Source organism: Streptomyces sp. NPDC021096, assembly GCF_040641275.1.
Classification (GTDB): Bacteria; Actinomycetota; Actinomycetes; order Streptomycetales; family Streptomycetaceae; genus Streptomyces.
Map to the genome: position 1 here is coordinate 1 of NZ_JBFADG010000016.1, position 55783 is coordinate 55783.

Annotated in this window: 55 protein-coding genes and 1 tRNA gene (1 of these 56 cut by a window edge); 26 read left to right on the forward strand and 30 right to left on the reverse strand. The window is 68.5% G+C overall.

The window, feature by feature from the left end; all coding sequences use genetic code 11:
* Positions 1 to 451: 451 nt before the first annotated feature.
* Positions 452 to 2935 (reverse strand): Helicase associated domain protein, encoded by a 2484-nt coding sequence (locus tag AB0G59_RS20150; RefSeq protein ID WP_360913350.1) that lies wholly within the window; start codon positions 2933 to 2935, stop codon positions 452 to 454.
* 783 nt (positions 2936 to 3718) lie between these two features.
* Positions 3719 to 4597: a nucleoside triphosphate pyrophosphohydrolase family protein gene (locus AB0G59_RS20155; protein ID WP_360913352.1), complete on the reverse strand. Its 879-nt coding sequence runs from the start codon at positions 4595 to 4597 to the stop codon at positions 3719 to 3721.
* Positions 4598 to 4720: 123 nt separating this feature from the next.
* Between AB0G59_RS20155 and AB0G59_RS20160 the strand changes: the two genes are divergently transcribed.
* The 5 genes from AB0G59_RS20160 (at position 4721) to AB0G59_RS20180 (ending at position 8006) form a co-directional block, all read left to right on the forward strand.
* Positions 4721 to 4981 carry an acyl carrier protein gene (locus AB0G59_RS20160; protein ID WP_360913354.1) on the forward strand — a complete coding sequence of 87 codons (261 nt, stop codon included), beginning with the start codon at positions 4721 to 4723 and terminating at the stop codon, positions 4979 to 4981.
* A complete protein-coding gene (locus tag AB0G59_RS20165) occupies positions 4978 to 5385 on the forward strand; it encodes a helix-turn-helix transcriptional regulator (RefSeq protein ID WP_360913356.1) in 408 nt (135 codons plus the stop codon). The genes AB0G59_RS20160 and AB0G59_RS20165 overlap by 4 nt, the downstream gene beginning before the upstream one ends.
* Positions 5382 to 6278, forward strand: coding sequence for an ImmA/IrrE family metallo-endopeptidase (locus AB0G59_RS20170; RefSeq protein ID WP_360913358.1), 897 nt, complete (start codon positions 5382 to 5384; stop codon positions 6276 to 6278). The genes AB0G59_RS20165 and AB0G59_RS20170 overlap by 4 nt, the downstream gene beginning before the upstream one ends.
* A 48-nt stretch (positions 6279 to 6326) precedes the next feature.
* Entirely contained in the window at positions 6327 to 7124 is a 798-nt protein-coding gene (locus tag AB0G59_RS20175) for a hypothetical protein (protein WP_360913360.1), read from the forward strand.
* Between the two features lie 67 nt (positions 7125 to 7191).
* A protein-coding gene (locus AB0G59_RS20180) for an IS5 family transposase (RefSeq protein ID WP_360913362.1) occupies positions 7192 to 8006 on the forward strand; the annotation gives its coding sequence in 2 pieces (ribosomal slippage) (positions 7192 to 7533 and positions 7536 to 8006; 813 coding nt in all).
* A gap of 35 nt (positions 8007 to 8041) precedes the next feature.
* On the opposite strand, the gene AB0G59_RS20185 is transcribed toward AB0G59_RS20180, so the two are convergent.
* On the reverse strand, positions 8042 to 8884 hold the full coding sequence (locus AB0G59_RS20185) for an IS5 family transposase (RefSeq protein ID WP_360913364.1): 843 nt from the start codon (positions 8882 to 8884) through the stop codon (positions 8042 to 8044).
* A 354-nt stretch (positions 8885 to 9238) separates the two neighbouring features.
* Between AB0G59_RS20185 and AB0G59_RS20190 the strand changes: the two genes are divergently transcribed.
* Positions 9239 to 9448, forward strand: a complete 210-nt coding sequence (locus AB0G59_RS20190) for a hypothetical protein (RefSeq protein ID WP_229353270.1) — start codon at positions 9239 to 9241, stop codon at positions 9446 to 9448.
* A 61-nt stretch (positions 9449 to 9509) separates the two neighbouring features.
* On the opposite strand, the gene AB0G59_RS20195 is transcribed toward AB0G59_RS20190, so the two are convergent.
* The 6 genes from AB0G59_RS20195 to AB0G59_RS20220 form a co-directional block, all read right to left on the reverse strand.
* On the reverse strand, positions 9510 to 10652 hold the full coding sequence (locus AB0G59_RS20195) for a hypothetical protein (RefSeq protein ID WP_360913367.1): 1143 nt from the start codon (positions 10650 to 10652) through the stop codon (positions 9510 to 9512).
* Between the two features lie 10 nt (positions 10653 to 10662).
* A complete protein-coding gene (locus tag AB0G59_RS20200) occupies positions 10663 to 11718 on the reverse strand; it encodes a hypothetical protein (protein WP_360913369.1) in 1056 nt (351 codons plus the stop codon).
* On the reverse strand, positions 11715 to 15533 hold the full coding sequence (locus AB0G59_RS20205) for a hypothetical protein (protein WP_360913371.1): 3819 nt from the start codon (positions 15531 to 15533) through the stop codon (positions 11715 to 11717). The genes AB0G59_RS20200 and AB0G59_RS20205 overlap by 4 nt, the downstream gene beginning before the upstream one ends.
* Positions 15534 to 15600: 67 nt before the next feature.
* Positions 15601 to 17847 carry a hypothetical protein gene (locus AB0G59_RS20210; RefSeq protein WP_360913373.1) on the reverse strand — a complete coding sequence of 749 codons (2247 nt, stop codon included), beginning with the start codon at positions 17845 to 17847 and terminating at the stop codon, positions 15601 to 15603.
* A complete protein-coding gene (locus AB0G59_RS20215) occupies positions 17848 to 20676 on the reverse strand; it encodes a DUF6603 domain-containing protein (RefSeq protein ID WP_360913375.1) in 2829 nt (942 codons plus the stop codon). It lies immediately after the preceding gene.
* Positions 20669 to 21718 (reverse strand): hypothetical protein, encoded by a 1050-nt coding sequence (locus AB0G59_RS20220; protein ID WP_229353258.1) that lies wholly within the window; start codon positions 21716 to 21718, stop codon positions 20669 to 20671. The genes AB0G59_RS20215 and AB0G59_RS20220 overlap by 8 nt, the downstream gene beginning before the upstream one ends.
* 210 nt (positions 21719 to 21928) lie before the next feature.
* On the opposite strand from AB0G59_RS20220, the gene AB0G59_RS20225 reads away from it, so the two are divergent.
* Genes AB0G59_RS20225 through AB0G59_RS20235 form a run of 3 tightly spaced genes read left to right on the forward strand, consistent with a single transcriptional unit; the run spans position 21929 to position 24459 of the window.
* Positions 21929 to 22735, forward strand: coding sequence for a hypothetical protein (locus AB0G59_RS20225; protein WP_360913377.1), 807 nt, complete (start codon positions 21929 to 21931; stop codon positions 22733 to 22735).
* A gap of 52 nt (positions 22736 to 22787) precedes the next feature.
* Positions 22788 to 23885 carry a hypothetical protein gene (locus tag AB0G59_RS20230; protein WP_360913379.1) on the forward strand — a complete coding sequence of 366 codons (1098 nt, stop codon included), beginning with the start codon at positions 22788 to 22790 and terminating at the stop codon, positions 23883 to 23885.
* A 34-nt stretch (positions 23886 to 23919) separates the two neighbouring features.
* The gene (locus AB0G59_RS20235) at positions 23920 to 24459 is read left to right on the forward strand and encodes a hypothetical protein (RefSeq protein WP_360913381.1); all 540 of its coding nucleotides are present in this window, start codon (positions 23920 to 23922) and stop codon (positions 24457 to 24459) included.
* A gap of 25 nt (positions 24460 to 24484) precedes the next feature.
* On the opposite strand, the gene AB0G59_RS20240 is transcribed toward AB0G59_RS20235, so the two are convergent.
* The 3 genes from AB0G59_RS20240 to AB0G59_RS20250 all read right to left on the reverse strand — a co-directional run bounded on the left by AB0G59_RS20240 (position 24485) and on the right by AB0G59_RS20250 (position 27432).
* Complete coding sequence (locus tag AB0G59_RS20240; RefSeq protein WP_360913383.1) at positions 24485 to 25249, reverse strand: trypsin-like serine protease; 765 nt, start codon at positions 25247 to 25249, stop codon at positions 24485 to 24487.
* 235 nt (positions 25250 to 25484) lie between these two features.
* A protein-coding gene (locus AB0G59_RS20245; RefSeq protein ID WP_360913542.1) for an IS5 family transposase occupies positions 25485 to 26296 on the reverse strand; the annotation gives its coding sequence in 2 pieces (ribosomal slippage) (positions 25485 to 25945 and positions 25945 to 26296; 813 coding nt in all).
* 113 nt (positions 26297 to 26409) lie between these two features.
* On the reverse strand, positions 26410 to 27432 hold the full coding sequence (locus tag AB0G59_RS20250; RefSeq protein ID WP_360913385.1) for a nucleotide kinase domain-containing protein: 1023 nt from the start codon (positions 27430 to 27432) through the stop codon (positions 26410 to 26412).
* A gap of 47 nt (positions 27433 to 27479) precedes the next feature.
* Here AB0G59_RS20250 and AB0G59_RS20255 point away from each other — a divergent pair, with 47 nt between their 5' ends.
* Positions 27480 to 27767, forward strand: a complete 288-nt coding sequence (locus tag AB0G59_RS20255) for a hypothetical protein (RefSeq protein ID WP_360913387.1) — start codon at positions 27480 to 27482, stop codon at positions 27765 to 27767.
* Positions 27768 to 27838: 71 nt separating this feature from the next.
* Here the strand turns inward: AB0G59_RS20255 and AB0G59_RS20260 are convergent, their stop codons facing one another.
* From AB0G59_RS20260 to AB0G59_RS20280, 5 genes are all read right to left on the reverse strand, one after another.
* Positions 27839 to 27985, reverse strand: a complete 147-nt coding sequence (locus AB0G59_RS20260) for a hypothetical protein (protein ID WP_360913389.1) — start codon at positions 27983 to 27985, stop codon at positions 27839 to 27841.
* A 77-nt stretch (positions 27986 to 28062) separates the two neighbouring features.
* Complete coding sequence (locus AB0G59_RS20265) at positions 28063 to 29496, reverse strand: hypothetical protein (RefSeq protein WP_360913391.1); 1434 nt, start codon at positions 29494 to 29496, stop codon at positions 28063 to 28065.
* Entirely contained in the window at positions 29493 to 30311 is an 819-nt protein-coding gene (locus AB0G59_RS20270; RefSeq protein WP_360913393.1) for an ATP-binding protein, read from the reverse strand. Before AB0G59_RS20270 ends, AB0G59_RS20265 begins: the two co-directional genes overlap by 4 nt.
* Complete coding sequence (locus AB0G59_RS20275) at positions 30305 to 31129, reverse strand: ATP-binding protein (RefSeq protein WP_360913395.1); 825 nt, start codon at positions 31127 to 31129, stop codon at positions 30305 to 30307. Before AB0G59_RS20275 ends, AB0G59_RS20270 begins: the two co-directional genes overlap by 7 nt.
* The gene (locus AB0G59_RS20280; protein WP_360913397.1) at positions 31126 to 32712 is read right to left on the reverse strand and encodes a Mu transposase C-terminal domain-containing protein; all 1587 of its coding nucleotides are present in this window, start codon (positions 32710 to 32712) and stop codon (positions 31126 to 31128) included. The genes AB0G59_RS20275 and AB0G59_RS20280 overlap by 4 nt, the downstream gene beginning before the upstream one ends.
* A 484-nt stretch (positions 32713 to 33196) precedes the next feature.
* Here AB0G59_RS20280 and AB0G59_RS20285 point away from each other — a divergent pair, with 484 nt between their 5' ends.
* Both AB0G59_RS20285 and AB0G59_RS20290 read left to right on the forward strand, forming a co-directional pair.
* Complete coding sequence (locus AB0G59_RS20285; protein WP_360913399.1) at positions 33197 to 34180, forward strand: DegT/DnrJ/EryC1/StrS family aminotransferase; 984 nt, start codon at positions 33197 to 33199, stop codon at positions 34178 to 34180.
* Complete coding sequence (locus AB0G59_RS20290) at positions 34177 to 34629, forward strand: NUDIX domain-containing protein (RefSeq protein ID WP_360913401.1); 453 nt, start codon at positions 34177 to 34179, stop codon at positions 34627 to 34629. The genes AB0G59_RS20285 and AB0G59_RS20290 overlap by 4 nt, the downstream gene beginning before the upstream one ends.
* A 140-nt stretch (positions 34630 to 34769) precedes the next feature.
* Here the strand turns inward: AB0G59_RS20290 and AB0G59_RS20295 are convergent, their stop codons facing one another.
* The 5 genes from AB0G59_RS20295 to AB0G59_RS20315 all read right to left on the reverse strand — a co-directional run bounded on the left by AB0G59_RS20295 (position 34770) and on the right by AB0G59_RS20315 (position 38450).
* Positions 34770 to 35531: a MerR family transcriptional regulator gene (locus AB0G59_RS20295; protein ID WP_360913403.1), complete on the reverse strand. Its 762-nt coding sequence runs from the start codon at positions 35529 to 35531 to the stop codon at positions 34770 to 34772.
* 450 nt (positions 35532 to 35981) lie between these two features.
* A tRNA-Met gene (locus AB0G59_RS20300) sits at positions 35982 to 36055 on the reverse strand.
* Positions 36056 to 36121: 66 nt separating this feature from the next.
* Positions 36122 to 36697 carry a transcriptional regulator gene (locus tag AB0G59_RS20305; RefSeq protein WP_360913405.1) on the reverse strand — a complete coding sequence of 192 codons (576 nt, stop codon included), beginning with the start codon at positions 36695 to 36697 and terminating at the stop codon, positions 36122 to 36124.
* Positions 36697 to 38169, reverse strand: coding sequence for a helix-turn-helix transcriptional regulator (locus AB0G59_RS20310; protein WP_360913407.1), 1473 nt, complete (start codon positions 38167 to 38169; stop codon positions 36697 to 36699). Before AB0G59_RS20310 ends, AB0G59_RS20305 begins: the two co-directional genes overlap by 1 nt.
* On the reverse strand, positions 38166 to 38450 hold the full coding sequence (locus AB0G59_RS20315; RefSeq protein WP_360913409.1) for a helix-turn-helix transcriptional regulator: 285 nt from the start codon (positions 38448 to 38450) through the stop codon (positions 38166 to 38168). The genes AB0G59_RS20310 and AB0G59_RS20315 overlap by 4 nt, the downstream gene beginning before the upstream one ends.
* Before the next feature lie 289 nt (positions 38451 to 38739).
* Between AB0G59_RS20315 and AB0G59_RS20320 the strand changes: the two genes are divergently transcribed.
* The 6 genes from AB0G59_RS20320 (at position 38740) to AB0G59_RS20345 (ending at position 43003) form a co-directional block, all read left to right on the forward strand.
* Positions 38740 to 39012 (forward strand): hypothetical protein, encoded by a 273-nt coding sequence (locus tag AB0G59_RS20320; protein WP_360913410.1) that lies wholly within the window; start codon positions 38740 to 38742, stop codon positions 39010 to 39012.
* A gap of 62 nt (positions 39013 to 39074) precedes the next feature.
* Positions 39075 to 39206: a lasso RiPP family leader peptide-containing protein gene (locus AB0G59_RS20325; protein ID WP_360913412.1), complete on the forward strand. Its 132-nt coding sequence runs from the start codon at positions 39075 to 39077 to the stop codon at positions 39204 to 39206.
* A gap of 101 nt (positions 39207 to 39307) precedes the next feature.
* Entirely contained in the window at positions 39308 to 41143 is a 1836-nt protein-coding gene (locus tag AB0G59_RS20330) for an asparagine synthase-related protein (protein WP_360913414.1), read from the forward strand.
* Complete coding sequence (locus AB0G59_RS20335) at positions 41137 to 41391, forward strand: lasso peptide biosynthesis PqqD family chaperone (RefSeq protein WP_360913416.1); 255 nt, start codon at positions 41137 to 41139, stop codon at positions 41389 to 41391. Before AB0G59_RS20330 ends, AB0G59_RS20335 begins: the two co-directional genes overlap by 7 nt.
* Positions 41388 to 41834 carry a lasso peptide biosynthesis B2 protein gene (locus AB0G59_RS20340; RefSeq protein ID WP_360913418.1) on the forward strand — a complete coding sequence of 149 codons (447 nt, stop codon included), beginning with the start codon at positions 41388 to 41390 and terminating at the stop codon, positions 41832 to 41834. The genes AB0G59_RS20335 and AB0G59_RS20340 overlap by 4 nt, the downstream gene beginning before the upstream one ends.
* 128 nt (positions 41835 to 41962) lie before the next feature.
* Positions 41963 to 43003 (forward strand): vWA domain-containing protein, encoded by a 1041-nt coding sequence (locus AB0G59_RS20345; protein ID WP_360913420.1) that lies wholly within the window; start codon positions 41963 to 41965, stop codon positions 43001 to 43003.
* A 79-nt stretch (positions 43004 to 43082) separates the two neighbouring features.
* On the opposite strand, the gene AB0G59_RS20350 is transcribed toward AB0G59_RS20345, so the two are convergent.
* Positions 43083 to 43502, reverse strand: a complete 420-nt coding sequence (locus tag AB0G59_RS20350; protein ID WP_177337792.1) for a ricin-type beta-trefoil lectin domain protein — start codon at positions 43500 to 43502, stop codon at positions 43083 to 43085.
* A 320-nt stretch (positions 43503 to 43822) separates the two neighbouring features.
* Between AB0G59_RS20350 and AB0G59_RS20355 the strand changes: the two genes are divergently transcribed.
* The gene (locus AB0G59_RS20355; protein ID WP_360913544.1) at positions 43823 to 44803 is read left to right on the forward strand and encodes a helix-turn-helix domain-containing protein; all 981 of its coding nucleotides are present in this window, start codon (positions 43823 to 43825) and stop codon (positions 44801 to 44803) included.
* A 40-nt stretch (positions 44804 to 44843) separates the two neighbouring features.
* Here the strand turns inward: AB0G59_RS20355 and AB0G59_RS20360 are convergent, their stop codons facing one another.
* The gene (locus AB0G59_RS20360; RefSeq protein ID WP_360913422.1) at positions 44844 to 45143 is read right to left on the reverse strand and encodes a hypothetical protein; all 300 of its coding nucleotides are present in this window, start codon (positions 45141 to 45143) and stop codon (positions 44844 to 44846) included.
* 234 nt (positions 45144 to 45377) lie between these two features.
* Between AB0G59_RS20360 and AB0G59_RS20365 the strand changes: the two genes are divergently transcribed.
* The 4 genes from AB0G59_RS20365 (at position 45378) to AB0G59_RS20380 (ending at position 48234) form a co-directional block, all read left to right on the forward strand.
* A complete protein-coding gene (locus AB0G59_RS20365) occupies positions 45378 to 45863 on the forward strand; it encodes a hypothetical protein (protein WP_360913424.1) in 486 nt (161 codons plus the stop codon).
* Positions 45864 to 45956: 93 nt separating this feature from the next.
* Positions 45957 to 46493 (forward strand): hypothetical protein, encoded by a 537-nt coding sequence (locus tag AB0G59_RS20370; protein ID WP_360913426.1) that lies wholly within the window; start codon positions 45957 to 45959, stop codon positions 46491 to 46493.
* A gap of 91 nt (positions 46494 to 46584) precedes the next feature.
* Entirely contained in the window at positions 46585 to 47496 is a 912-nt protein-coding gene (locus AB0G59_RS20375; RefSeq protein WP_360913428.1) for a hypothetical protein, read from the forward strand.
* A 147-nt stretch (positions 47497 to 47643) separates the two neighbouring features.
* Positions 47644 to 48234, forward strand: a complete 591-nt coding sequence (locus AB0G59_RS20380) for a GNAT family N-acetyltransferase (protein WP_360913430.1) — start codon at positions 47644 to 47646, stop codon at positions 48232 to 48234.
* Between the two features lie 8 nt (positions 48235 to 48242).
* Here AB0G59_RS20380 and AB0G59_RS20385 read toward each other — a convergent pair whose 3' ends face one another.
* Positions 48243 to 49862, reverse strand: a complete 1620-nt coding sequence (locus tag AB0G59_RS20385; protein WP_360913432.1) for an alkaline phosphatase D family protein — start codon at positions 49860 to 49862, stop codon at positions 48243 to 48245.
* A gap of 148 nt (positions 49863 to 50010) precedes the next feature.
* Positions 50011 to 50343 (reverse strand): hypothetical protein, encoded by a 333-nt coding sequence (locus AB0G59_RS20390; RefSeq protein WP_360913434.1) that lies wholly within the window; start codon positions 50341 to 50343, stop codon positions 50011 to 50013.
* 142 nt (positions 50344 to 50485) lie between these two features.
* On the opposite strand from AB0G59_RS20390, the gene AB0G59_RS20395 reads away from it, so the two are divergent.
* Together AB0G59_RS20395 and AB0G59_RS20400 are read left to right on the forward strand one after the other, a co-directional pair.
* Positions 50486 to 51532 carry a magnesium and cobalt transport protein CorA gene (locus AB0G59_RS20395; protein ID WP_360913436.1) on the forward strand — a complete coding sequence of 349 codons (1047 nt, stop codon included), beginning with the start codon at positions 50486 to 50488 and terminating at the stop codon, positions 51530 to 51532.
* Between the two features lie 44 nt (positions 51533 to 51576).
* Entirely contained in the window at positions 51577 to 52326 is a 750-nt protein-coding gene (locus tag AB0G59_RS20400) for a nucleotidyltransferase domain-containing protein (protein ID WP_360913438.1), read from the forward strand.
* Positions 52327 to 52392: 66 nt separating this feature from the next.
* Here the strand turns inward: AB0G59_RS20400 and AB0G59_RS20405 are convergent, their stop codons facing one another.
* Both AB0G59_RS20405 and AB0G59_RS20410 read right to left on the reverse strand, forming a co-directional pair.
* Positions 52393 to 52818 carry a MarR family winged helix-turn-helix transcriptional regulator gene (locus AB0G59_RS20405; RefSeq protein ID WP_360913440.1) on the reverse strand — a complete coding sequence of 142 codons (426 nt, stop codon included), beginning with the start codon at positions 52816 to 52818 and terminating at the stop codon, positions 52393 to 52395.
* Positions 52819 to 52856: 38 nt separating this feature from the next.
* Positions 52857 to 53738, reverse strand: coding sequence for an NmrA/HSCARG family protein (locus AB0G59_RS20410; protein ID WP_360913442.1), 882 nt, complete (start codon positions 53736 to 53738; stop codon positions 52857 to 52859).
* A 93-nt stretch (positions 53739 to 53831) separates the two neighbouring features.
* Here AB0G59_RS20410 and AB0G59_RS20415 point away from each other — a divergent pair, with 93 nt between their 5' ends.
* On the forward strand, positions 53832 to 54320 hold the full coding sequence (locus AB0G59_RS20415) for a MarR family transcriptional regulator (RefSeq protein ID WP_360913444.1): 489 nt from the start codon (positions 53832 to 53834) through the stop codon (positions 54318 to 54320).
* A gap of 31 nt (positions 54321 to 54351) precedes the next feature.
* Here AB0G59_RS20415 and AB0G59_RS20420 read toward each other — a convergent pair whose 3' ends face one another.
* Complete coding sequence (locus tag AB0G59_RS20420) at positions 54352 to 54849, reverse strand: flavin reductase family protein (protein ID WP_360913446.1); 498 nt, start codon at positions 54847 to 54849, stop codon at positions 54352 to 54354.
* 28 nt (positions 54850 to 54877) lie between these two features.
* Positions 54878 to 55783 carry the 3' portion of an MFS transporter gene (locus AB0G59_RS20425; protein ID WP_360913448.1) on the reverse strand. 327 nt of this gene lie beyond the right edge of the window, so only the last 906 of its 1233 coding nucleotides appear in the window; its start codon lies beyond the right edge, outside the window; it ends in the stop codon at positions 54878 to 54880.

Consider the following 55783-nt stretch of genomic DNA (forward strand, 5'->3'; position numbering starts at 1 on the left):
GTCCTCATCGGGGACGCCGCCCTGCGGGCCTCCCTGCACGACGCGCCCCGGCTGGGCCTGGAGGTCCACGCGCGCGCTTCGCTCCGCGAAGACGACGCGCCGTCGCTACGCGACGGATACGTCGCGGTGCTCCGCACCGCTGACGCTGCGTCACTCCGTGACGCAGGCCGGCCGCTCCGCGGCCGGAGCTCGGTTCGCTTCGCGAACCGAGCCTTTGAGATCCCGCTCCGCGGTCTCTCGACGGAGTTCGCTCCGCGAACTCCTGGAGCTGGCAGCGAAAATGGGGCGGGGATGATCCGCGCAGGAGGGCTTGGGCCTACTGGACCCACAGGTGATCGAGCCGTTCTCGTGCCGAGGTTGCGCGAGAGGTCAGGCCCGAACCGCTCCCCTATCAGGGTCCCTACAGGGGCACTTCTGGTGTGCTTCCTTAGCGGTATCGTGGGAAGAAAAGTTACGGGATCTCTGAGAACTCAGGGCGCTCCTCTTCGAAAGGAGCGATGTCGGTTTCGCAGAGGATGCTCTGGATCAACTGGCTTCTGTTCTCGGAGAGTTGACCGTTCTTTTGGCTGGTGCGGATCTTGCAGAGCCAGGGTCCGATCATCACGCGCTCTCCGTCGACGTCGATCCCTTCCCGGGCACCTGGAGGGCGGCCGTGCCGTTCCATGAAGGCGCGCAGCAGCGTGGCGGTCTGTTCGAAGGAACGGCGTTTCCTGACCTTGGGAGTGCTGGGGGCGGTGGGGGTCTTCTTCTTCGTCAGGGTGATGTGGGTGGGAGTGAGGCCGATGCGGGCCAGGAGGCGGCGTTGGCCGTCGTCGAGGGTGCTCCAGGTGGTGAGCTGACGGTGCAGCCAGGTGCCGGCTTTCATGCCGTCAATCACCGTGTCGAGGCGCAGAGTTGCTGGGTCGTGTCCGGTCCGGATATGGCGGGCCAGGAGGTGGTACTTGCGGTGCCAGTCGGGTCCGTACGGGAGTGTCCAGTTGGAGTCGAGGGCGGTGAGGCGGGCATGGCGAGCTGTGGGGAGTTGGCCTCTCCGGGCCAGGCCCCGCTGGTCGACAAGGAACTGTCCGCCTGAATGTTGGGCGGGGATGGCGAGGTGGCCGTGTTCGGTGTGGAATGCCTCGATCAGGGTCATGTTGCCTTCGAAGGCGGCCTCGTGCTCATCCCAGATCATGCCGAGCTCGTCGAGTTCGGCAGTCCAGTCGCGGGGGAGGGTTCCTCGGCGGTGGGCGGTGCGCTGGCCAGCGATGAAGGCTCCCAGGCGGTAGCCGTAGGCGTCGGTGTAGTCGACCGGGACCTTCAGGTGCCCGTGTTCGGCGTGATAGCGGAGGGCAGCGGCCAGGCCCGCGCGGCGGGGCGCGGAGAGCACCGCGCCGGTCGACGGCCAGGCCAGCAGGTCCATCGCGTGGGCAATCGTGCCGGGGTCGAGGGTGAAGTCGAAGCGGAACCGGCGGGTGATCAGGCGGTGGGTGATCTCGTCCAGGCGGTGCGCGGTGCTCTTGCGGGGGGCGCGGGCGGCGATGGTCTGGTCATGGTGGCGCAGGGCTGCGGTGATGAGCCAGAGGGCTTCGAAGGGGGTGCCGAGGAGGTCGGTGGGATCGGCGTCGGGCGGGGTGTAGGCGGGGATGACCAGGCTCGCCGTCTTCACGTCGACGGTGGGAGGTTTACGCAGGGCGCGGCCCAGGGCCTGGACGATGCGGCGCACGCTCTCGGTGCGGGAGGCGAAGACGATCCCGTCGACGGCCGGCAGGTTGATGCCCTCGGACAGGACCTGGGCGTTGGTGATGACGGCGCGGTCGGCATTCGCGAAGTCGTCCAGGAGTGTGGTGCGTTGGTCGGCGGTGTGGTTGCCGTTGATCGAGGAGACGGACAAGGTGCTCGCCCAGGAGGGGCGTCGGTCGGGTGGGAGGGTGCGCAGGGTGTGCCCGAATTGGCGGGCGAAGTCTTCTGCGTCGGCGACCTGCTGAAAGTAGACGATCACGTGGCGGAGGTCGTGCTCGGTCATCGCCTTGAGGACGGCCAGGTGCAGGGCGGTCGTACGGCGCGCGGTCGGGGCAAAGCCGGTGTGCGCACGGTCGGGATCGGCCAGGACGGTACGCAGGTCGGCGTCGGTGATCGTGGGGATCAGGAGCTGGTAGTCGGCCAGGACGCCGTCCTCGATCGCCTGGGCGTGGGTGTAGGTGTGCAGGCGGGGGCCGAACACCTTCGGATCGTCCATCGAGGCGATCAGGGCCGGGGACTCCCAGGCGGGCACGGTCGATGCGGTGTACTTCGGGCGTGGGCGGGTATCTGGGGGCTCGGCCAGACGTGGCGCCTCCCACTCGTGCGGTGTCGCGGTCAGATACAAGCGGCGGTCGGTGCGGATCCGGGACGAGTCGTGGACCATCGTCCACTCCTTGTCCCAACTGCCCGCGGTACGGTGCGCCTCGTCAATGATCGTGAGATCGAAAACCGGCGCGGGGAAGACGGAGTGCTGGATCTCCTCGATCCGCGGAAGGGAGTCAAGGGTCACGAACACGGTCGCCCGCTCGTTCTTCTTGGCGCGCTGAGTCAGCCAGTACGCCAGGTACTCCCCCGACCCCGTGGATGCTGCCCCGGCCTCGGCCAGCACGGGATGCCTGTCCGCGTTCAGCGACGACACCGCCATCAACGCCTCGCGCCGCCCGTCCGCGCGGGCCGCCGCCGCCCACTGGCCGATCAGATCCCTGGAGGGCACCACCACCAGCAAAAACCGGACCTTGAGAGCCTCGGTCGTGCGCAGTGCGATCAACGTCTTGCCCGTACCGCACGCGGACACCATGTGCCCGCGGCTCCCGGGCTTCCTCAGGCCGCGTACACCGCTGTCCACCGCCCGCTGCTGATCGGGGCGCAGCGCACGGCGGACGACGGCGGGGGTGGTCTGGGGTGTCATCGCGGCGGGCTCGGGGTTGGTGGGCATCGCGTGCAACCTCAACTCGCGCGGGAAGGGGCGTTCGGTGGCCATCTTCCCGCAGGGGCGGGAGGGGAGGTAACTGGTAAAGGAAGTCGGTCCACCACACCTGGAATCCGTCGACCAGAGCGACAGCATTGTCTGCCACCTGACGGCGCTGAGCAGCGTCATACGTGGCGAACAGTGTGGTGAAGGCCGACCCGGGGTTGAGGTACTCCGCGGCGAGTCGGCAGAAGACGGGCGAGGGGTGGAAGACGGTGGTCGCTGCCTCGTCTTCTTCTACCAGTTTTGCGGGAAGCCCGCCGTACATCTCGGTGGCGATGTTGCGGGCCCACTCCACCAGCTTCCGCGTCGCTGCCGCGTCGGCCGCAACGCGGTCGAGCAGCAGAGGGCGGCAGTTGGGGTCAGGGCATTCGTCGACCGTCGCGTAGACCAACTGGTCCACCAGGGTGGTGTCGTCCTTCGTCGCGAGGTGCGGGTGCAACTCGGACGGCGGCGCGAACATGCGCTGCCGACGGCGGACCATGGCCGCAGTGTGCACATGGTCAGCGCCGGTCACGGTCTTCTCCACGGTCCCCTCCGGCAAGCTCATTCCTCGGGCATCACCGTTCATCGTCGCGTGCCCTGGGTGCGCGGCGGCCATGGAGGGACGAACACGCCGCGCAGCGGTGGTGCTTCTAGTAGGAGACGTGTCTTCAAAGGCGAGGTAGTGGTGGTCTGTGGTCGACCTTCTCGGTTCAGCTGCAGGTGTCGCGCGGGCTTCGGTGCTGACGTTCGTGGGTGCAGCAGCTGTCAGGGTTGGGTGACGGTGAGGGTGCGTTGGTCGAGGTCGAGGTGGACGGTGCCGCCGTCGTGGTCGCGGAGCTGACGCCAGGCGGTGTAGCCGGTGAGGATGGCGTGTTCCCAGTCTGCGGCGCGGCAGACGCTCACCTCAAGGTGGGCGGTCATGTGGCCGATGGTGGCGAGGAGTTCTTGGTCGATGTGTGTGATGTCGGTGAGGTAGCGGTGGCGGGCTGCGTAGGAGAAGACGAGGGCTGAGATGCCTTCTTCGATGGCGATGGCGCGGCCGCCGTCTTCGGCTTCATCGGCCCGGGGGTCGCTCTTGCGTTTGCGGCCCAGCAGGAAGCGGGTCACGGGGGACCAGCCGAGGATGGCGGCGTGGGCGAGGTGGAAGATGTCGTGAAATCGGTAGCCGTCTTCGACGTGGGAGGCGCTGGTGAGCGGGTCGCCGGCGGGGGTTCCGTCTTCTCGGGTGAGGATGACGACGGTGCGGCTGTCGTCGGTCTTGGTGGGCGTGAAGGTGAGTGAGGTCTGTCGGGGCAGTTGTTCGTGGGCGGGGAAGTTGGCGTCGAAAGGGGCGTGTTCGTCGTGGGGGGTGGGGCGCCAGCGGTCTTTGGTCTTTTCCAGGTTAGCGGCGGCGACGTCGTCGAGGTTGAGTCCGAAGCGGTGGGCGAGAGCGGCGACGTACCACAGCACGTCGCCGAGTTCTTCGCGTAACTGGTGCTTGCCCTGTTCAAAGGCCGGCCCGTCACGCAGAAATTTCTTGTAGGCGGTGGTCAGGGATCCGACCTCGCCAGCGAGGCCGAGGAGGGGGACGAGGACGGGGTCGGTGCCCTCGGCGGGGGGCTGGAGGGTCTTGACGGCTGCTTGTTGGTAGCGCTTGAAATCCACTCTCACACCTGTCCGATCTTGGGACAGCTCTGTTGGCTTTCCCGACAGCATGTCGTATGCTACGACAGCGCCGTTGGAAATGCAGACGATTGGGGAGAGTTGCCGAACACAGACACACCGACCATGGACGACATCACCTCGCTCGTCATCGACTTCATCGCCGAGCACGAGGGTGTCTCCCCCGATGAGCTTCGCGCTGAACTCGAGCAGGGCGGGCGGGAGTTGCCCGTGGACTCGCTGCTGGCGGTCGAGATACTCACGCGCATCGAGGAGCATTACCACGTCGCCATTCCCGCAGATCGGGAAGCAGCCCAGGCCACCAGGTCGGTGCGGGCATTCGCCGCGGCGATCCTGGACGCCATCATTGAAAGGCAGCAGTCATGACCCCTCCCCCCACCGACAACCGTGACCGCGACCCTGAGATGGTGCGGCTCGGCGAACGGCTGAAGAAGACCCGCGACTACCTGAACATGTCCCAGCAGTTCGTCTCGGACTCCACCGGCATCCCCCGCTCGGCCATCAGTGACATCGAGCGCGGCGAACGACGTGTGGACAGCCTGGAGTTGAAGAAGCTGGCGCGCTTGTACCGGCAGCCGGTCGCCTATTTCCTGGCCGAGGAGAAGGACGCCGATGCCAGCGAGTACGCGCTAGCGGGCTTGCCGCGGGCGCTGGCCCAGCTGACCGACGGCGACGCCAAGACGGTGCTGGAGTTCGCCGAGTACCTCACGCTCCGGCGCGCAGCAGAACGTGAGGAGCAGGACGCCGACGGCGGGAGGCCGACGGCGTGAACTGGGTCTTAGCGCACCGTATTGCGTCCATCGCCGCCGTCCAAGCGCACCGCGACCTCGGCATCGACCGCACCCGTTACGTTCACGTGCACCGGGCGCTGGGAGCGGCGGACGTGATCGGCATGGCGCAGCCGATGCCCCGCCTGTTCGGTGTGTACTACTCCCCTGCCGACAAGGGGCCGGCCGTGCTGCTGAACGCCTCGTTGAACGCGGCCACCCAACGGCACACGGCAGCACACGAGCTGGGGCACCACCGGCTGGGCCACCGCACCGCGGCCGACCAGGAGCTCGATCCCGCGCTCCGCTGGGGCAACGGCAGCTGGCCCGAGGAGGAGAAGACGGCCGAGGCGTTCGCAGCGTGGTTCCTGATGCCCCTGCCTGCGGTGCGGTCGGCGCTGGAGAGGATCTGCGGCAGCCGGCCGTCCCGCCCCGAGCATGCCTACCGGCTGGCGCGCGAATTGGGCACGTCGTACGCCGGGACGGTACGTCACCTGGTGAACCTCCGGCTGCTGGATGCCAGCCGGGCCGGCCAGTGGGCCAAGATCCCTCCCGGAGATCTGCGCAGCTCGCTGGCAGGAGGCGCCTCACTGCCCGCGCACGCCCAGGTTCACGTGATCACGGCACGCTCCGAAGAGCAGACGGTGTACGCCGACGCGGGCGATGTGCTCGTGCTGCACCTGGACAACGCGGTCTTCGACGTCCTGCCCAAAGGGCTGGAGCCGTGGACCACTGACGGCACGACAGCGCTGGCGAGCGCCGTGGTGACCGACGAACTCGCGCCAGGTGAACGGGGCCTGATCGAGGTCGCGGTGCCTGGGCACGGCACTGCGGTGCGGCTGGAGGTGGTACGCGAGGCGCCGCGTGCCGGACTGGACGAAACCTGGCCCGCCTGAGTTCAAGCTCGACTCCCCGGATCGCACCCGAAGGTGTCAGGAGGACTGATGCACAGCTTCACCGTGGCCGAACGCGACGTCACCCAGGCCTGGGTGGCCGCCTGCAACAAGCTGGACCGCAAGGACAACCCGGGCCGGACCGGCCTGCACACGGTGGTGCGCATCGCCGAGCCGACGCGTGACGACCCGGTGTTCCGCGCCGAACTGGACCGGCTGCGCACCGCACACGGGCTGTGGCCACTGGAGACCGTGGCCAGCACCCTGTTTCCCGCGGCCGTGGCGGCACGGAGCGCAAGCCCGGGTGCCCTCGCCGAGCGCTACCGGCGGATGTATCCGGCGATCAAGCGGTATCCGGGCAACCACCGAGGCACCTACTTCGGCCGCCTGGTCTCCTACCCGGCAGTGTCCAAAGACGGCGTCGACCAGCTCGGCACCGTCATCGGTCGCCTGCGGACCCAGGCCGCGGGCGCCAAGATAGCCGCCGGATACGAGATCGACCTGGCCGCAACCGCGGACATGAACGTGGAGGAGGAGAGCGGCGCGGACCTGCTGATCCACACCGCCGGGAAGGACAACAGCTACATCGGCTTCCCCTGCCTGAACCACATCTCCCTCCAGCTGGACCGCGACCGGCGCGTGCACGCCGCGGCCATGTACCGCAGCCACTTCATGTTCGAGCGCGCCTACGGCAACTATCTCGGCCTGGGCCGTCTGCTGGCCTACATCGCCGAGCAGGCCGGACTGGCCTGCGGGACACTGACCGTGGTGGCCGGCCATGCCCGCCTGGACGGCCCCGTCACGAAGCTGCGTCCGCTGCTGACCGGCACCGGCCGCATGGCGGCATAACAACCCCTAACGAAATGACCTTTGGGGTGGTTGGATCGTCCCGGGACTGTCGATCTGGGGGTGCGGGGTGGCTCGGCGGAAGCCGTGGGAAGTGGATGATGAGCTCTGGGCGGTGATCGAGCCGCTGTTGCCGAGGGTGGAGCGTCGGGTTCGTCATCCTGGGCGGAAGCGGCATCCGGACCGGCTGGTGTTCCAGGGCATCCTGTTCGTCCTGCACACCGGGATCGCGTGGGAACACCTCCCGCAGGAACTGGGCTTCGGATCAGGCATGACCTGCTGGCGGCGCCTGGCCGAGTGGACCGAGGCCGACGTCTGGCCCCGGCTGCACGAGACCCTCCTGGCCCGGCTTCGCGGAGCCGGCGCTCTGGACTTCTCCCGTGCCGTGGTCGACGGCTCTCACATACGCGCGTTAAAAGGGGATCCAAGACAGGACGAAGCCCCGTTGACCGGGGCAGGAACGGCAGCAAGCACCACCTGATCACCGACGCCACCGGCATTCCGCTCGCAGCCACGCTGACCGGCGGCAACCGCAACGACGTCACCCAGTTCATCCCCCTACTCCAGGCCGTCCCACCGGTCCGCGGCAAGCGCGGCCGCCCCCGTCGACGGCCCGACACGGTGCTCGGAGACCGCGGCTACGACCACGACAAGTACCGACGTCTCGCCTGGGCCCTGGGCGTGAAACCCGTCATCGCCCGACGCGGCGTCCCCCACGGATCCGGCCTCGGCACCCACCGGTGGGTCGTCGAGCGCACCTTCGCCCACCTCCACTGGTTCCGCCGACTGCGGATCCGCTGGGAAGTACGCGACGACATCCACGAAGCCTTCCTCAGCCTCGCCTGCTCACTCATCTGTTGGCGACGCCTGAAGTCATTCCGATAGCAGTTCTACTGTAGAGGGTGTCTGAGAAGTCCCGTTCAGGTGGGAACTGCGACCCGGTGAAGCAGCAGCATGATGGTGGCGAGGTAGACCGCACTCTCCGAGTTTTCAGCGAGGTACTCGTAGTCCTTCGACAAGCGGCGGTACCGTCCCAGCCAGGCGAAACTCCGCTCGATCACCCACCGGCGGGGCACGACCGAGAAGAGAGACACCGCGGGTGGTGTGTCGCCGGCCCGGACCCAGGTGCCCCGGAATCCGCCATCGCGACGCCGCACGACCTGGATGGTGATCCCGGTGGTCTCGCGGATCCCGTCCAGGAAGTCGCTGCCGCGGTATCCCTGGTCGGCCCACAGATGCCGCAGACGCGGAAACTTCCCAGCGTGCCGGGCGAGAAGCACCTCAGCACCGTCCCGGTCACCCACATTCGCGGGACTGACACACACCGCCAGGACCAGCCCGAGGGTATCCACCATCAGATGTCGCTTGACGCCGTACACCTTCTTGCCGCCGTCGTACCCATGCCAGCCACCCCGCTCAGTGCCCTTGACGCTCTGACTGTCCAGCACACCCGCACTCGGCGTCGGATCGCGGCCCTGACCAGCACGTTCCCGCACTCTCAGAGCAGCCAGGATCTCCTCCCAGCGCCCCTCGATCCTCCACACCCGCCAGTAGTGGTACACCGTCTGCCACGGCGGGAAGTCATGCGGAAGCAACCGCCAGGCACAGCCGGCCCGCAACCAGTACGCGAGCGCATCAATGACCTCGCGTCGCGAATGCTTCAGCGGCCTGCCTCCTGCCTTCGGTGGCGGAATCAGCGGCGCGAGCACCACCCACTCGGCATCAGACAAGTCCGTCGGATACGCAGCACGCAGGTCAGTCATCCCCGACCTCCCACCCCAGACAGGACTGCCAAGTCACCTACCCTGAACGGGACTTCTCAGACACCCTCTATCAATGCGACCGATCGACGCTGCGCTTCGAGTACGGACAGGATGAATCCGCGGAGTTCGCCCGCAGCAACCCCTCGGGCGCAAGCAACCGGCCACCGGCAGAAGGAACACCTGCGCAAGGCACCGTGAGCAAGCGGCAACCGCCCCCTATGCCAGACAGCCGACTCCATTCGACCGGAGAGCAGGGCAACCTGCTGTGCATGTCCAACACTGAAGCAGGCGGCGGCGGAGGCTCGCAAGCGTGCGGAGGCGAAGGAGCTGACGGGTAAGAAGCTCGAGGAAGCCGTGGCCAAGGCCGTCGAGGCCGCCCGGGTTCCCTCCACCGGAACCAGTCTCTCCAGGGTCTTCGCGATCGGCGACACCCAGTACGCGGCGCCGCCGCGCGTAGGCGGGGCGGTCGGACGGGGCGCCGCATGCGTAGCCGAGCTGTTCGGTGTGATCAGCCAGATGCCTCACCTCTTCCTGACCTACGCGCACAAGAAGAACAAGGGCTGACGGCTGCGCGTGCCAAAGGCTCCCGGCGCGCGATGACGGAGCTTGCGCGGCGGCGGATGCGTCACCTGGTGAGGCGGCCGCCGCCGAAGGGGCGCCAGTCGAGGGTGACCAGGTACCACTTGTTGTCGGGGTCGGTGGCCGAGACGCTGGTGATCACGGCGACGGCGTGGTCGGCGGGAACGGGGAGCGAGAGGGTTTGTTCGGTCAGTCCTGCCTGAGTGGTCATGGTGCACAGGGACGTCGGGCCCTTGTGCAGGTCGAGGGTGAGGGTGACGGCCTTGCCGCTGTCCTGGGAACGGGCGGTGGCCAGGAGCAGTCCGTCGGTGTCGGTGGTGATGCGCTCCGCGGGGGAAATGGGCTTGGCACGCCAGTCGCTGGGGGTGTAGCCGGTTACGGGTCCGCCGTTGGCGAGGGGACGGTTCAGGAGTCTGACGGCGCGGTCGGCGGTGAGCCGGGCGGCCTGGACCGCGGAGTTGGCGACGAGGACGGTACTGGTCAGTGAAGCCGTGACAGCGGGGCCTTTCTTCGGGGTGAGTTCGGCCTTCAGGAGACAGATGGTGTCATGGAGGGGGCTGAGTGCGTAGCTGGTCACGTTGGAGACGTTGACGCGGGGGCTTTCGCCGGTCGGGGTGCTGTGGGTGAGCCAGTAGACGGCGTCGGTCTGGGCCGGTCTCTGCGTCGTCCAGACCAGGTTGGTGGACGGGTGGTCGGCGTCGACCATGTAGGGGTCGGGGCGGAAGTCGCGGAAGACGAATTCCGGCGAGGTCTTGCTCAGGGACATCGGTCTGGTGCGGGGGGTGCCGCTGACGGACGGCTTCTCACAGGCGGTGACGGTGACTTGGCCTTCGGCTCCGTTGGCTGCGAGCCTGGTGAGGGTGAACGAGACGCTCGCCTTGTGGGGGACGTCGATTCCCTCGTCGTCCGAGGCTTTGATGCCGATCTCCAGCTGCCGGGTGGTGTCCAGGCGGTACGGCTCCCAGTCGGCGGGGACGTTGATTCCGATGTCGCCGGCTTTCTGGCCGGTCAGCTCCTTCTCGCCGGAGCCTTGGGGAATCCGCAGCGTGATGCGGTAGACGGTGACGGTCCGGCCTGTCCGGTTCTCGGCCTTCAGCGTGAGTTCGGTGTTCTTCGCCGTGGCGGCAAGGTGGTCGGGGACCAAGGTGTAGGTGAGGCGTGGCGGACTCTCGGCACCGGTGGTGGGCACGGGGACTCCTCTACTTCTTCTCTGTGAGGGCACCGCCGCCGAGGGGGAACCAGGTTGCTTGTGCACTCGGGTTGTTGCCGGTGAGCTTCAGCTCGAGCGTTGCGTCGGCTGGGACAGGCAGCTGAATGTTGACGGGTACGTTCGCGGCATCGGCGTTGAGGGTGCGTACCACCGCCGACTGGGACTGGGAGCCACTGGGCGAAACAGTGATCGTCAGGGTGGCGCGGGCGCCGTGCTGGGTGCTTGTCACCGATGCGGTCAGGAAGCCGTCGGTGGAGGACGTGTACGTCTTCGTCACGGCGGTGGTGGTGTCCAGAAAGGTGTTCGGGGTCTTCATCAACGTGGTGCGGCCGTTGACGGACAGCTTGCCGGCGCGGACGTCACCGCCGGCGACCGCGACGGCGGTCACTGCCCGGGCTTCCTTGTTCTGGGCTCCGGCGGCCTTGAGGAGGAAGGCGGTGGCCGCGTCGGTCAGGTCTTTCACCTCGAAGCTGCACTGGCCGTTGTTGTCCTGCGGCTCGATCTTCGGATCGCTCGGTGTCTTTCCGTCGGAACGCCACAGGTAATAGGCCGGTTTGGACTTGGGGCCCTGCCAGCTGAGGGTGACCGACGAGCCGTAGCCGACCTGTGCCTTCGCGGGTGCGAAACGGTCGATGGCGAAGTTGTTGCTCTGTTTGACCAGTTGATGGGTGGTCGTGTGTTCCGTGCCGTCGTCCAGGGTCGCGGCGACCGTGAAGCTGACCGGGCCGGGTTGGGCGCTGACGAGCAGGCCGGCAAGGTCGAGGTCCACGGCGGTTCCGTCGGTGTGGGGCTCGCGCCGGGCGAAGAGGGTGCCGGGTGTCGAGGTGTCCAGGTCCCAGCCGGGTGTGGACGTGATCAATCCGGCGGTGGCCGGGGTCAGGTCGTCGGGAGCTTCTCCCGTGGGAAGGGTGATGCGGATGCCGCGGCAGGGGCTGGGAGCGCTCACACTGACGCGAAGGGTGGCGGTTTCCAGGCCCCCGGGCGTGGCACAGGTCAGCGTCCGGGGGGTGACGGTGACGCGGCAGTCGGTGGGAATGGCGGTCATGGCCTGTGGCCTTCCTCCCCTTCGATGGGCGGGGGCGTGGTGGGTGGTGGGGTGGTCCACGTGAGGTAGCCGTTGTGGGCGTCGGGAGGGCCGACGTCGAGTCGGGCCTCGGTGCTCGCCGCGGCGAGCGCGTAGTCCTCCCATTCCGTGGCCGGTGGCCGGGCGCGTGCGGTGAAGCCCCAGAGGCCGGCGGCGTCGGGGGTCGGCAGCGTCAGCCGGGGCCGCACCGGGGTGATGCCGGGTCGCGTGGACGCGGGCAGGACCCGGGCCAGAGCGGGCCCCAGGCGGACCGCGAGGGCGAGGCGTCCCAGATGGTCGGCGACGGCCTGGGGCGGCAGGCGGAAGCGGGCGACGGGCTGGATGTCGGTGTACGCGCTGATGTGGGCGTGGGGATCGAGCAGGGTGGTGAGGTAGGCGGCGTCGCCCGGCGCGACCCGGGGCGTGCGGGGCCGGGCGGCCACCGCGAGTTCCTCGCCGGCGACAACGGGGACGACGTAGTCACAGGCCGGTTCGGGCGGGCAGTGGACGGCGTGGAACGTGGTGTACGAGGTGGCACCGGGTGAGGCCAGGGGGCCCGTGTAGTAGCCGATCAGTCCGTCGGTGCGGTCCCCGCCGGCGCCGAGGCGGACGGGCCAGCGTCGGCTGATGTAGCGGGGGTCGTTGTCCGTCGGCGTTTTGAAGGCGTTGTTCCAGGCGGGGTCGGTCAGTGGCGGGCCGTCGAGTTCCAGGTGCACCCGCAGGCGTACCAGGGCGAGGGGGCGGCCTGCGGCCAGGCTGGCGCCCAGGGTTGCGCTGCCCGGCCGACGGGTGGTGGACAGCAGGCCGGCCTCCACGCTCTGGGCCAGGTCGGTCATCCGGAACGGGCGTTCGGTGGCGGGCTTGGTGCCGCCGGCGATGGCGTCGGGGTCCTCGTCGACCAGGGCATGCAGGAACCCGGCCAGTACGGGGTGGGCCGTGGTGAACGCGGGGCTGCGCAGGGACTGTGGCGTCAGGTAGGGAGAGCCGGGCAGGGGAATCCAGGTGACCGCGTCCCGGCTGCTGTCCTCGGCCGGGCCGGACAGGAAACGCACCTCGCCCAGCGGCCGGCCCGCAGGCCCGTACACGGCAAGGGCCCAGTGTTCGGCCGGGTGGCCGCCGGGGCCGGTGCGTCGAGCGACGAGCCAGCCGCCGACAGGGGTGTCCTTGGTCAGCATCGGGTCGCTGTCGGTGTCGATGGGCTTGTCCAGGTCGCCGACGGCGGCGGTGTGGGACAGCGGTGTCAGGCACAGACGGGCCGGCTGAACCAATCGGGGGGCAAGTTCGACGTACCGGTGGGTGTTCTGCTCTCCCGTGACGGCATGGCGGCTGATGAGGCTCTCGGAGCGGCGGACGCGGTAGTTCTGCTCGGTGCCTTCGTGGACGACCAGCACCCCGCGGCCGAACGTGTCGACGACATGCAGGCGGCCGAGCCGGACGTGGGCGGCCTGCACGGGCTGGTAGGCGCCGCGGGACGGATCGGGCACCAGCGTGTTCGCGGGCTTGAGGCGGTCGGGCAGTGGGGCTGCGGTGGAGGTCAGGAAGCCGACGGTCCGGTGGGTCAGCGCGGCTCGCAGTCCGGTCAGCTTCTGAGAGGCGAGGTTCCAGGTACCGGCCAGCTTGCGGAAGGCGGCGAACGCCTCGGCGGGGGCGTCGTACGGATAGGTGGCGCAGTGCGCGTCGATGCGCCGCTGCAAGGTGGTGGTGGGCACGGCGCTGATCAGGCTGCGGCCCTGCAGGTCGAACTGGGCGACGGCCGCGGTGTCGCCCTTAAGGTGGCGTCGGCTGCCGTCGAAGCGCCAGGTCTGTTGTCCGCCGGTGTCGAAGGGCAGCACCTGGCAGGTGATCTGCCAGGCCAGGGTCAGGGGCCGCCACGGCTGCTGCCAGACCGTGTCGGCGGCAGGCCAGGTGGCAGGCAGTGGTTTAGCCAGGCGCTCCTGCTCGGCGAGGCGTTTTCCGGTGGTCAGGTGACGGGCCTGCTGGAGGTAGTGGGAGGCGTGGTGGAGCACCCACAGCTCGCGGGCCAGGTTCTTCAACGCCGTGCGGGCGGCCTCGGGGGCGGAGGCAACCGCGTTGTCCCAGTGCGTGGGCAGGGGGAGTTGTTCGTTCGCCGGGGCGGTGAAGGTCCGTGCCGGGGAGGTGCCCTTGGCGGTCACCGAGGCGGTGGTGACCGGCTGATCGGCGTAGCGGCAGGGCAGGGGGGTCTCGCGGGCCAGGGAATCGCTCACGGGGGTGCCGGCGCCTCGCATCAGCAGGGTCGGGTCGGTGGGGGCGTAGAAGGGCTCGTGCGGTCCGGAGGTGAGTTTCCAGCCGGTCGGCAGTGCGGCTTGCAGCTTGGCTCGTGCGGTGTCACGGGCGGTGCGCAGAGCGGGCAGAGCGGCCAAGGCCGCCTCCAGGTCCTTCGCGGGGCCGTCCTTTCCGGGGTCGATGTGCTGCTTGGCCTTGTCGGTGTCGAAGGCGGGAGGGGTCTCCGCCTCGGCGTGCAGGTGTACCAGCCACCAGAGGTCGGTCACCTTGCGGCGCAGGACGGCCACCTCGTACTGCTGGTGGTCCAGGGTGCGTTGCGCCGTGTTCAGGGCGGCCAGTTTGGCCAGCAGCCCCGGGTCGTGGCTGATGCCGGCTCCCTCGTCGTCAGGGCTGAGAGGGGCGGCGGTCTCGGTGCGGGTGAGCTTCCACCAAGTGCCGTCCGGGCTGGGGGTGAACCAGTCGTGGTGGGTGGCGGCCTCGAGCACATCGGGTTCGTAGGCAGCGCCCACGGCCTTTTCCAGGGTGGACAGGTGCCCCGCGTGGAAGGCGTGGAAGGGTGCCGTGGCGCTGTGGCCGATGCCGTTGCTGGGCTGGGCAGGCAGGCTGTCCTTGACCAGGGCGGCCATGGCGTCGGCCATGTCGTGCCCGATGGCCACCTTGATGTCCTGGTGTCCGTCGGGGCGCTCGTCCGGCCAGGGCTTCCTGGCCTTGTCCCAGGTGAGCCCGAGGAGGGTGCCCGCGTACAGGGAACGGTCCTGGCCGGCGAAGGCGGGGGCGGGGCTGATGCTCCAGCCCAGGCGCCGCAGGGCCTGCTCGGCGCGGCCGGTGGTGGTGCTGTCGCAGAAGAAGGCGAGCAGGTCGTCGATCTGGCGGGCGGCGACCGGGTCGTCGTCGGCGGCGGTGTGCCAGCCGGCGACCAGGTAGCTGAGGTTGCCGTTGTCGAGGGCGGCCGGCTTGCCGGTGGCGTCGGCCAGGGGGTCGTGGAAGGAGAAGACGTCCTCGCAGTAGGGCTGGAAGGCGGCGAAGGCCGGCAGACCCGGGCCGAGGGCGGTCAGTGGCGCCACCCGCTGGTCGCCCGGTTCGCTCCAGCTGCCGCTGGTGGTCAGGGATCTGTTGCATCCCATCCACTGCTGCTTGCGGCCCACCTTGGAGGTGCCGCCCCCTTTCTTCCTCGATTTGGCGGACAGGTAGTCGCTGTAGACCAGCCATCCGTTCACCTGGGGGCTCTCCGTCACGGGCTGTTTGTCGCGGTGGTAGTGGCGCAGGATCAGCCATCGGTTGGGAACGGTGGGGTACCGCAAGGCGGCGTCCGGGCCTGTGGTCAGGTCGATGCGCCCTTTGCCGAGGGCTTCCGGCAGATGCCAGTGCAGGTAGACGCCCTGCTGCTCGGGCTTCTTGCCGAATTCCACGGCATCGGTGGGCCGGGGTTCGGGGTCTTTGTAGTCGCTGGTGAAGGCCAGCGGCAGTCTCCAGAAGGGATCGTTGGCCACCTCCGCGTTGACGAGCAGGCCATCGACGGTCATGGGGACGATGACGACCGGGGGGCTGGGCATGGGGGCTCTTCCTTGGCTGTGGGGCGCGGACTTCCGGGCAGCGGCGGCTCCCGCGGCGCAGGCCGCGTCAGGAGGGGACGAACTGGAGCATTCCTGCGCTGTTGAGCAGTTGCAGGGCCAGGCCGGCGGGGGTGAGGGTGTAGCCGGTGTCGTTCAGGGCGATGCGCAGTGCGGACTGGATCCTGTCCGTCAGAGGTGTGGTGCCCTCCGTGATGCGCAGCACCTCACTGGCGCGGGCGCTGGTGCCCCGTCTGCAGAGGTTGATGCCGGTGGCCTGGGCTGCCAGGGGGTTGCCGATGTCGCTTCCATGGGGCCTGCGCAGGTTCACCGCGCCGTCGCCGCTCATGCTGTCGATACCCATGCTCAAGCCGTGCGGAGGCTCGCGCACGATGATCTTGTCGGGCTGCCGGGCGTCGCACAGAAGCAGCATCGCGTCCGGCAGCGGTCGGCTGATGTGCGTGGTGACCGGGCTGCCGCTCTTGGTGGCCTCCACGATCAGCTCCGGCCAGTAGCGCACGAGAGGCGATCGGATCAGGCCTCCGAAGACCGGCAGCCGTGGCTCGCCCCGCGCGGTCAGCACCTCGTCGAGAAGCCCGTCGAGATAGAGGTCGAGGCGAGTGACGGCCCCGACGCTGCGGACGCCGGCGAGCAGGGCCCGCATCCACTGCGCGTCGATGTGGAAGAAGCGGGCGCTGTGCTCGGGCAGCATCCCGGCGTGCGGCACCAAGTGGTCGAAGGGCACCCGTGACATCCAGTCCACCGGCGGGCCGAAAGCTTCGGCCACCGCGTCGGCGTGTTCCTCGGCCACCGTCCGCAAGGCCTCGGCGAGCTCACCGGTGGCGGTCTCCGCACCGGTGCCGGGGCTCGTGGGCCGGGTGAGCAGGGCGTGTACGGCACGTTCCAGCCCGGCCAGGCCCCGGGCCGCGGAGGTCCGCTGCGGGTCGGTGGCCGGGGAGCCTGTGTCCGGGGCGGACGCGTCACCTGGTGTCCGTCTTTTGAGGCCGGTGTCGATGGCCTGCGCCAGGTTTCCCGCCACCAGGTTCTGGAATCGGCTGCGGGCGTCCCCTCCGGCGCCGGCCGGTCGGCAGGTGCGCTGGGCGGCGGCCAGGCCCTGGGCCCGGTGGTTCTCCAGGGCGCGCAGCAAGGAGGGGTGGGAGGCGCCGAGCAGCTGGCCGCAGGTGTAGGCGCATGCGTAGCTGACGTCCCAGATGCCGAAGCTTTCGAGGTAGACGAGTGCGGCGTCCGCGCTGCGCAGTGGTTCACGCCCTGCGGGCAGGGGCTGGGCGGGGCGGGCGGTGAAGGGGCCGCGGTACCACGCAGGGGTGTGTTCCCCGGTCGGCAGCCGGTGGACGACCGGGACGAAGCCTCCTGCCAGGCGTGCGGCCACGTGCTGGGCGACGTCGCCGGATCCGGCCTCGTGCGGCAGCCGCAGGAGGTTCTCGCTGCTGCTGGCGGAGGCCAGTTGCTGTGCCAGGGCGTGGAAGTCACTGTTGACGGCCGTCCCGCCTGCCGGGTCCGTGGTGAAGGACCACGACCACAGTGCGGCCAGGCGGACGGCTCTTGTGCCTTCCGGCACGGCGGTGTCGCCGCCGAGAAAGGTGTAGCCGGCGTAGCCCTCCAGTGAGACCAGTGCGGCCGTGTAGCGGCGGGCGGGCATGCGGGGGAAACGGCTGGTGGCGACGACGGCGCGGCGCCCGGTGGTGAATTCGTCCGTCTGGGTCCGCGAGGCGGCTACGTCACGGACGTGGGCCAGCCAGCGCAGCTCACCGGCTTTCGGCAGTACGTCGGCGAGGGCGTCGGCGCGCAGGTCCAGGATTCGGCACGGTCTGCCGTACAGGCCCATGGGAGGGGATGGGTCGAGCGCAGGGGCGAGGTAGTGGTTCGGTGGCGTGAGGAGGTCTTTGACGGTGCGTCCCGAGACCGGCTCGCGGGTGTCGGGGTTGGGCAGGACATCGTCGTCGGTGACGAGGATCAGGGCGAGCCAGGGGGTTTGCGGGTCGGCGGTCAGCGGCCGGGCCCAGGGCAGTCCGCCGTGTTCCAGGACCACGTGGGGCAGGGTCATGTCGAAGCGGCCCGTCGCGGTGGGCGGGGGGTGGACGGCCGCGATGTCGGCGGGCTCCAGGGCGAAACGCGGGGCGGCGACGGTGAAGGCGAGGGAGTCGGAAAGGGTGCCGAGCACGGTCGCTCCCTCACTGACCGGCTGGGTGGCGGTGAGGGTGTACGTGCCTGGGCTCAGGGCCGGCTGGTCCTGACTGGCGAAGGTGACACCGAGGTCCGTGGGGGCGGCCGGGTGCACCACTGTCGGGTCGGTCATTCAGTCCTTGCCAGAAGTCGGGACGAGCATCGGGTCGCAGGTCACGGTGGACCACAGGCGCGAGACGTAGCCGGTCAACGGGTCCAGCGGCGGCATCGCCGCGGTGCCGGGGGCCAGACCGAGCGCCGTCCACCGCGCGTACAGCCCTTCCCGGGCCCGCCGTGCTTTTTCCGTGGCCAAGGTCGAGGCGACCTGGCCGCGGCTGCCGTCGGTGGGTTTGCTGCCGGATGGGTTGTCCGGGCCGGGCACGCGGCCGCTCCTCCCTGATTCCGCCTCCAGGCGGGTCTTGGGGATCGGGCCGATGAGCGGATCGGTGCGGGTGGGCGGTGGCGGCACGAGCCTGGCGCCGATGACCTGTCCTGGCAGGAGTTCCGTGTCAGGCCGGACCGGTGGGGAGGCGGAGGGGCCCAGAGGGGCGCCCCAGGCACTGACCGGCAGGCCGCCGTGCTGGGGTGCCACGCCCCACCGGGCGAGACTGATCACGGCCCCGGTGGCCGCCTTCAGGATCAGCGTGCATCCGGCCGTGACCGCCGTCCTGTTCATCGGGCGGATCGGAACGGTGGCCGTCGGCGTGCCTGCCACCGTGGTGTGGGAACCGTCTCCGGTCCGGACCTGCAGGTGAGTGCAAGGGGCCGGGGTACGCACCGACAGCGCCAGCTGCGCGAGGGCGACCTGTGGAGTCTTGTTCTTGCCGCCCTCGCCGGGCTGCTGTTCCTGCAGGAGGCCGCCGGCCACACCGGCCTGCAGCGTCGCCCCGGCCAGCACCTTGCCGCGGAAGGCGTCCCAGGAGAGTGCGTCGACAGCGGTCGGGCGCGGGCCGCCGAAGCGCACGTACACATCCGGGACCACCGGCAGCTTCAGATGGGCCACCCCGCCGGTCGGTGGCCCCCACAAAGTCAGCTCGACGTCCAGCTCCAAGTGGTGGGTGCCCATGAACCGGATCTCCACGCCGACGGTGACGCCGATGAAGGCCTCGAAGCGGAACGGCTCCCACTGCACGGTGGCATGCAGCTCCGCCCGGAGCCAGGCCGATACGCGGGAAGAGGAGTACTCCACCCGCAGCATGCCGCCCACTTGCAGCATGGACGGTGTCACCGCCGCGTACGCCTCACCGCGGACGACGACCGCACTGCTGGGCTGCCAGTTGACCCCGACCCGTTCCAGGCCCTTCGGGTAGTGCGGAGACGGCCGGTACGCGGGATGGTAGCCACCGAAGGTGATCACGAAGTCGCCCGTGTGTGCGGAGGGTGGAACCCAGGTGCACACCGCGAACTCGCCCTGGATCTTGCAGTCCTTGCTCACCAGGTAGGACTGGCCGGGATCCAGGGCCCCCGAGACCGACAGTTCGCCGGTGGACAGCCGGTAGACGGCGCGCAGTCCCAGGGTCAGGCTGGCGTAGGGGTTGTCGTTCTGCGGAAAGCGGGCACGGGCCACCCCCAGCAGGGCCACCATCACGTCCCCCGGTGCCACCTGTACGGCCACCACGGCGGAGCATTCGACGACCTTGAAGACGGTGAACCGGGCGCCGACGGCCACCCAGACGTGGTCGCCGGCCGGTGTGACCAGCGAACCGAGTTTCTTCAGCACCGCCGCGGCACCGGAGGTGACCGGCATCGCCTTCTCGTCGCCGATCCCCGCCACCAGCGGGTACCGCGGCACCTCGGCGGCCTTCTCCGGGACGGCCAGACAGGAGTTGTAGCCGAAGCCGCCCAGCAGGCCGGTCACCACTACCGGTCCCAGCGGCAGTTGCAGTCCCGTGACCTGGCCGACGACGAACACCGTGACCCGGCCGTCGGTCATCTCCCCGTACATGCCGGCCGCCAGGAACCCGATCTGCGGCGTGGTGACCACCAGAATCCCGCTGACCAGCAGTCGGAGCGGCGGCTTCGGTCGCGTCTCCCGTACGAGCGCGCCCGCCACTCGCACCGGACCGGCCGTATACGACAGGCCCAGTCCGTCCAGCGTTCCCTCCACCGCCAGCGAGCGGCCCAACGCCACCCCCATGCCCAGACCGACCGCGTCGAAGACCAGGCCCACCGCCCCCAGCGAAGCGTCGATCAGCAGCCACAGGCGCTTGGGCGAGGTGGTGTAGGCTACGCCCACCCGGTGCACCTGCAACGGCCCCAGCGCCCGCCGTACGTCCACCCACGTCGCCGCCTGCACGGCCCGCCCAGTGCCGGTCGCCTCCCCGGTCCCGCTGTCCTCCGCGTCCGGGATCGAGGGCCCATCGGCCGCCGAACCCCACCATTGGCCCTGCGCACGGGGCTGCGACGGTTCCCCATCAGGTCCGGCCGTATCCTCCGGGAGCAGTTCGGCCGCGGTGCCGGGAGTTCCGGCTTCCCGGGTACCGTCGCTGCCCAGCGCCCTCCACACCCTGACCGGGGTGCCGGCCATGTTCACCTCGGCGCCCACCGATGCCCGTTTCGCCAGGAGGGCGGTGTCCAGCTGCGGCAGTGCTTTTCCGCCCGCACCGTTCAGCAGTGACTGCAGCCGATCCACCAGATCCTTGCCAGGAGCCTTCGTCCCCGACCGGGCAACGAGCGCCAGGCGCGACAGCGCGGCGGCGTTCACCGGGATCTTCGGCCCCACCACGGGCAGCGCCATCAGCGAGATGGCCGGTGCCACACCAGCCACTGCCAGCGTCATGCGGCCGTCGGCCGCATGGTGCGCCGAGGCGATTCCCGCCTGCCATTGGCGACCGTCGGCCGTACCCGTCAACGCGAGTCCCAGTCCGGCCTTTCCACTGGAAGGGAACTCCAGACGCAGCGACGCCGAGGTCAGCGTCGCCACCGCCTCCGTGGGCAGCTGGTCCCACACACCGTCAGTCACTGAAAAGCGCCGTGAAGCAGGAACTGTTGCCCCAGTTGTCGCGGACACCCGGCGGCTTGCCAGCAGACGCCGTGAACGTCTTCAACAGTGACGGCGTCGTCGGGTCGACTTCGAACAGCTCGAGATTCGCGCTGTCCTTCCCACGGAACACCCAAAGGTTCTGGGTAGCCGGGTCCACTGCCGCGCCCGCGCACAAGGAGCCGGCAGACGTCAGGTCGAGCGTTTTTCTGCTGGACGGGTCAGTTGTCACATACCGCACGGCTTGCAGTTTTCCGCCGTTGTTTTCGACCGTGCAGCAGTAGACCGTACCGGATTTATCGCTGAAGACCGGCGGGCAACACAACGTACCCGCATTGGGGAAGGAGATGAGACTTCCCTTGCTGTTCAGCAGATTCAAGCGCTGAAGCGTGCCGTCTCCAGCCACGAATACGTAGCTGCTCGATGCGTCGACTGCAACGAATCTACTGCTGGCATGCACGTCGATGGTCGGGTCGATCAGCAGACCGGCGGATGATCCACCACCGGACATTTCTCCTGCATAGAGCTGCCGGTTTCCTCCATTCGTGTGACCCGAGAGGGCAAAGAATTTTTTATTGCTGCCGGCTTTTCCTACTGCCAGGTCGGTGACGCCTTGCGACCATGAGCTGTTGAAATCGTAGTGCGTCGGGGACCTGCTCCCTTTTCGGGTACCGTTGACAGGCTCGGTGTAGAGCCTGACGTCACCCCTGTCGGACAGTCCCACGTAGAGGTTCCCATCCTGAGCGAAACAGCAAGCGGATCGTGCGGGCTCGTCGATGAATCCACCGCCGCCGCTCCGACCGATCTCCATCATTGCCGCGCGGTCGAACATAGCTGCCCTCATATAGGCCAGCCCGTTACTCTGGTCCGGTGCGACTTTGTCGTACCTGGAAAAACCGTACAACTTTTCATCGCCGGCGCCAGAAGCAGTCGGTGAGGGATCCTGCGCCGTGGATACATAATCGTCCCCTCCCCCCAACAGGACGCTACCTTTATCCGTCCGGATGGTCTGCAGCCATCCCACGACGGCTCCTTCGGTACGGCTCCCATCTTTACGCCAATAGCGATACATTGCAATAATCGTAATTTTTTCCAAAACTTTCCTTTCGCTGGTTGGAAATCCATTGCCCCACCATCCATCAGAGTATGGCGCATCCCCTTCCCGTATTGCCGCAACCAGTCGACAGGGCATGCCGGACCGATTCGCCATCACTCTTCCTGGTGAACGTACGGCGTGGCGGCACGGGCCGGCTCCGGGTCGAAGTACCGTTCAGCGGCGACATTTACCGACGGGCAGTACGAGACGTTCCGCGTCGGAGAAGATGAAAGAGGGACGACTGTGAAGAAAGCCCCCACCGCCCTGGCAGCAGGCAGGGGTCCTGACGGCGAGCCGCTCGTCTACGCGTTCTACGACAGCATGGTGCGCAGAATCCTGCAGGACGAGGTCACGGGGAAGCCCATCGAAACATGGAAGAAGGCAGGAGAGGGACACCGCTATCCGTTCAGCGCCCAACCCGTCAGATATTCGGCGTTGTGGCCCGAGCTCGTCGAGGGGTTCGATGGGAAGAGCCCCGTGGGCACCTACCGACGCGACGAAAAGATCGCGGATGTGTACTACACCTTCCACGCCCTGCAGGTGCGCAACTCCGCCTACCGATTGGTCTCTTGGCACCACCAAACAAAAAAGCGCCAGGAAGCGTTGAAGCGCGATCTTCCGCAGCTGCCTTCCGGCTTTACGCTCACTGCAGCGTGCGAGGCCTCCGACAGTAATGTGCTGTTGTGGGGGAAGACAGCACAACAAGCCTGCATCTACTGCGTATGGAACCCCTCCACGGGGTTGGTGGGAAAACCGGTCACCGGCCCTGTGCCCAAGACAGTGACGGCTGCCTTCCTCGGCTACGATAAATCTGCCGGCGAGCGGGTTACACGTTTGTACGCAGACAAGAGCGAGCACGCGTTCACCGTGAAGAGAAAGGGCACCTCTTACGTGTTCACCCCGGCGTCGGCACCCCAATTTCTTGCGGCAGCGGAGAAGGGATAAGCAGCCGACCACAGCGAGGACCCCGCTCACCGAGAACGGAATATCCGGCATCATGGGCAAAGTCTTTATTTACGGAAACTGGCAGTACCTGAGCGTCATGGGAAGGTGGTCGCACCGATTTTTTGAGACGCCGCTCAACGCGAGCCTCGGACCACACTCTCCGAGATCGGTCGAGGAAGACACCCCGGAGGAGTTCGGGAACGGGGGACCTGGGGAGGAGATCATCCGATACTCCAAGATCGCTCCTGACAGTGTGAACCGACTTCTCTATGGACACCGGCCTGTGGGCTACGGAGCCGACAACCGATACCTGTCCGAGTTGAATACGGCATGGGATTTCGAGGAAGGAGACCCCTTCAATTCGGCACATTTCTTTCCGCCGGACGGGCGTCTGTATGTGGGGCACAACAGCAAGGGCGAGGTCAGCAGCTACAAGGGACCCGTCTCCGGCACACGCAAAGGGCAGAAAGGTGCGACCTTCTATCATTTCAGCGACGACTGGACGAAAGGGGTCACCGACCTTGCGGTCGGACAGTCGGGAGAGACAAAGAAATTCTTTGCCCTCTCGGGGCACTCTCATACGTCCGGAAATCGCCTCCTCTTCGCAGGAACCATGACCACCCCCGGAACGGGAGCGGGCCCGACGGTCGACCCGACCATCGAAGTACACGGAAATAGCCGTTTCGTTGCGGTCGATCCGTCGAACAGCTACGTGTTCATCGGCGGCGACCGAACCCTGCAGCGTTTGAACCTGATGAGCCCATCGGGCAGCCTCGTCGATTTTCCCGGCGTCGGAACGCTGTGCTGTCCGCCGACCTTCTGCGAGAAAGACGGTTCCGTCTACTGCTGCACAGTCGAGAACAACAACGGGCAGCTTCAAGCCGTGCGGTACAAGACCACGGACCCCTCGAGTCGCAAGCCACACACACTCACCAGCACCCCGTCGATCTCCGCAGGGGCAGCCGTCAACCCGACGACACAGAACCTCTGGGTCATTCAGGCCAAGAACGTCACAACTCTCAATCTATTCGAGGTCGATCCCGGCACGCTGTCCGTCCTGAAGCACCACACCCAAGCGATTCCGGTGGAACCGGACCGGCTGGACCAGTGGATGACCAACTCCTGCTACACAGCAATCTTTGCCCCCTAATCCCCTGCAGGGGTGTTCACCCACTTGGAGTGATATGACCACAAAACCTGAGCCTTACCCGCATCCGGTTCGCATCGGTGACAAGACCTTCAAATTCCGTACCGTCCCGTACGGCACGAAGACCATCGTGCAGACAGGCGAGATCAAGAACGTTAAATTCTCCCACCTCTCCGAATGGATGCAGGCGACATGGGGAAAAGAGTGCGCGCTCCCCGACCACCTGAAGGACGTTGACATCAGGTCCCTCTCCCTGGGTATCAAGACGACCCGGTCGGGGGGATCACAAACACGGGAATTCACTTTCCGTGCATCGTTCAGTTTTCGCGCGGACATCGGAACGTCGGTGCACATTACATCCCTGCATGTGCACTACCGGTCGACCAAGGAATTCACGCTGGAAGTTATGCTGAGCTTGCCCGTCAAGGTAGGACCGAAGAAGCCCTTGATGAAATTCACCGGCATGCTGTCGAAAAAAGCCGACAGCTGGGTGATCGACGCGGCGTGGTCCCTCCCGGCGGGACAGGAAGGTGTTCGACTGACGGAGGTGGCCAGTGCGTTCAACCTCACCAGGTAATGGAACCGGCAAGTAAACAGAGAGATCAGTCAACAGTCATCAGTGTCGCGTAGAACTTGTAGAGGATGCCCAGGGCCGTCCCTCCCGCCTTGACCGGCTTCTTGGGGCAGTCGTCGAGCACGGTGCCGCTGACCGCGGCGGAAACTACGAGGGTTCCCTCTCCATTAGAGACGACAAGGGGGCCGCCCGAGTCACTTTCGCAGGCCACCTGTTTCTTATCACTACTTACGGCCACAACATAGTAAGGGTTTGGATTTTTGAGTTTTGCGGTTGTCACCGGGAGTTTGCGGATACTCTTTCCGATACGATCGTCCGGGGTCTCCCCACTTGCATAGATGACCCCTGTTTCGGGTGGGGCGGGCGCGGACAATGCGACCGGCAGGGCCGCTTCCTTTTTGAAGCGCTGCTCCAGAATGAGCATAGCGACGTCACCGTGATCGTCATCCGCGAGACTCACCGGGGCGTTTTTAGTGGTGACCTTTTCCAGATAGTCGGCGTGACTACCCTGAAATATGGTGTAGGTTCCGTGGATGATCTGCTCCTCATCATCCCTGATGCAGTGGTCCGCTGTGGCGATACGGGTGGGGGAAGTCAGGACGCCACTGCACTTGATCACCTTGCCCTTGTTGTTCTTCGGTCCAACGATCGTGACAAACCAAGGAGCTTCGGCGGGTTTGACTTTCTCCGGATCTCCAGTGAACGCGGCAGCGTGCGGAGCACTTACCCAGAGGGGAAGGAGCGTGGCCGCCGCGCAACAGCAGCTCAGTGTGCGGAACGAGCGGTGAGACATGGTCCGGTTGTCCTTCCAGCAGGGCACTCTCGTGGCGGTGCCCATCCACGGGACGGGCACACGCGCCCCTACGGAAATCGGATAGGCCTGGCACAGATCTTGGATGCTGTTTGGCGACCTTGTTTCGAGGGCGGTCGCACTGCCGGAGTCATTGACTGATTCCCAGTCTAACGATGCACGCATCGCCCCGGCATGTTCACAGAGCCAACTTGATTGACGACCGGCCTAACAACAGCTAACAGAATGAGTTGATCTGTCTGAGGGTGATGAGGCAGCAGGCGAGGCGGAGGAAGGCTTCATGGATGTCGGCTCGTCGTTCCCAGCGGATGCGGAGGCGTTTGAAGCCATGCAGCCAGGCGAAACTGCGCTCGACTACCCATCTGTAGGTGCCCAGCCCTGTGCCGTGGCGTGTGCCGCGTCGGGCGATGGCGGGCACGATGCCGCGCTTGCGGACATGGTCAAGGTAGATGTCGTGGTCGTAGCCACGGTCGGCGAAGAGCGAGTCCGGCTTCCGGCGGGGATGACCGACGCGTCCGCGCACGGGAGGGATCGCGTCGAGCAAGGGCAGCAGCTGGGTGACGTCGTTGCGGTTGGCACCGGTGAGGATGACCGCGAGCGGGGTGCCGTACCCGTCGGTGATCAGGTGGTGCTTGGAGCCGGCCCGGCCACGGTCAACCGGCGACGGGCCCGTCGCGAGCCCCCTTTTAGGGCCCTGACCTGGCTGGAGTCGACCACGCATCGGGACCAGTCCAGCCTCGCCGCCGCGTTCAGCTCCGCCAGCAGCACCTCGTGCAGCCGCTGCCACACCCCGCTCTCGTTCCAGTCCCGCAGCCGCCGCCAGCACGTCATGCCCGAGCCGAAGCCGAGCTCCTGCGGCAGGTACTCCCACTGGATCCCGGTATGCAGCACGTACAAGATCCCGCACAGCACCTCCCGGTCCGGCAACCGCTTGCGGCCCGGATACCGAAACCGGCGCTCGCTGCACGGCAGCAGCGACCCGATCCGCTCCCACAACTCATCCGACACGATCCACGGCGATGCCCCCACGAGCCGGACAACGCTCAACCCGCCCGTCAGACACGGCAACCAGCGTCAACAGATCTCATTCTGTTAGCTGTTGTAAGGGCCGCCCAGGCGGGCAGCGCGGCATCACACCCTTGTCAGCCGGAGGTGTTGAGCTGCCACTTGGGCGGGAACCAGGCCGGCATGGCGTCGGCCTGCTGCCGGTAGGTCTGCTTGATACGGCTGCGTCCGCTGATTCCGGCGATATCCGGATGGGCAACCCGGGCATACTTGTCGACCTCGCAGAACAAGTTCTGACAGTCGATCAGCTGCAGCGGGCGTCCGCGCAGACCGGCAAAGGCCAGGCCGAGCCGGGCAAAGTGCTCGTCCTGGGTGTCGGCCATGTAGCGGATGACGTCCGCCTCGATGCCGTCGGCCGCCGCACCGAAGCACTTGCGGATCCCGTCGCGTGCTCCGGGCCCGGCGACGACGAAGTCCATCTCCGAAAACGGCATCACGGCCGCATAGTTGAGGTCGATCACGAACTGGTAGGCCAGAAAGGGCCCGATCGCCGGGAAACCCAGCAGCACCTCGTAGGCGCCCTGCAGCGTCGGCGCGGACAGCACGCGCGGCGGCGCGTCCGCAGCCATCATCATCTCCAGCAGCCGCAGGTGGTTTTGATGCTTGCGCTCCCCGCCGAGCTGCGGTGGGGGCACGATGTAGGCGGCCGAGTACAACCTCTGCCCTTGAGCGAAGGCCCTCGAGAGCACTCGGTCAAAGGCGCGGTAGTCGTAGGTGTCCCACCGCACCTCTCCCAGTTCCCCGTTCAGCAACTGCCACGTCGAGGTCTTGTTGAAGATCTTGAACAACAGAGTCCGGAAGAAGACTTCCTCCCACTCCTGCTCGCCCTGGTAGATCACGCCGCCAATCAAGTCCTGGCTGACCCGGTCGGCAGCCCGAAAGCAGTTGGTGAAACGGTATCGCTGCAGGATCGGATCGTCCGTGAATGGCCCCGCTCCCCCGGCAAGCCGCGCCTCGTAGACCTGCTGGCGCGCCGCCGCGAAGCGCCAGTAGGTGTCGAACACCGGCGTCGCATTCAGCGTGCGGCCTGCCACACGAAACTTCACAGGGCCGCAGCCTAAGTCCCTCTGCTCTGAACGCTCTTGCAGCATCGTCACCATGAGCTCAATATATATTCAATATAGATAGGCGTCAGCGAGGGGGACGTGTGGAATTGCTGTGGCAGCGTCCACGACGCAAGACGCTGGTCGACTGGCCCGAGGAGGTGGACGCAAGGCTGGACGTCCTGGTCCGGGCCGCGGCTGCCGCTGGGGAGCAGACGTCGCGCTCACAGGTACTGGCCGCGCTGGTGACGGCGGCCGAGGTCCGTCCCGCCATCATGGCCGAGCTCCTCCACTCCTACCGCCAGATGCCCGCCGATGCCCTCGAAGCAGACAACACGCGCGACGACCTGCCGCTCGTACGCTCCCCCGGACGCACCCGGTACAGGAGATGACACCACTTCCGTCACAGCGCTCTCCCCGGGCTCCTTCGGCGACTCAACCAACGTCACCAAACGCCATAAGGTCACGGCTGCGTGCGCCGCCCTTTGACGACTGCGTCCTTGATCGCGGTCTCGGCTGTGTTCAGTGCCCGGGTCGGCACCAGTCGGGCCTGGTCGAGCCAGTCGCCGGGAATGCCGGACTCTTCCGTCTGGCCAAGGGCAGAACTCATGTCGGGATCCTCTGCGGTCAAAGCGGCTGTCGGCGGCAGTTCCAAAAGCCTCAGAGCGGACGTCGAGTGGTGGGTGATCACAGACGTGCCCGGGCCAAAAAAGCCGAGGCGGCGGGGGCGGCCGGGACAGGGACGTTCACGTGCCGGCAGCGGGCGGCGGTGTGCCAGTCCTCGGTGGGGTGCGGGTGTGTGACGGCCGGGATGTCGAGGCCGGCGTCGCGGATGAGGCGGTCGAAGCGGATGGAGGTGCCGAAGCAGCCGGCGAACAGCCCGAAATGGTCGGCGGTGCGCGGGGTGCGGCGGCGGAAGGCAAGGGCGGCGGCCAGGAGGGGGCGGGCGCGGGCCGGGATAGCGTACATGTGCCGGGGGCCGGGTGGCATGCCGATGTAGATCCTCGAGTCGCGGTCGATGGCCAGGCGGGCGGCGTGCTCGTCGACACTCGTGATCTGGGTCATGAACAGCAGAGACTGATCGGTGCCCGTGAACAGCAGGGCGGCTGCCGCGGCAGCGCGCAGCGGATTGGGCAGGTTCGTGGTGAGAGTGTGAGCCACGTGGGGGGTGATCGGCACGGTGGTGATGCCGGGGCCGCCCCGCGCGACGAGGTCGTCAGGGACATCGAGGTGGAGTTGCCGGCCAAGGAAGTGGGCCTGGGCGCCACGTACGCGCGCGAGGGTGTGCCCAGGGCTGGGGCTTGAGACGGTCAGGCGGGCCAGGAACAGGCGCAGGCTCTCCATGTCCTTCCAGTCGGTGGGTTCGTGCGGACCGGTGTCCTCGTCCGGGGATCTGACGGTGGCCGTCGCCACAGGCGTGAAACTAGGGTGACGGGCCAGCCAGGTACGGGCGGCGGCGTGGCCGGCCCGGTACTGGCTGTCGGTGCGGGCGAAGTCGTCCTTGTCCAGGTGGCGTCTGCACTCCTGGAGGAAGGAGGCGGCGTCGCCATCGGGCAAGTCGGGCAGCGGGTGGACGTGATCGGACGGGGGCGGTCTGTGGCGTCGGCCCGGGGTGGACGGGCCGATGGCGTCCAGGATGGCGGGGGTGCCGGAGACAGGGTGGGGATCGGCGAGGCCGGCGGCGGCAAGGCGTGCCCGCAGGCGGTACTCGGTGGCCTCGGTGGGGGTGTGGGCGACGAGAGTGAGGCGGATGCCGGTGTCGGCTCGCCAGGTGGCCAGGCGCGCCAGGCGCTCGGGGGTGAGGCGGTGGGCGCGCAGCACGATGGCTTGCTTGAGCCCGGTGGTCAGGGTCCAGCAGGTCACGGCGCGCCAGGCCGCGTCGGTGGACATCCGCTCGGCGTCGGGGCAGGTAAAACTGTCGCGGCCCATGGCGCGCAGCAGGTCCAGGGCGAGGTAGGCCAGGCTGTTGGTGTGCGGGGTGGGATCGGCGGTGATGCAGCCGCCCTGGGGGTCGGCTCGCTGGTGGGCGGCGTGGTGGATGGTGCGGTCGTCGCCCGCGTCCAGCAGGAGCGTGACGGGCGGCGGCATTGGCGGTGCGGCGAGGTGGGTGGGGGCGGTCATGGGCGGCGGGAGGTGTCGACACGGCGGATGACCTGCCGCAACAGACCCGGGTCGGGGCTGGTTGCGCCGGTGGCGGTCAGGGCGCGTTGGACGTGGTGGGTGAGCAGGGCCCAGCGGCGCAGGCTGCCGTGGGCGAAGTCGCCGTCCAGCGACCAGAGATGATCGTGTGCAACGGTCTGCCACAGCGGGTGCAGGACGGGAACGGTACGGGGAATCTCATCACGGGCCAGCGGTGGGAGGGTGAGCCACTGCGCGGTGCGGGTGTGGAGCATCTGCTGGGCACGCAGGGCTCGTTCACCTCGCTGGCCGGCGATCAGGACAGTACACAGTCCGCCGGAAAGGTCGTCGTGCAGGAACCGGAGGTACTCGAAGCAGGCCTCGGGCATCCGGTCGGCTTCGTCGACGACCACGATGCGCGGCCTGGCTCTCAGCGCACGGCGGATCAGGGCGTCGGCAGCCGCCGGTTCGGCCGGCGCAGCGTCCTCCAGTTCGAGAGCGTGATGCAGGTGGGCGCGCAGGTCAGCCGGCCGGGGTCTGGCCCCCAGACGCAGCGGGACGCGCGCCTGGGGGAAGCGGGTACGGGCAGCGTGGTGGACGGCGAAGGTCTTCCCGACTCCAGCGTCGCCCAGTACACACAGGAAACGCTGCTGCTGGCAGGCCTCGGCGAGCGCGTGGTCGACTGCCGCGAGGCCGGGAGTGAGGACAGTGCGCGCCCCGGCAAGGCTGAGGAAGTGCAGTTCCGGGGGCGCAGGTTGACCGGCGAGGGGGAAGGGCCGTGGGGCCGCCAAAGGCCGCGCCGCCGTCTTGGTCAGCATCGGGCCAGGGCCCAGTCGACGACCTCATCGTTGACCTGCTCGACGCCGAAGTACTCCATGCCCTTGATGACGTGCTTGGTCACCTTGACCCACTCGCGGAAGGAGCCCAGCGCATACTGGGTGTCGATCCGCTTGAGCAGCGCCTCGTCCACACCGCGCCACACGGGGTGGGAGTCGGGGACGGTCTTGAGGATCTCGTCCTCGGTCATCGCGAGGATCTCCAGGCGGATGTAGATCCTGGAGGCCAGTGCCGGGTCGCTCTGCAGGGTCTCGTAGGCCTCACGGCCGCCGACGAACACGATGGCGGGCTGGGGGGCGCAGTTGTCCCACAATTTGCGCAGGAACTCGAAATTCTCCCGCCGGTACTGCTGGGCTTCGTCGCACACGATCACATACGGACGCCGCGGCAGGGCCTCGCGCAGCAGCTTGTCGAACGCGGTCGGCGTGCCGGGCATCTTGCAGTTCAGCCGCATCTGGTGGAACAGCTCCTCGCGCAGGTCCTTCGGTCCCGGGCGGGAGCGGGCGAAGTCGAGCGGGAGGATCAGGTCCGGGTTCATCTCCTGGATCGTGGCGCGGGTGGAGAAACTCTTGCCGAGCCCCGGGTCGCCGTAGATCACGGACATGGCCTTCGACTCGACGGTGTCGATGACGGTGTCCTTGATCTGCAGCAGGGTGTCCGTGGCCACCAGGGTGGAGTCCTTGAGGCCGAGGAAGTGCTGCGGGCTCAGGTCGGGGCGGCGCCTCGATGCCTCGCCCGGCGATGCGGTGACCGGCTGGCGGCGCTGGCCAATGTGCTTGCGTCTGGGGGCAGTTGTCACGATGCGTCGTCCTTGACTTCGGTGTCGGTGGATGTGGTACCGGCAGATGCGGTGCGGTCGGGGTCCTGACCGGGGCGTTTCCACGCAGCCGGGACGGGGGTCAGGGGCCGGTACGGCTGGGTACGGCGGCGCGGCGCGGCGGGCGCCCTCGTGCCGTCGAGTTCGGCGCGGGCCTCGGCCTCGGTCATGCGCAGGGCGCGGACGGGCAGTTCTGGCCGGGTGGACGGCAGGTGACGTTCTCGCCGGCGCTCGCCAGAGCGCTGCAGGGCCGCTCGCAGCACCCTGCTGTGTTCGTCACGTTCAAGGAGCACCTTGGCGCGCAGTTCCTCGCTGGCCTCGTTGCTCAGGAAGGCCCGGCCCAGGTAACGGTTGCCGCGGAAGGTGTACAGGTCGATCTCGTGGGTGTGGTGCGGCATCCACCGCACCCGTACCTCGAGCCCGATCCGGCCCACCCCGTTCTCGGGCATATAGGCGCGCTTGTTGAACTCCACCCCGTGACTGGTGATCTTGCGGACCCTGTGATCGCTCTCCAGCATGAAGGCGCGCAGCTCGGACGCGCTCGGCTCGGGCCGGATCTCGGTGGGATCCGCCTGCCATGCCTCAAGCGGCGTCATCCCCGTGCGCTCGATGACGTGCTCGGTGTTGTACTTGGCCACCCACTCCCCCAGCAGGCCCACGAGCGCCTCGAACGTCAGCGGCGGATCCGACTCGCCGAGACGGCTGCGGTGATCGAGCCGGGGCGCTTTCGTATAGCGGGGCAGGTCAGCGAAGAAACGGGTCATGCTCGTACGGTTCAGGCGTTCGATACCGCCCTTGTGCCGGGCACTGCGCACCCGGTGGACGGGGACGCCGAGCAGGCCGAAGGCCCGTCGGACGGTCTTGGACAGGAAGTCGGCGCCGCCGTCCACACGCACCAGCCGCGGCAGCCCGCCGGCCGGACCGTAAGGGGCCTCGCGCAGCACCGACATACGTACGGCAGCCAGGACCGAACCCCGGTGAGCGGAGCCAGCGGTGACCGCCCAGCCCATCACATAGCCGGTACCGCGGTCCTCGAACCACGTCACCCACACCCTCGACGGCTTCTTGTCCGGCATCATCACCACGGTCTCGGCCTGCTTGTGATCCCCCTCCCACACCTCGTTCCGGGCCACCTGCGGCCGCTGAAACGCGGGATCGAAGCCGCGGGCTGCCAAGATCCCCTGGCGCAGGCCCGCCATGAAACCCGGATCCAGATCCCGGGCGATCGCGTCATGCAGCGTCGTCAGCCCGATCGGCCTCTCCCCCGCCGCCACCGCCGCCTCGACCAGACGCTCGTGGGCGCGCTTCACGTTGCCCTGGTAGTCGGCGAGGACTTCGATGATCTCCTCGGTGATCCGGAAACGTCGGCGTTCCGGCTTCTCCGGACTCCCGGTCTCCTCCGCCTGCCCCAGCCAGGTCCACACCGTCCTGATGTGCACGCCCACCGCATCAGCGACCAGCCGCACATGCGCCGTCGTCAACTCCCCCGACGCGCGCAGCCGCAGCAACTGGGCCACCGCCGCGGGCCTGAGCTCATCCCGATGCCGCCCCAAACCGATGTCCACGGCCCCAGGGGCCTCATCCCCCGCCGTCACCGGAACCGGCAAGCACGCACAGAGCAGACTGGTATCCAAGCAGTGATCACAACACCAGCCTCCGGGCAGTCAACTACCGCCCCATACAGGGCGGTTCATGATGACGCCCGCAACAAGGGCGACGGAAGAGACGCTAGAGCCGACACCCCGACACGCGTCCCCTCGACCACTGGGACGGGTGACAGATCTCCGTGCCGCCTCCGCCCCCACACCCCCATGCGCTATAGAGCACGCCGCGAAGGAGGAGGTTCGAGAAACACAGCACCGAACGATCCTGGACCACGCCACCACAAATCCGGAAACCCACCACCAAGATCACACAACTGAAACGCCTACCCACCAGCGCAAAAGCACACCCTCGTCACTGGCGAAGAAACCCGAACACCCCAGTGACGCCCTCCCCGAACCTCACAGCCTGGGCCTATGGCTGGGTGACGGGCGTGATGCTCAGAGCGTGGAGGGGCCTGCGGGCTGTCGCGGGCAGGACTTCGAACCATGCCTGTTCACCATCCAGGTAGCGGTACGCGCTCCTCCAGTTGCGCTGGCCCGCGTCGGCGATCTCGACGACGCCGCCCGGCGCGTCACCGCCCGCACCAAGGCCGTGATCGCCGTCCACCTGTGGGGGCTGCCGGAGGACATGGACACGCTCGTGTCCTTCGCCGACCAACACGGGCTGATGCTGCTGGAGGACGGCTCCCACGCGCACGGCGCCACCTGGAGCGGCCAGCGCACCGGCGCCTTCGGCACCGCCGCGGCATTCAGCCTCAACGGGCCCAAGCCTCTCTCGGCCGGCGAAGGCGGCTTCGTGGCCACCGACGACAGCGAGCTGTACTACCGGGTCCTGCTGCACGGCCAGTACAACAAGCGGTGCCGCCTTGAGATCCCCGCCGACCACCCGCTCGCGCGCTTCGCGGTAACCGGCATGGGGCTGAAACTGCGGATCCACCCACTCGCCGCCGCCCTCGCCCACGCCCATCTCCCCCGCCTGGACGGCTATCTCGCCGGGCGCCAGGCCATCGCGGCCCGCATGTGCGCGGCCCTCGACGACGTGCCGGGCATCCGGGTGCCGCACGTGCCGGTCTCCGCCCGGCCGTCCTGGTACGCGCTGCCCCTGCGCTACAAGCCCGCCGAGCTCGGAGGGCTGCCGCTGGAGCGGTTCCTCGACGCCGTCCACGCCGAAGGCGCCACCGCGGCGGACCGGCCAGGCTCGATCTGCCCGCTGGGTACTCATCCGTTGTTCCAGGCCCCCGGGGCTCTGCTGCCTGGCTACGCTGACCGCCAGGGCCCCGTCGCCGACGCCTTCCCGGCAGCGGAGTATGTGCACGCCACGACCTTGAAGCTGCCGGTCTGGCACCGCGAGGAGGAGGACGCCTGCCTCGCCGGCGCCTACACCGCGGCCATCACCAAAGTCGCCTCCTACGCCAAGGATCTGCTGTGAGTTCCCTCGACACCGCTCTGCTCGACGACCTGGCTCGCACCGCCGAACGCGACGGCATCACCAAGACCGTCGTCGGCGCCGTCATCGCCGACAACGACGGCAAGGTCCTGCTGCTGCACCGGCCGGCCGACGACTACCTCGGCGGACTGTGGGAGCTGCCCTCCGGTGGCGTCGACGCCGGCGAAACCCTGATCGAGGCCCTGGGGCGGGAGGTCGCCGAGGAGACCGGGCTGACGGTCACGGCCGTCGGTGGCTACCTTGGCCACTTCGACTATCGCTCCGGCAGCGTCCGCGCTACCCGCCAGTTCAACTTCGCCGCCACCGTTACAGGGGAGACGGTCACGCTCACCGAGCACGACGTGCACCTGTGGGCCGACCACGCCCAGCACAACCGGGTCTCCAGCGCTGTCCAGGCCGTCCTCGACACCTGGCGCCGCCTGGCTGCCTGACCGGCTCCGAGCCTCGACCGGGCCTCGGCCGCACTCTCTCGGAGGACAGCTGCGGGCCCTATGTCGGCGGGACTGGCACGTGGCCCGATCCGGCAGGGGCCGCCGCTCCCCGTGGCGGCGGCCCCGTCGCCCGTCCTGGCTCAGTGCAGCCGGGTTGCGGCGTAGGCCTCGATGGCGGCCCGCTGGTACGTGGCCAGGCCTGGCGCGATCGACTCGTATGCCGCGTGCCAGTGCTCGTTCTCTACGCAGGTACGCCCGATCGCGCGGTACTCCTCGGCGGTGGCTGCGCGGATCCGGGCCAGTGTCCGGTACTGGGTGTCGATCTCGGCCTGTACCTCATCGGCGTTGGCGGGCTTACCGGTGGCCAGTAGCTCGGCCAGCCGGATCATCTGTGCTGTGCGCTCGCGCTCGTCGGCCTCGATCTCGGCCTCGGTCCATGCCGAGGTGTGCTGTTCGATGGCCCCGACCAGGTCCGGGAAGTCGTGCAGGACCTTCATGCACCGGGCGGGCCCGATGCCCTCGAACAGGTTCTCCGGTCGGCTGATGGTGATCATGTCTGTGCCGTCCTTCCTGGACTGCTCCAGTTCGGTGATCGTGCGGGCGACGGTGCCGGCCAGGGCATTCAGCCGGTCGCGCTCGGCGAGCAGCCGACGGTGGTGGCCCCGCAGGGCCTGCAGCTCGTCGACCTGTGCGGCCAGGATCCGGTCGATTTCAGGCAGTCCCAGGCCCAGTGCCCGCAGCACGAGGATCTGCTGCAGCCGGAGCAGTTGGCGCTGCTCGTAGTAGCGGTGGCCGCCTGTGCCGATCCAGGCCGGCGGCAGCAGGCCGATCTCGTCGTAGTGCCGCAGTGTCCGCGCCGTCACACCCGACATGCGGGCGACCTCCGCGATCGGCCAGGCCATCGCCTTCCCCCACGGATTGCTTGACCGGGCCGGAATCTCCGGCCCTGTTCAAGACGGTAGAGGTTTCCGCTGCGGCAGGTTCAAGCCCGGCTCTCGGCTTCTTACGCGCCGATCGGCGGCCGCACGGACGGTGATCACGATCGGCCTGCCCACAGGACCCGACGCTGTCGGAAACTCGTGGACATTCTCGTCCGGTCCCGACGGCGCCGACGCCCCCGGCTCTCCCCTCAACCAACCGCCAGCGAAACAAATGTCAAGATCACCAAGTTGCCTTCGAAACACAGACGCCGGGGCGCAGTAATGCCTTCGAATCAGCCAGGCTTGTCTCCGCCCCGGCCTCTTGGCGCAGACTGCCCAGGCCGAGCGCCGGGCCAGCGGCGTGGCGCCGGTAGGGGCGGCCGGGAATGCGGGAGGGCCCGGATCCCATCGGATCCGGGCCCTCTTCAGCAGTAGCGGGGACAGGATTTGAACCTGCGACCTCTGGGTTATGAGCCCAGCGAGCTACCGAGCTGCTCCACCCCGCGTCGGTGATCCCCACAGTACGCCATCACAGCTGGTGTCGCGGACCACTTTTTGCCGGGGCTGGTCTTCTAGGCGGCGAAGCCGACGTTGGTGACGTACTCGTACTGGCCCCACTGCGAGCCCAGGTCCGGGAGCACGTCGATGGTCCACGCATCGTCCAGACCCTGGTGGTCGCCTACCGCCCACGCGCCGACGATCTTGTCCCAGCGGCGCACGTTCATTGTCCGGTACTCCAGCATCCGCTGCAGCGGTCGCGGCACCTGCGACTGGTTGAGCGGGTGGATCTCTACCCGGGTCCCGCGTCCGTCCCGGTTCAGGCGCTTGAGGAGGTGGCGGGCGACGTTCTGGCGGCGCACCGCTCGGTACGCGGCGTCGATCTTGGCCAGGTTGGCCTTCGACGGCGACCGTTTGCCTTCCAGCCACGCTTTCAGCGTGCGGTCGGTGACCGTCAGGCCGGCGTCCTTGGCTGCCTGGCGGCTCTTGGCCGACTTCGTCAGGTAGTGCAGGCGCGCTATCCAGCCGCGCTTGGCGGTCACCGGAGTCGCGATGCCGCCCGCGAGCTCGTCGAGCTTGCGCGCGACGGCGTCGCTGCCTTTGATGCCGCGGGCGCCGAACTTCCCGAAGTCGATGTTCTTCTCCGGCACTACTCCTCTCCCTCCCCTTCCGTTCCGGCGGTGTACGTGTCCTTGACCTTGACCTCGGTAACGCCCCGGCCCTCGGGGAAGACACTGCGCCAGTCGCCGATGACGTGGAGTTCGTCGGTGCCCATCGCGCGGACGACCGTCAGGCCCTCGTCATGGGCCTTGAGCGCTTTGAGCCACAGGTTGGCGAACGCCTGGGAGCGGATGATGTGCATCCAGTCCGGTCGGTAGAGCTCACGGTTGTAGTTCGACTCCCCCATCGTCGAGACGAACTTGGAGTACATCGCCTTCACGTACTCCAGGGTCACCTCGTCGCCCTGCTCGATCGCGGTGTCGCGGGCGTCCTTGAGAGCGATGCGGAACTTCTCCAGAAGGTTCTCCGTGGCGCCGGAGGTGTACGACTCGTGGATCTGCGGGGGTGCGCACAGCCCGTACTTGGGGCCGGACAGGCGTAGCAGGAGGCGCAGGGTGGGTTCGGTGACCCACAGGGGGCCTGGTTCGTCGCGTTGGCCGATGGGGTTGGGCAGTACTGCCTCGTGTTCCCAGGGGGGTGGGGTGATGAGGTGTACGCCGGCGCGGCGGCGGTCGTGGGTGAGGCCGGTGGAGTGCTCGAGCTGGCCGAGTGGGAGGTGGGTTTTGAGGGCGGAGAGGTAGGCGCCGTTGATGTCGAGGGCGGTTACCTGGTGGTGGCCGGGGGGGAGTTCGGGCCGGGTCCATTTGGGGCGGGCTTCCCAGATCTGGTCGGCTCCGCGGGAGGTCTGTTTCTTGAGGATGTCGGGGATCCAGGGGTGGGCGATCACGTCGTAGCGGGCGCCCTTGCGGGTCTCGTCCAGCAGTCGCATCGCGTCCGGGATCGCCCGTTTCAGCAGCGTTGCCGTGGCTGTTTCCATGTCGCCCTGGTGCTGGGCTAGTGCGGCCTGCACTGCCTGGCCGATCAGGTCTTCGGGGGCGGGCGGTTGCTGGAATGCGCGGCGCGTCGTTCGCGTTGTGTGCGCCGTCGCCGTCGCTGTCGGCTTGCCGGTGGCAGCGGTGGTCTGGCAGTCGGCCGGGTGGAGGTGCTGGGCGAAGCCCGCTACCTGGGTCGCGGCCGGGTGGCCGCAGAGCACGCACGGCTCGGGGGTGGCGAGGACCTCCTCCTCGTCGCCGTCGGCGTCTTGTCCGGGGGTCGGGGCCGTGGCAGGGGGCTGGGCCGCGTCCGGCTCGGCAGTGGGCGGTGCCACCGGGGCGGTGTGGGTGGTGAGCTTGGCGGCCAGGCCGTCCAGCAGGTACGCGTACTTGGTCCGGGTTTCGCCGGCCGGGTCGCGGCCGCTCTCCCATGCGGTGACCGTGCTGGGGCTGACCCCGAGCGCGCGTGCCACCTGTGCCTTGGACAGCCGGGCTTGTTCCCGCAGTTCCTGGCGGATTCCGGGAGCGGGCAGTGTGGCTTGCGGGCCGACGCCCTTGAGCAGCGAGTCGATCGCGTCGAAGTCGCTCACCGGCCGGCTCCCTCTTCCTCGTCTGCGCCGCGGCGCCGGGCGGCGGGCAGTGCCTCGCATGCCCGGGTCGGGCCTGCCAGCAGGTCCAGCGCGGTGATCCCGTAGTGCTCGGCCAGGACGTCGGCGTCACGCAGGCTCCAGGAGGTGGCCCCGGACTGCCGGCGGGAGACCTGCGTCTGCGTCAGTCCGAGCACCGCGGCGATCGCCCGCTGCGACTCCCCCGTCGCCTGCATCAGCGCGGCCACCGTCAGCCGCAACGACTCCTCCAGACCCAATCCCATGCCTTCATCATACCCGAAGTGATGCAATATTCGCATCAAGCAATCCTTTAGGGCATCAGAAAAGCGTATGCCGGCTCCCTCTTGGACACGGGACACAGGCGGTCCGCTCCAGCTGCCCACGCGCGCCGCCGGCCATGTCAACTCCCCAAGTTTCGGGATGTCCGGGTGATGCGTGGTCAGGCCATAGTCGGATGCGTGCCAAGAGCTTGTCGAAACTCCAGTAATGCAGCGGTTTCCGCAATTCGGGTTTCCGGGTCAAGCCGACTCCCGATCACATCAGGAGCGTGACATGCGAAGAAGGTTTCAGCGGCTGCTCGTGGCCGGAGCCGCCATCGCGTCCGTATGCGGCCTGGCCGGTGCCGCTCCCGCATCGGCGGCGCCGGCCTCTCAGGAGCGTACGGCCTCGGCTCACGCCGCGAATCCCTACATCTACGGCTACTACCGGCTCTACAGCGACTGCGAAGTGGTCGGCATGTACGGAGTGGCGAACCGGGTCTGGCGGGGCTACGTCTGCGACAACCGGTACCTCCCGGGCTACATCGCGCTCGTAGTGATTCCGTGAACGCATCGCCAAACAGACGTCCGCGCTCACCAGGGGTGCGGGTCGGAGAAAGGACACGCGATATGACGAAGGACCAGTACCAGGTTCCGGCTCTCGTCGAGGTCGGCGAATTCGGTGAACTGACCACCGGGCTTTTCGGGATATTCCCTGACGGTGGTGCCCAGTTCTTCAAGCGCAACGACTTCTCCAGCTAGATGATTTCGGTGGTGTCCCGGGCCCTGCCGGTCCGGGACACCACCGATTCCGTGACCTCCTGATGCCCCGCTTGAGGGGACCGAGTGGAACAGGTGTGGATATGAATCGGGGACAGGGCTGGTTCGTCGTGCTTCCCGACAGTGCCCAGGCCGCCTCGGCAGCCGGGATTCTCGGTGCACAGGCAGGCCTTGAGGTCGAGTCGCACCGCTCCGGCCGCCCATGGCTGGTCGGGCAGTGGAGCCAGGACGAATTGACGGTGACCGCGGCAGGATCCGGCCGTGTGGCCCTGATCGGCGACCACCCCCCACTGGCACCTCACCGGGCCGAGTCGTTACGCCGGATCCGTTCGGCGGACGAGCTGGAGCGCATCGCGGCCGGTATACCGGGCTGTTTTCACCTGGTGTCCTCACTCGGTGGCCGGGTACGCGTGCGGGGCACCGCATCGGGCATGCGGCGGATCTACTACGCGCGAGCCGGCGGTGTGACCGTGGGATGCGACCGGGCGGATGTCCTGGCCCAGGCCGTGGGCGGGACGCTCGACGAGGACGCGCTGCTCCTGCGGCTGCTGGAACCGGCGGTGCCCCATCCGTTCGGCGGGCGTCCGCTGTGGCGGGAGGTGTCCGCTGTCCCCGAAGGCCACTGCCTGGAGCTGGACCCGGAAGGCGGCCGGCGGGTCGCACGGTGGTGGTACCCGCCAGAGCCGTGCGTCTCCCTCGAGGAGGGGGCACCGAAATTCGCCGAGGCTCTCGCCGAGGCGGTCGCGGTGCGCACGGCCGCCGGCACAGTGGTCAGCGCCGACCTCTCCGGGGGCCTGGACTCCACACCGGTGTGCTTTCTCGCCGCGCGCGGTCCCGCGAAGCTCGTCATGTTCACCCAGGCGGGGATCGACGCGGGCCACGAGGACGCGCTCTGGGCGCGCCGGGCGGCGGCGCACCTGCCGGACGCCGAGCATCTGGAGATGGAGCCGGGCAGGATGCCTGCCTTCTACACCGGGCTGCTGACGGCCGGGCAGGGATTCGACGAGCCCGCCCTCGGCGGCCGGATCCGCGGCACGCACACCGCACTCGCCCGCATGATGGCAGCGAAGGGCTCCCGGCTGCACCTGACCGGCGAAGGCGGCGACCAGGTCGTCCAGGCGCTGGACTCCTACGTCCATGACACCCTCCGCACGCATCCCAGAGCCGGCCTGCGGCATCTGCGCGCGCTCTCCGCCGAATGCCGGTGGTCACCCGGCGCCGCGATCAGGGCGGCCGCCGACCGGCGGTCGTACCGGCGGTGGCTCACCGATGCCGCGGCCGGCATGGGCCCGATGCGCCTGAGCGACCGGACACCGGCATTCATGGGGTGGGACATGCCCCCGACGCTGCCTCCGTGGATCACCGCGGAAGCCCGTGAACGGCTACGGCATCTGATCCGCCACGAGAGCGGTGCGGTGATCCCGCTCGCCCCCACCCGAGGCCGTCACATGGCACTGGCGCAGATCATCTCCTCGACGCGGATGTGCCGTCAGATCGCCCGCTTCACCGCACATGCGGGCCTCCCCTTCCACTATCCGTTCCTCGACGACAAGGTCATCGAAGCCTGCCTGGCCGTACGGCTGCACGAGCGGACCACACCGTTCGTCTTCAAACCCCTCACCGTCACCGCGATGCGCGGCACCGTCCCCGACGAGCTGCTGGCCCGGCGCAGCAAGAGTGAGTTCTCCAGGGAGATCCACAGCGGCCTCGCCTCCCGGCGCCCGGAGCTCGGCGAGCTTCTCGCCGACTCCCATATGGCGCGCCTCGGGCTGGTCGACTCCGGCGTCCTGCGCCGGGCGGCGCTCGTGCTGTATCCGCCTCAGCTGTCCGTCTCCTACCTGGAGATGACGCTGGCGGTGGAGACGTGGCTGCGCGCCCACACCACATCCGCAGTGAAGGGCGGACAGTTTCGATGCTGAGCCTCAGGCAGGACATCTCGGTAGTCGCTGTCGACGACGGCATGGTGCTGCTCGACGAACGTACCGGCCGTTACTACCAGGTCAACGGCAGCGGTGCCGTCGTGCTCGGCGTGCTGCTCGAGGGGGGCGGCGAGGACGAAGCCGCCGATGCCCTCACCGAACGCTACGACGTCTTAAGGGAGCGGGCGCTCGCCGACGCCGCGGAGATCATCCGCCGGTTGCGCACCACCGGACTGGTGACGGCATGAGCGCACAGACCTCCGCCGGCGGGCCGCTGCGCATCCCGGTGCACCGCCGTGCGCTGCCGGTACTCGCGGTCGCCGCCGGCCACCTGATCGGGCGGCTGCCACCGCGCAGGATCCGCAGTCTGCTCGGCGTCTTCGCACGCGGCGCCAGGCCGGCCGGATACGCAGAAGCCAGCAGCGCGCGCCGGACGGTGACCGCGGTCAGCGTGCGCTGCGCGGGCGAAGGCTGCCTGCCGCGTTCCATCGCTACCGCCCTGCTCTGCCGGGTCCATGGTTCGTGGCCGACCTGGCACGCGGGGGTACGGACGATTCCCTTCCGGGCCCACGCATGGGTCGAGGCAGAAGGCCGCCCCGTGGACGAGCCCCTCTCCACCACTCAGATGCGGCCGGTTCTCACCGTCGGGCCGGGGCGTGGGCACGTACACGAGGGCACCGGCCTGCGGTGAGGACGGGGAAGCCGTGCCCGCTCGGCCCCCGTCCTCCCCGCGGTCCGCGTCCCGCCCGGTGTCCAAGGTCGATTGTCAGTGGTGGGTGAGAAGCTCGGGGCATCGAGTCGGAAACAGGGGGAGCTGCCATGTCCGGTAAGCAGAACTACATCAATCACGTTGCTCTCGTGCTGGATGCCAGTTCGTCCATGTCACACCTGAGCCGTAAGGTCGTCGAGGTCGCCGACCAGCAGATCGCCTATCTGGCGCGCCGGTCGGAGGAGCTGGACCAGGAAACCCGCGTCACGGTGTACGTCTTCGCGGACAAGGTGGAGTGCGTCATTTACGACAAGGACGTGCTGCGGATGCCGTCCCTGAAGCAGTTGTACCGGGTCGGTGGAATGACGGCTCTGCTGGCGGCCGCGTTGAAGTCGCAGCGGGAGCTGGCGCAGACGGCTCAGCTGTACGGTGACCACAGCTTCCTGACGTTCGTTCTGACCGACGGGCAGGAGAATGCCAGTCATCGTTGTCTGGATGCGCCCAGCAGGGATCAGCGTGAACTGGTGCGGGCTGTGGCCGAGATGATCGAGACGCAGGACGACAACTGGACGCTGGCTGTTCTTGTGCCGGACCAGATGGGCAAGCGCGAGGCCATGCAGTGCGGTTTCCCGAAGGACAACATCGCCATCTGGGACGCCACGAGCACACAGGGTCTGGAGGACGCCGGTCAGGTCATCCAGGAAGCCACCGAAAAGTTTATGGTGGGCCGCTCCCAGGGCATCCGGGGATCGCGGGCGGTGTTCTCCACGGGGGCAGAGGCGGTCAACAAGGACACCATCAAGGCGGCCGGTCTCGCCCCGGTGGATCCGTCGGAGTACCAGCTGATTCCGGTGGCTCGCGATGCGGCCATCCGGGAGTGGGTCGTCGAATGCGGGCACACGTACCGCACCGGTTGTGCGTTCTATCAGCTGAGCAAGTCGGAGAAGGTCCAGGCGCGGAAGCAGATCGCGGTGCTGGAGAAGAAGACGGACCGGGTGTACACGGGGCCGGAGGCCCGGGCTCTGCTCGGTCTGCCGGACGTGGAGGTTCGCGTCAAGCCGGACCACAACGACGACTTCACGATCTTCGTGCAGAGCACCAGCGTGAACCGGAAGCTGGTGCCGAACACGCGGCTTCTGGTGATGAACTGACGCCTTGGGAGTCCCGCCGGTCCGGCTGGTGGGACTCCCCTCGCGTTGGGCGGTCAAAGCTCCCGGCTGCTACCGGAGGTCACTGCTCGAGGTGCCAGTTCTGCTCCGCGGGGTCTCCGCCGGCGCACGTCCAGAGGGTCATCCAGGTGCCGTTGCCGAAGTTTCCGCCGTAGTTGGTCAGGCACTTGTTGGAGTGCGAGGTCTTGATGTTTCTGTGCTCGGCCACGGCGGACTGGTCGAAGTCCTGGCTTTCGGCACCGGTGCAGGGCCACAGCGTCAGGACCGCGCCGTTGGAGTAGATCCGGTCGCCCTCCGGGGTCAGGCACTTTCCGCTGACCTCGTGCACGATCCTGTCGCCGCGCCAGACCCAGTTCTGCAGGTCACTGCCGTTGCAGTCCCACAGGGTGAGGCGCGTTCCGTTGGCCGTGCTGTTTCCCGTAGGGGTCGCGCACTTCCATGCCCCGGACGGCGTGACGTTGAACAGCGGAGCGCCGGGCATGGTGCTGGCCTGAGCCGAGGAGATGCCCGGCAGAGAGAAACCGAGCAGCATTGCGGCCGTAGCAGCAGCGCGAATGGCGCGAGTGCGCATGAGTACACGTCCCCCTAGAGATGATCATTTGGTCTGACGCTGACGCTAGGCCCCCGGCAGCGCGCGGGGATGTGCGGGGCGTGCAGGATTTCTCAACACTTCATGCATCGCGGCGTGCAGGCCCTCGAGGCCGGGGGCGGAGCCGGTCGTGCTCCTGCCTGGGGAACTCCGTCAGCTGTGGCTGATAATCGATGCCACGGAGTATGTGCGTATGGGGGGAATTTCAGGGGATGTTGGATGTATCGGCTGCCGCCGTGTCCTGTAGAGGCAGGTTCGAGTGGTTCTGTGACACGGTGTCCAGTGACCTGATGCCGGTCAGTCTCAGTGCCCGGCACACGGACGACTTCCAGGCGAAGATCACTGACCTGGACCTCGGCGCGGTGCGGTTGTCGCGCTTCACTTTCTCGCCGGTGCTCTCTCGCCGCACCTCGGCTCACCTGCGCAGGGGCGATCCCGGGCAGTACCAGCTGGCGTTGGTCACACGAGGCTCCTTCAGGATCTCCCAAGGCCACCGCGAGAGCGTGACCGTCCGGGACCTGGTGCTGACGGACACCTCATGCCCGATGGAGAACGAAGGCGCCGGCATCGACGGGCAGGTCGAGGCGGTCGTGCTGCAGATTCCCCGTTCGGCCCTGCCGCTGCGGCCCGAGAGCGTCGACGCTCTCCTTGCACGGCGCATCCCGGCCGACAGCGGAACACCGGCGGTCCTCGGCGACTTTCTGAGCACGCTGATCACCCAGGCCCCCAGCTGCCGGCGCTCGGAATTGGCCGGACTGGGGTCCATCGCTCTGGACCTGGCGACCGCTTGCCTCGCGCAACAGCTCGGCAGCCCTCACCAGGCGCCGGCCGAAGCGCGGGCCCAGGAGATGACGCGCCGCGTCGTGCGTTTCATCGACAACAACCTCGGCGACCCGGACCTGACACCCCAGACAGTCGCCGACCGGCACAACATCTCCCTGCGCTGCCTCTACGGCCTCTTCCGTGACCAGCCCGTGAGCGTGGCGGCCCGCATCCGCCAAGGGCGGCTGGAACGCGCTCGTGCCGACCTTGTGCGTCCGGAGTCGATCCGCCAGCCCGTGCAGACGATCGCGTTCCGCTGGGGCTTCTCCAGCGCCACGGCGTTCAGCCGGGCCTTTCGCGACGCGTACGGCATCACCCCCACCGAACACCGCGCGGCCGCTGTGCATCGGATCGCACGCCGTACGGGGTAGGCGTCGAGGAGCCGCCGCCGTGCCGGGCGGGGCGTACGGCCTACAGGAGGGCGTACGAACTCGCCCGGTCGTTCATCGCATCCCCGGCATAGGGCGTGGAGTCGCGGTACTCCTGGTGCGTGCCGGTCTGGTGGGGGTCGGCCCACGGTTCGATCCAGCAGGCGACGGGGATGACCGAGCTGATCCTGTCCGCCCAGTCGGTGAACTCGCCGGCGTAGTCGCGGCCGTTGCCGCTCTGGCATGCGTTGCCGTTGCCGGCCAGTTGAACCCTGGACAGCCGCCTCGCGGGCTGTGACCGGTGGCCACGCCACCTGGCCAGGGCCTGGCGGCTGGTCCTCACGCTGTGTTTGGTTCTGCCCGGCGGCCGCGGCGCAGCTGATGGCCTGCCGCGCGGATGCCCGCGATGCCGCCATCGGCCGTTCCGGTGGTCTCGGCGGTGGCCTGTCGCGTGCCGTTCCGTTCGAGGCCGCCTGCCTGGTCTTATCGCCTGGGATGACGTGCCATACGAGGCGACAGACCGGTCGTGGTGATGCGTCACGGACGGCGCCCGCGAGGGAGGGAAGATGGCGGCCCCATGAGCACGGACGCGCATAGGCACTGGCTGGACCTCCAGGTCCACTGCCCCGGCGACGTCCCGCCGGCCACGCCGCTGATGTGGCTGGCCGAGAAGCATCAGGCGCACGCCGACCGGCTGACCGACCGTCTGCTTCCCGCCGGCTCCGCGCACGGGGTCGAGCGGGCCAGCGCCGCCGACGCCCTCGCCGTGCTCGCGCTGCGCGAAGCCGTCCGCCGCGAGATGGAGTACGGCCGTGGCGCCCACCTCCGCGACGCCCTGCAGCTCGGCGCCAGCTGGGGTCAGGTCGCCGCCGCCGTCGACCTGACCCCTGACGAGGCCCGTGCGCTGCTGCGCGCCTGGGCGGACGGTCAGCGCCACCTGTACACCGCGTCCGAGGAACGCGGCGAGCAGCCGCTGGGCCTCAGTGCCGGGCAGCACGCCGCCGTTCTGGCCCTGACCGGGCTCGGCGACGACGAGCACATTGCGGTGGAGGGCGGGCGATGACGGACGCCACGTAGTCCGGGCTCCAGGAGCTACCGCCGGGGGCGGTGCCGGCATGCCGAAGGGCCGGTTTGGCCTGTGGTGAATGATGAGGTCGTGATCTCCGAGGAACGCGCCGTCGAGCTCGTCGAGTCCTTGCTGGCCAGAGAGCTGCCGACCTGGCCATGGCAGGGGCCCGCCCCCACGCCGGACGTCTACCACGTGCAGGAACGCGCGGTCGGCTGGCTCGTCTTCTGGCGCTCGGCGGAGCAGGCCCGCGCCCGTGACGTGCGCGGCAGCTTTGTCGGCGGCCACTACCTGGTGGACCGGTACGACGGGAGCATCCACTACGTGCCCGCCGTGTGGGGGGAGGACGAGGGCTGGGAGGAGCAGTACCTCCTGCAGACCAAGGGCATCAGGCCGCCTGATCCGCTGGCCTGTGCTGTTCGCGCGCTCGTGCGCTCCGCCGGGGTCGTAGCCGCGATGAGCCACCTGCGTAGGCAGGCCCCGCGACTGAGTCTGCGGGAAGCCAAGGCCTACGTCGCGGCCGTTCGGGACGGGGCCGAGCCACCGGAAGATCTGGCGGTCCTTACCCGGAGAGAGCCGAAGTGGCCGCTTCTGCCCATCGAAACGCTGGCCGGTCCGGTTCAGTAGGGGTCCGGCTGAGGGCGAGGCCGAGACCGTATCGCTGGTCTACTGCGGGCGCAGCCGAGCCCCTCGGCGAGTCAATCGTAGGATCGCTCGCGTGACAGAGATCGACTACGGACGTTTCCACCAGTGGCTGCACGAGGCGCGCAGTGCGAGCACGGGCCGCACTGTGGAGGGTGATGCGCGCTGGGAGCTGTTGCGCCGGTTCCAGCAGGAGTGGGGGTACGAACCCGTCGGCGCACAGCGGTGGGAGCGGGAGGAACCCGATGCCCACAAGGAGTACGTGTCCGGGCTGAAGGCCGAGCTGTGCGATGCCGCCGTGGACGACGGGCCCGGCGATGTCGACCGTTCGCTGGCGATACCCGCCGCCCTGGACCAGTGGTGGGACCTGCCGTTCAACTCCTTCGCCGACCGGGCGGAGCTGTACGAGACGAATCCGGTCTGGCCGCCCACCGTTCGTCCGGACCCCACCGGCTACGGCGTCTGCGACGGTCTGCCGCGGGAGAACGTCTTCGTCGGCCCGGACGAGGACTTGCGGGTGTGCGTGTTCATGGCCGAGAACCAGTACTGCAACGAGTGGGGTTACCCCGCGGCCCGCAGTCACCTCGCCGACCCGCCGGTGCTGGTCTCCGCCCGGGACGACGACGAGAAGCCGGCGTGGCTGCTGCAGAGCCACTCGGTCTCGGAGTTCTTCCTGCACCTGGCCGTCACGCGGCTGCCCGCCCACTACGGGTGGACTGTCGAGGAGGGAGACCTCGGCCCGCAGGAGGTGGCCCGGTTGCGGGAGCGGCTGCGCCCGATGGGGCTGCTGCCGTGGCGTGAGCTGGGGGCCCGTACCGAGTTCTTCGGCGGGCCGGACGTCATCGTGGCCCACAACACCGGTTACGGCGACTTCGGGCTCGTCGCCTATGGACGCACGGAGCAGGCGCTGCGACGGCTCGCCGGGACGCTCGGCGTGGACTGGTCCGAGTGGATCTGTGAGCCGGAAAGCCATCGCGAGGACCGCTGAGGCCCCGCGCCCCGCCGCTGAGCCGAGGGGGGCGGGGCGAAGCCGTGTTCGCGGTCTGTGTTTCCGTCGATGGGCGGGAGCGGCGCGGCCCGGGTAATCGGCAGAACGACCGATGTGTTGGAAGATCTTGGAATCTACGTTGGCCGCATGCAGTCACTGAACATACCCAAGCCGATCGAGACCGGCGACGCCCCTGAGATCACCCGCACTCTGGCCCGTGCCTTCGGGGATGACCCGATGATGCTGTGGCTCTTCCCTGACGCGGAAGGGCGCCAGGAGCGCCTGGCCCAATGGTTCGACGTGATGCTCACGCACAAGTACGGCCCGCTGGGTCACTGTGAACGCACCGATGCGGCAGCGGCCTTCTGGACGCCGCCGGGCACGGCCGAGCAGCACCCGGACGAGGACACGCTGGCCCGTATCAACGGGCTGTTGGGCGAGCATGTGGCCCGGCTGGGAGAGATGCTGGAGCTGGTCGGCGAGGCAGCGCCCCGGGAGCCGCACTGGTATCTGGCGGTGCTCGGCGCCGATCCGGCGGCCCAGGGCAGCGGCCACGGTGCTGCCCTGCTGCTTTCGGGCCTGGCCAAGGCGGACGCGGCCGGGCTGCCGGCACACCTGGAATCGTCGAAGCACGCCAACATCGGCTTCTACGAGCGATTCGGGTTCACCGTGCGGGACGAGATCCACGTACCCGGGGGCGGCCCGACGCTGTGGTCGATGTGGCGGAAGGCGCGCTGAGGCGGCTGTCAGGCGGGTCTGAACCCGGGGTGTCCTGCTTCCGTGACAAGACTGGCGCCGGTGATCAGGGGTGCTCCGGGGCGGGTGACGTGAGGGAGGGTGCGGTAGTCGGCGCGTGCGTGGGTCGGGGTGAGCGTGATGACGACGTACCCGCGCTGTTTGGCGTAGTAGGACATGTGGGGGTTGGCGGCGAGGATCTCGGCCCAGTCCTCGGGCCTGTTCATGCCGTCGCCACCGCTGGAGATCGAGGTGCCCAGGATTTCGACGCCCAGTGTGGCGGAGCGGGGGTCGTCGAAGTTCTTCTTGATGTCCATGGCGAGGTGGATGTGGGAGTCGCCGGACAGCACGATCAGATTGTTGATGCCGGCTGCCTGGACTGCGTCGAGGACGCGGTTACGGGAGGCGGGGTAGCCGTCCCAGGCGTCCATGGACAACGGCGAGGGTTTGGTGGTGGTGAGCCGGCGCCGGCAGAAGGCCACCTGCTGCGGGATGACGTTCCACGTGGCCGGCGATGCGCCGAATCCGTTGAGCAGCCAGCGTTCCTGTGCGTGGCCGGTGATGGTGCGCGAGGCGTTCTGCGAATCGGGGCCCGGGTACTGCCAGCCGTCACCGTAGGCCTGGTCCGATCGGTACTGGCGGGTGTCGAGCACGTCGAACTGTGCCAGCCGGCCGAAGCGCAGGCGCCGGTACAGGAGCATGTCCGCTCCCTGGGGGTACTGGGCGGGCCGTAGCGGCATGTTCTCCCAGTAGGCGCGGTAGGCGGCGGCCCTGCGTTGCAGGAACTGGCCCGTGGGCTCGCCGGCCGGGGGGATGTCGGCCGCGTAGTTGTTGACCACTTCGTGGTCGTCCCAGGTGACGCACCACGGGTGTGCCGCATGGGCCGACTGGAGGTCGGCATCGCTCTTGGCGAGGGCGTAGCGCAGGCGGTAGTCGGCCAGGGTCGTCGGCTTGTGGCCGAAGACGCCGGGCAGCTGGTGGCCGGCGGGGAGCCGACGTGCTCCGGCTTGTGGGTCGATGGCGTTTTCGTAGATGTAGTCGCCGACGAAGAACACGGCGTGGAGGTCTTCGCGAGCCAGGTGTGCGTGGGCGGTGTAGTAGCCGCCGTCGTACTGCTGGCATGAGGCCAGGCCCAGTCGCATCTCGCTGACCGGGGCCTGTGGGGCGGGGGCGGTGCGGGTGCGGCCGGCGGGGCTGGACCATGTCCCCGTGCGGAATCTGTACCAGTAGGGTCTGTCGGGCTCCAGGCCCTGTACGTCCACGTGCACGCTGTAGCCGAGGTCGGCGGTGGCGGGTGTCAGGCCGCTGCGTTCGATGTTGTGGAACTGCTCGTCCCGGGCGATGTCCCACTGGACGTCGACGGATCCGGCGGGCGGTAGCCCGCCGCCCGCCTCGTACGGCCGGGGAGCCAGCCTCGTCCACAGGACGACGGAGGCGGGCAACGGGTCGCCGGAGGCGACGCCCAGGGTGAAGGGGAACTCGCTGATGCGTCTCACGCGATGGCGCTGGGCGTGGGCACGCGGCGCTGCGGCGAATGCTCCTGCCGATGCCATGGCCGTAAGGGTGAGGAACCGGCGTCGCGCATGGCGTGCGACGGTTCCCGGCCGCTCCCGGTCTGGACTGCTCGCCATCGGCTCTACTCCCTGGCAGGTCACTGGGGCTCACCAAGGACTACCCGCTGTCACGGCAGCCGCTACCACTCCCCCGGGGCGCATCAGCACGCCGTGCGGCGCGCTGTCGGCCTTTTGCGCGGCATCGAATCGAGTGGTTGTGGGGCGGTCATGTGGCCCGGCGTCGGTGTTCGCGCGTCAGGGCCGTGCAGGCGAGGGCTGCCACGGCTCCTGCGGCCAGGAAGCCGCGGTGGGAGCGCCAGGACAGTACGGACCACCGTGACTGGGCGCAGAGCAGTGAACCGGTGCTCAGCCATGAGCCGGCCGAGACGGCCGAGAGCGCGGAGCCGATCGAAGCGATCGACAGGGCGCTGCCGACCGAGCCGATGGACAGGACGGATCCGACCGATCCGATGGAGAGCACCGATCCCACCGAGCCGATGGAGAGCACGGAGTCCCGGGAGCGGAGGGACAGTGGTGAGTGCGAAGCGTGCTTGGCCATGTGGCGATCCTATGGCGGCGGGTCGGGCGGCGGCTTTTGATGGCCTGTTCGGAGGAGGTTCGCCTGTGGTGGGACGTGTAGGGGGGCGCGGCGTGGTCGTGGGCGGCAGGGTGGGGGGCGTCGGCCGGGTGTGAGGAGGTGTGTGGTGATTGTCGACTGCGCTCACTATCGGGACGGGCGTCGGCAGCACGAGGGGGCGATGCCGTTGGAGCAGGCGGCTGCGCGCTGCAGGCAGGGCGGGTTTGTGTGGCTGGGGATGTTCGAGCCGGGTCCGGAGGAACTGGCGCGGGTGCGTGAGTGCTTCGGGCTGCATGAGCTCGCGGTCGAGGACGCGACGGCGTTTCATTTGCGGCCGAAGGCCGAGCAGTACGAGGACGGCACCGAGCTGATCATCTTGCGTACCGCGCGCTATGACGACGAGCGTGAGGAGGTCGACACCGGTGAGATCAGCGTGTTCCTCGCCGAGCGCTTCGTGATCACGGTCCGCCACGGTATCGCCAGCGAGCTGCATGGTGCCCGCAGCAGGCTTGAGCGGCGCCCTGAGTTGCTGCAGGCCGGCAGTGTCTCCACGTTGTGGGCGATTCTCGACCAGGTGGTCGACAGTTACGCGCCGGTCGTCACGGAACTCGAACGTGATATCGAGCAGATCGAGGCCACGGTGTTCTCCGGGGCGGTTGCCCCGACCGAACGGATCTACTCCCTGCGCCGCGAGGTCACCGACTTCTACCGCGCCGTGCACCCGTTGCTCGCCGTGCTCGGCCGGCGGCTGCAGCCGGGCAGGGCTCCGGCCGGGCTGCTGCCGTATTTCCGTGACGTGCACGACCATCTGCTGCTGGTCAACGAGGAGGTCGCCGCTCAGCGGGATCTGTTGACCACTGTTCTCGAGGCGAACATCGCGGTGATCTCCGTCGAACAGAACAAGATCGGTCTGCGGCAGAGCGCCTCGATGGAGCGGCTGACGATCCTGGCGTCGGTGTTTCTTCCGCTGTCCTTCGTCGTCGGCTTCTTCGGGCAGAACTTCGACTGGCTGGTCACGCACATCAGCAGCTTCACCGCGTTCCTCGTCCTGAGCCTCGGCGGGCTGCTGCTGCCCTGCCTGCTGCTGTACCTCTGGCTGCGCCGACGGCGTCACCACACCTCACCTGTGGTGCCGGAAGCCGGCAACACCCTTGTCCCTCGCCGCCGGTAGGGTCTTGTGTCCTGAAGTGATGACACGTCCGATCGGATCGCCCCATGACTGACGCCATCTTTGTGGACTCCGTCGCCGAGCGGCTCGCCGCCCTGCCCGCCGTACGTGCCGTCACCCTCGGTGGCTCGCGCGCTCAGGGCACCCATAGCGCCGACAGCGACTGGGACTTGGCCGTGTACTACCGGGGCGGTTTCGACCCCGATTGTCTGCGTGCCGTCGGCTGGGAGGGCGAGGTCTTCGACGTCGGTGCCTGGGGCGGTGGGGTCTTCAACGGCGGGGCGTGGCTGACGATCGAGGGCCGGCAGGTCGATGTGCATTACCGCGACCTCGACGTCGTCGAGCACCAACTGGCCGAGGCGCGGCAGGGACGCTTCCACTGGGAGCCGCTGATGTTCCACCTCGCGGGCATCCCCAGCTATCTACTGGTCGCCGAACTCGCCCTCAACCAGGTGCTGCGCGGCTCCCTGCCGCGTCCCGGGTATCCGCGGGCGCTGCGCGAGGCGGCCCCGGCGGTGTGGCGGGACCGGGCGTCCGCGACGCTGCGGTACGCCCAGGGGGCGTATGTCCGGCGTGGGCAGGTGGTCGAGGTCGCGGGGGCGTTGGCCACCGCCGCCATGCAGACGGCGCATGCGGTGCTGGCGGGGCGTGGTGAGTGGGTGACCAATGAGAAGCGGCTTGTGGAGCGGGCGGGTCTGCGCGGCATCGACGCGATCGTCGGCGCTCTGCGGCCGGAGCCCGGGGCTCTGGCGCGGGCCGTTGCCGGTGCCGGGGAGTTGTTCGAGGCCGCTGTGTGAGGTGGTGGGTCGCGGGGCGCAGGGGGCGTCGTCCTGTAGGGCCTCTCCCCCGCGCCGTGGGGGGTTTCATGGTCGGCTGTGGCCGGTGGTTGCCGGTTCGAGGTTGTGGGTCATGCGCTGCAGGACGTCGACGGCGGTGCGGTACTCCTCCGGCGAGATGCCGGTGGTGGCCAGCGTGCGGAACGCCTCGACGTGTTCGGCGACGTGGGTCAGGTGTCGGTGGCCTTCGGGGGTGAGGGCGAGGTGGTGGGGTGAGGGGCGGGTGGCCCAGCCGTCGGCAAGGACGGTGTCGATGGCGGTGGTCAGTGCGGGGGTGTCGGCGTTGGCGCGGAGCGTGGTGAGGACGTCGGTGTCGGTGGTCGGGCCGGTGTCGTGGAGGACGTTGAGGACCTGCCAGGTGGTCCGGGTGAGGCCGAACTGCGCCAGCATGTCGTTCATGTGGCGGGTCAGGGCCTGGTCGGTGCGGTTGAGCCAGTAGCCGATGGGCTTCATGACGGTGTTTTCTCCCGTGGTGGGGCTGCCCGGGGGTGTCAGTGGTGTGCGGGCTCGCGGGACAGGAAGGTGGTCCAGTCCTGGCCCGTGGCCCAGTCGGTGAAGGTGTGCCAGCCGGCTTCGGGGTAGTCGCGGCGCAGTGCGGCGACGTCGACGTCGAGGCCGGTGGTGGTGAAGTACTCGAACATCGCTGCCAGGTCGGTGGAGTGGGTCCGGACGTAGGTCAGGGGGACCTGGTGGTGGGTGACGGTGCGGCCGGTGGCGGTGGTGAGGGTGTGGGCGATCTGGGCGGGGGTGAGTTCGTCGGAGGCGATGTCGATGCGCTGGGTGTGGAAGTCCTGGCGGTGTTGGAGGACCAGGGCGGCGAAGGTGCCGATGTCGGTGGCGGGGATGAGGGTCAGGGGTGTGTCGGCGGGCATGGGCCAGGCGAAGGTGCCTTCGCGCAGGGAGTCCAGGGTCCAGCCGGTGGCGTAGTTGTCCATGAAGGCCGCCGGGGCGATGACCGTCCAGGGGATGCGGGAGGTGCGCAGGTGGGCTTCGATGGCGTGCTTGCTCTCGTAGTGCGGGATGCCGGTGTTGCGGTCGGCGTGGGCCGCGGAGGTGAAGACGATGTGGCCGAGGCGGGCGGCTGCGGCGGCGTCGATGAGGGCTTTGCCCTGGCGGGTTTCGGTGGTGGTGTCGGTGCCGAAGGGGGTGGTGACCGCGAAGAGGGCGTCGGTGCCGGCGAGGGCGGCTGTGAGGGTGGTGGGGTCGTCGAAGTCCGCGTGGTGGATGTCGGCGCCGAGGTGGCGCAGGGTGTCGGCGGCGGGTGAGTGGGGGTGGCGGGTGAGGGCGCGGACATGGTGGCCGGCGGCGATCAGGGCGCGGGCGGTGGCTCCGCCCTGGGCTCCGGTGGCTCCGGTGACGGCGATGGTGAGCATGGTTCTCCCCAGGAGTAGAATTGCTGCGTGACGCAGTTGATGCGTCACGCAGAAGACTACGAGGGATTGCTGCGTCGCGCAGCGATTGGGAGTGTGATCCACGTGACAGACCCGCGCCGGGCCCGCCTGTACGAGGAGTTGTCGGCGGAGTCCCGCCGCTACCTGGCGGCGTACGCGCTCTTCAACCAGGCTGTCGCCGATCACCTCGGACTGCATCCGACGGACATGCAGTGCCTGAGCCTGCTGACGGCCGAGCCCGAGCCGCTCACCGTCCGGCAGATCGCCGACCTGACCGGCCTGACCACAGGCTCGGCCACCCGCTTGGTGGACCGGCTCGAACGCGACGGCTACGTGGTCCGCACACCCGACCGGCAGGACCGCCGCCGGGTCCTGGTCACCCCGGTGCCCGAGCGCATCGCCCGGGTCACCGCGGTGTGGGACGACCTCGGCCCGGCCTGGCACGCGCTGCTCGACAGTCACACCGAGGACGAACTCGAGGTGATCACCGAGCACATGCGGCGGGTGCAGGACCTCAGCCACGCCCAGATGCGGCACCTGCGCTCCCTGCCCAAGCCGGACTGAACCCCTTTACGGCACCTCGCCGCGGCCGGCGTCAGGAGGCGGGGGCGCACCGGCCCGATCCCAGGAAGGCCCCTTCCAGGAAGAGCAGGTGCTCGCCGCCGCCGGTGGCATGCGATTCGACCGCGCCCAGGACCAGGACGTGGTCCCCGACGGGGATCAGGCGGGTGAGCCGGCAGACCATGGTGGCCAGGGCGTCCGGTACGAGCAGATGGCCGTCCTGGCTGCGGGAGAGGGAGGAGCCGGGGAAGGGCGCGCCGGGGGCGGCCAGGGCGGTGGCGAGGCCGGTGTGGCCCGTGTGCAGGACGTTGATGCTGAAACGGCCATCACGGGCGATCGCGGCCAGGGTGCGGGTGCCGTGGCCCAGCGAGACCAGGACGATCAGGGGGTCCAGGGAAACGGGCGTGAAGGAGTTGACCGTCATGCCCGCCGGCTGCCCGGCCCCCGGCGACAGCACGACGGCGACCCCGGTGGCGAACTTCCCCGCGCAGCGGCGGAACTGCCCCTGCGGGGTGGGGGTGGCGGGGGTCATGGACTGCGCTCCGTTCGAAAGGTGGGCTTCAGGCCGCGGCGGTGGTGGTGCGGGTGGTGCAGCGGGGGCCGATGGCCAGGTGGCCCAGGGCGGCGGCGGTGGCCAGGAACAGACAGGTGCCCCACAGGGCGGCGGGGCCGGCCCTCAGGTAGAGGGCGGTGCCCGCCGGCGGGCCTGCCGCCGTGCCCAGGGCGGTCGCGAAGCCGTAGAAGCCGGCGTAGCGGCCGCGGAGGTGGGCGGGGGCGAGGTCGGCGACGGTGGCCAGGAGGTAGGAGGCGCACAGGATCTCCCCCAGCGTCCACAGGGTGACGCTCAGGGCGAGTTCGGTCGTGGAGCGGCACAGTGCGGTGGCGCCGAAGCCGAGTCCCAGCAGCAGCTGGGACAGGGCCAGCAGGCGGTACCGGCCCGGGCCCCCTACGGCTTTGAGGCGGCGGAAGAGCAGGGGCTGGACCAGCACGATCACCAGGCCGTTGACGGTCAGCAGGAGCCCGTAGGCGCTCTGGGGCAGGTTCTGGTCGCGGACGGTCAGGGGGAGGGTGGAGAAGGCCTGCATGTAGATCAGTGACTGCGTCATTCCCAGGAGGCAGAAGGCGAGGAAGAGGCGGTCGGTGAGCAGGGCGCGGTATCCCCCGCCGGGGCCGGCCGGGGGCTTGGGCCGCTGCCGCGGCAGGCGGCGCCAGCCGTAGGCCAGGCCCAGGGCGTACAGGGCGGTGGCTGCCGCGTCCACGCAGAACAGCAGCCGGTAGGAGCGGGCGGCCAGGTATCCGGCGAGCATGCCTGAGAGGGCGAAGGCGAGGTTGACCGCCCAGAACATCAGGGAGAAGGCCAGGGGCCGGTCCCGGCCGGGGACGATGTCGCCGATCAGCGCGCCGGTCGCGGGGCGGAAGAGGTCGCCGGCCAGCCCCAGCAGGACCAGGACGGCCGGCAGGGCGGC

Excerpts from the sequence above, each read along its gene's own strand:
- AB0G59_RS20405 (WP_360913440.1), bottom strand. The coding sequence starts at position 52,818 with ATGAAGCCCATCGGCTACTGGCTCAACCGCACCGACCAGGCCCTGACC.
- AB0G59_RS20160 (WP_360913354.1), top strand. The coding sequence starts at position 4,721 with ATGGACGACATCACCTCGCTCGTCATCGACTTCATCGCCGAGCACGAG.
- AB0G59_RS20250 (WP_360913385.1), bottom strand. The coding sequence starts at position 27,432 with ATGGTGACGATGCTGCAAGAGCGTTCAGAGCAGAGGGACTTAGGCTGC.
- AB0G59_RS20335 (WP_360913416.1), top strand. The coding sequence starts at position 41,137 with ATGCTGAGCCTCAGGCAGGACATCTCGGTAGTCGCTGTCGACGACGGC.
- AB0G59_RS20340 (WP_360913418.1), top strand. The coding sequence starts at position 41,388 with ATGAGCGCACAGACCTCCGCCGGCGGGCCGCTGCGCATCCCGGTGCAC.
- AB0G59_RS20315 (WP_360913409.1), bottom strand. The coding sequence starts at position 38,450 with ATGGGATTGGGTCTGGAGGAGTCGTTGCGGCTGACGGTGGCCGCGCTG.
- AB0G59_RS20390 (WP_360913434.1), bottom strand. The coding sequence starts at position 50,343 with ATGGCCAAGCACGCTTCGCACTCACCACTGTCCCTCCGCTCCCGGGAC.
- AB0G59_RS20400 (WP_360913438.1), top strand. The coding sequence starts at position 51,577 with ATGACTGACGCCATCTTTGTGGACTCCGTCGCCGAGCGGCTCGCCGCC.
- AB0G59_RS20410 (WP_360913442.1), bottom strand. The coding sequence starts at position 53,738 with ATGCTCACCATCGCCGTCACCGGAGCCACCGGAGCCCAGGGCGGAGCC.
- AB0G59_RS20150 (WP_360913350.1), bottom strand. The coding sequence starts at position 2,935 with ATGCCCACCAACCCCGAGCCCGCCGCGATGACACCCCAGACCACCCCC.
- AB0G59_RS20365 (WP_360913424.1), top strand. The coding sequence starts at position 45,378 with ATGAGCACGGACGCGCATAGGCACTGGCTGGACCTCCAGGTCCACTGC.
- AB0G59_RS20320 (WP_360913410.1), top strand. The coding sequence starts at position 38,740 with ATGCGAAGAAGGTTTCAGCGGCTGCTCGTGGCCGGAGCCGCCATCGCG.
- AB0G59_RS20345 (WP_360913420.1), top strand. The coding sequence starts at position 41,963 with ATGTCCGGTAAGCAGAACTACATCAATCACGTTGCTCTCGTGCTGGAT.
- AB0G59_RS20230 (WP_360913379.1), top strand. The coding sequence starts at position 22,788 with ATGGGCAAAGTCTTTATTTACGGAAACTGGCAGTACCTGAGCGTCATG.
- AB0G59_RS20295 (WP_360913403.1), bottom strand. The coding sequence starts at position 35,531 with ATGGCCTGGCCGATCGCGGAGGTCGCCCGCATGTCGGGTGTGACGGCG.
- AB0G59_RS20270 (WP_360913393.1), bottom strand. The coding sequence starts at position 30,311 with ATGCTGACCAAGACGGCGGCGCGGCCTTTGGCGGCCCCACGGCCCTTC.
- AB0G59_RS20240 (WP_360913383.1), bottom strand. The coding sequence starts at position 25,249 with ATGTCTCACCGCTCGTTCCGCACACTGAGCTGCTGTTGCGCGGCGGCC.
- AB0G59_RS20385 (WP_360913432.1), bottom strand. The coding sequence starts at position 49,862 with ATGGCGAGCAGTCCAGACCGGGAGCGGCCGGGAACCGTCGCACGCCAT.
- AB0G59_RS20420 (WP_360913446.1), bottom strand. The coding sequence starts at position 54,849 with ATGACCCCCGCCACCCCCACCCCGCAGGGGCAGTTCCGCCGCTGCGCG.
- AB0G59_RS20330 (WP_360913414.1), top strand. The coding sequence starts at position 39,308 with ATGAATCGGGGACAGGGCTGGTTCGTCGTGCTTCCCGACAGTGCCCAG.
- AB0G59_RS20265 (WP_360913391.1), bottom strand. The coding sequence starts at position 29,496 with ATGACCGCCCCCACCCACCTCGCCGCACCGCCAATGCCGCCGCCCGTC.
- AB0G59_RS20380 (WP_360913430.1), top strand. The coding sequence starts at position 47,644 with ATGCAGTCACTGAACATACCCAAGCCGATCGAGACCGGCGACGCCCCT.
- AB0G59_RS20165 (WP_360913356.1), top strand. The coding sequence starts at position 4,978 with ATGACCCCTCCCCCCACCGACAACCGTGACCGCGACCCTGAGATGGTG.
- AB0G59_RS20325 (WP_360913412.1), top strand. The coding sequence starts at position 39,075 with ATGACGAAGGACCAGTACCAGGTTCCGGCTCTCGTCGAGGTCGGCGAA.
- AB0G59_RS20210 (WP_360913373.1), bottom strand. The coding sequence starts at position 17,847 with ATGACCGACCCGACAGTGGTGCACCCGGCCGCCCCCACGGACCTCGGT.
- AB0G59_RS20350 (WP_177337792.1), bottom strand. The coding sequence starts at position 43,502 with ATGCCCGGCGCTCCGCTGTTCAACGTCACGCCGTCCGGGGCATGGAAG.
- AB0G59_RS20235 (WP_360913381.1), top strand. The coding sequence starts at position 23,920 with ATGACCACAAAACCTGAGCCTTACCCGCATCCGGTTCGCATCGGTGAC.
- AB0G59_RS20205 (WP_360913371.1), bottom strand. The coding sequence starts at position 15,533 with ATGCCCAGCCCCCCGGTCGTCATCGTCCCCATGACCGTCGATGGCCTG.
- AB0G59_RS20355 (WP_360913544.1), top strand. The coding sequence starts at position 43,823 with ATGTTGGATGTATCGGCTGCCGCCGTGTCCTGTAGAGGCAGGTTCGAG.
- AB0G59_RS20200 (WP_360913369.1), bottom strand. The coding sequence starts at position 11,718 with ATGACCGCCATTCCCACCGACTGCCGCGTCACCGTCACCCCCCGGACG.
- AB0G59_RS20175 (WP_360913360.1), top strand. The coding sequence starts at position 6,327 with ATGCACAGCTTCACCGTGGCCGAACGCGACGTCACCCAGGCCTGGGTG.
- AB0G59_RS20185 (WP_360913364.1), bottom strand. The coding sequence starts at position 8,884 with ATGACTGACCTGCGTGCTGCGTATCCGACGGACTTGTCTGATGCCGAG.
- AB0G59_RS20260 (WP_360913389.1), bottom strand. The coding sequence starts at position 27,985 with ATGAGTTCTGCCCTTGGCCAGACGGAAGAGTCCGGCATTCCCGGCGAC.